Origin of the sequence: Gordonia metallireducens, assembly GCF_021245825.1 — a bacterium.
GTDB classification, from domain to species: Bacteria; Actinomycetota; Actinomycetes; order Mycobacteriales; family Mycobacteriaceae; genus Gordonia; species Gordonia namibiensis.
The window spans coordinates 1-55,511 of sequence record NZ_JAJQJP010000023.1 but is presented as its reverse complement, the minus strand read 5'-3'; the positions used below and the strand labels follow the sequence as shown (position 1 = coordinate 55,511).

The 55,511-nt window shown below is 67.8% G+C and carries 56 protein-coding genes; 21 read left to right on the top strand and 35 right to left on the bottom strand.

The window, feature by feature from the left end:
• Nucleotides 1-99: 99 nt before the first annotated feature.
• The 3 genes from LQD00_RS07685 (at nucleotide 100) to LQD00_RS07675 (ending at nucleotide 2,396) form a co-directional block, all read left to right on the top strand.
• Nucleotides 100-1,332 (top strand): Rieske 2Fe-2S domain-containing protein, encoded by a 1,233-nt coding sequence (locus tag LQD00_RS07685; protein ID WP_232716558.1) that lies wholly within the window; start codon nucleotides 100-102, stop codon nucleotides 1,330-1,332.
• 2 nt (nucleotides 1,333-1,334) lie between these two features.
• Nucleotides 1,335-1,730 carry a hypothetical protein gene (locus LQD00_RS07680; protein ID WP_232716556.1) on the top strand — a complete coding sequence of 132 codons (396 nt, stop codon included), beginning with the start codon at nucleotides 1,335-1,337 and terminating at the stop codon, nucleotides 1,728-1,730.
• 129 nt (nucleotides 1,731-1,859) lie between these two features.
• The gene (locus LQD00_RS07675; RefSeq protein WP_232716554.1) at nucleotides 1,860-2,396 is read left to right on the top strand and encodes a C40 family peptidase; all 537 of its coding nucleotides are present in this window, start codon (nucleotides 1,860-1,862) and stop codon (nucleotides 2,394-2,396) included.
• Here the strand turns inward: LQD00_RS07675 and LQD00_RS07670 are convergent.
• Nucleotides 2,371-2,937 (bottom strand): hypothetical protein, encoded by a 567-nt coding sequence (locus LQD00_RS07670; RefSeq protein ID WP_232716553.1) that lies wholly within the window; start codon nucleotides 2,935-2,937, stop codon nucleotides 2,371-2,373. The genes LQD00_RS07675 and LQD00_RS07670 overlap by 26 nt on opposite strands.
• A 339-nt stretch (nucleotides 2,938-3,276) precedes the next feature.
• On the opposite strand from LQD00_RS07670, the gene LQD00_RS07665 reads away from it, so the two are divergent.
• Complete coding sequence (locus tag LQD00_RS07665) at nucleotides 3,277-4,071, top strand: VOC family protein (RefSeq protein ID WP_232716552.1); 795 nt, start codon at nucleotides 3,277-3,279, stop codon at nucleotides 4,069-4,071.
• 46 nt (nucleotides 4,072-4,117) lie between these two features.
• Here the strand turns inward: LQD00_RS07665 and LQD00_RS07660 are convergent, their stop codons facing one another.
• Nucleotides 4,118-4,330 carry a hypothetical protein gene (locus tag LQD00_RS07660; protein ID WP_232716550.1) on the bottom strand — a complete coding sequence of 71 codons (213 nt, stop codon included), beginning with the start codon at nucleotides 4,328-4,330 and terminating at the stop codon, nucleotides 4,118-4,120.
• 94 nt (nucleotides 4,331-4,424) lie between these two features.
• A complete protein-coding gene (locus LQD00_RS07655) occupies nucleotides 4,425-5,621 on the bottom strand; it encodes a TDT family transporter (protein WP_232716548.1) in 1,197 nt (398 codons plus the stop codon).
• Nucleotides 5,622-5,669: 48 nt separating this feature from the next.
• On the opposite strand from LQD00_RS07655, the gene LQD00_RS07650 reads away from it, so the two are divergent.
• A complete protein-coding gene (locus tag LQD00_RS07650) occupies nucleotides 5,670-6,587 on the top strand; it encodes a LysR family transcriptional regulator (protein WP_232716546.1) in 918 nt (305 codons plus the stop codon).
• A gap of 4 nt (nucleotides 6,588-6,591) precedes the next feature.
• On the opposite strand, the gene LQD00_RS07645 is transcribed toward LQD00_RS07650, so the two are convergent.
• The 9 genes from LQD00_RS07645 to LQD00_RS07605 form a co-directional block, all read right to left on the bottom strand.
• On the bottom strand, nucleotides 6,592-7,104 hold the full coding sequence (locus LQD00_RS07645) for a nuclear transport factor 2 family protein (protein WP_232716544.1): 513 nt from the start codon (nucleotides 7,102-7,104) through the stop codon (nucleotides 6,592-6,594).
• Nucleotides 7,105-7,109: 5 nt separating this feature from the next.
• Entirely contained in the window at nucleotides 7,110-7,970 is an 861-nt protein-coding gene (locus tag LQD00_RS07640) for an LLM class F420-dependent oxidoreductase (protein WP_232716542.1), read from the bottom strand.
• A gap of 148 nt (nucleotides 7,971-8,118) precedes the next feature.
• On the bottom strand, nucleotides 8,119-8,967 hold the full coding sequence (locus LQD00_RS07635; RefSeq protein ID WP_232716540.1) for an SDR family NAD(P)-dependent oxidoreductase: 849 nt from the start codon (nucleotides 8,965-8,967) through the stop codon (nucleotides 8,119-8,121).
• Nucleotides 8,954-10,051 (bottom strand): 4-hydroxy-2-oxovalerate aldolase, encoded by a 1,098-nt coding sequence (gene dmpG / locus LQD00_RS07630; RefSeq protein ID WP_232716538.1) that lies wholly within the window; start codon nucleotides 10,049-10,051, stop codon nucleotides 8,954-8,956. Before dmpG ends, LQD00_RS07635 begins: the two co-directional genes overlap by 14 nt.
• Entirely contained in the window at nucleotides 10,048-10,953 is a 906-nt protein-coding gene (locus LQD00_RS07625; RefSeq protein WP_232716537.1) for an acetaldehyde dehydrogenase (acetylating), read from the bottom strand. The genes dmpG and LQD00_RS07625 overlap by 4 nt, the downstream gene beginning before the upstream one ends.
• Nucleotides 10,954-10,989: 36 nt before the next feature.
• Nucleotides 10,990-11,778, bottom strand: a complete 789-nt coding sequence (locus tag LQD00_RS07620; RefSeq protein ID WP_232716535.1) for a 2-keto-4-pentenoate hydratase — start codon at nucleotides 11,776-11,778, stop codon at nucleotides 10,990-10,992.
• Between the two features lie 161 nt (nucleotides 11,779-11,939).
• A complete protein-coding gene (locus tag LQD00_RS07615) occupies nucleotides 11,940-12,650 on the bottom strand; it encodes an ABC transporter ATP-binding protein (RefSeq protein WP_232716534.1) in 711 nt (236 codons plus the stop codon).
• Nucleotides 12,647-15,424 (bottom strand): branched-chain amino acid ABC transporter permease/ATP-binding protein, encoded by a 2,778-nt coding sequence (locus LQD00_RS07610; protein WP_232716532.1) that lies wholly within the window; start codon nucleotides 15,422-15,424, stop codon nucleotides 12,647-12,649. Before LQD00_RS07610 ends, LQD00_RS07615 begins: the two co-directional genes overlap by 4 nt.
• A 21-nt stretch (nucleotides 15,425-15,445) precedes the next feature.
• Nucleotides 15,446-16,702, bottom strand: coding sequence for an ABC transporter substrate-binding protein (locus LQD00_RS07605; protein ID WP_232716618.1), 1,257 nt, complete (start codon nucleotides 16,700-16,702; stop codon nucleotides 15,446-15,448).
• Between the two features lie 319 nt (nucleotides 16,703-17,021).
• Here LQD00_RS07605 and LQD00_RS07600 point away from each other — a divergent pair, with 319 nt between their 5' ends.
• The 3 genes from LQD00_RS07600 to LQD00_RS07590 all read left to right on the top strand — a co-directional run bounded on the left by LQD00_RS07600 (nucleotide 17,022) and on the right by LQD00_RS07590 (nucleotide 19,843).
• Nucleotides 17,022-17,624, top strand: a complete 603-nt coding sequence (locus LQD00_RS07600) for a TetR/AcrR family transcriptional regulator (RefSeq protein WP_232716530.1) — start codon at nucleotides 17,022-17,024, stop codon at nucleotides 17,622-17,624.
• 58 nt (nucleotides 17,625-17,682) lie between these two features.
• A complete protein-coding gene (locus LQD00_RS07595; protein WP_232716528.1) occupies nucleotides 17,683-18,924 on the top strand; it encodes an NADH:flavin oxidoreductase in 1,242 nt (413 codons plus the stop codon).
• 115 nt (nucleotides 18,925-19,039) lie between these two features.
• Nucleotides 19,040-19,843, top strand: a complete 804-nt coding sequence (locus LQD00_RS07590; RefSeq protein WP_232716527.1) for an IclR family transcriptional regulator — start codon at nucleotides 19,040-19,042, stop codon at nucleotides 19,841-19,843.
• A 21-nt stretch (nucleotides 19,844-19,864) separates the two neighbouring features.
• Here LQD00_RS07590 and LQD00_RS07585 read toward each other — a convergent pair whose 3' ends face one another.
• Nucleotides 19,865-20,518: a PadR family transcriptional regulator gene (locus tag LQD00_RS07585; RefSeq protein WP_232716525.1), complete on the bottom strand. Its 654-nt coding sequence runs from the start codon at nucleotides 20,516-20,518 to the stop codon at nucleotides 19,865-19,867.
• A gap of 103 nt (nucleotides 20,519-20,621) precedes the next feature.
• On the opposite strand from LQD00_RS07585, the gene LQD00_RS07580 reads away from it, so the two are divergent.
• Nucleotides 20,622-20,969: a hypothetical protein gene (locus LQD00_RS07580; protein ID WP_040535266.1), complete on the top strand. Its 348-nt coding sequence runs from the start codon at nucleotides 20,622-20,624 to the stop codon at nucleotides 20,967-20,969.
• Complete coding sequence (locus tag LQD00_RS07575) at nucleotides 20,962-21,615, top strand: Dabb family protein (protein WP_232716523.1); 654 nt, start codon at nucleotides 20,962-20,964, stop codon at nucleotides 21,613-21,615. The genes LQD00_RS07580 and LQD00_RS07575 overlap by 8 nt, the downstream gene beginning before the upstream one ends.
• A gap of 49 nt (nucleotides 21,616-21,664) precedes the next feature.
• Here LQD00_RS07575 and LQD00_RS07570 read toward each other — a convergent pair whose 3' ends face one another.
• The 13 genes from LQD00_RS07570 to LQD00_RS07510 form a co-directional block, all read right to left on the bottom strand.
• The gene (locus LQD00_RS07570) at nucleotides 21,665-22,564 is read right to left on the bottom strand and encodes an alpha/beta fold hydrolase (RefSeq protein ID WP_232716522.1); all 900 of its coding nucleotides are present in this window, start codon (nucleotides 22,562-22,564) and stop codon (nucleotides 21,665-21,667) included.
• A 62-nt stretch (nucleotides 22,565-22,626) separates the two neighbouring features.
• Nucleotides 22,627-22,902, bottom strand: a complete 276-nt coding sequence (locus tag LQD00_RS07565; RefSeq protein ID WP_232716521.1) for a hypothetical protein — start codon at nucleotides 22,900-22,902, stop codon at nucleotides 22,627-22,629.
• Nucleotides 22,899-23,414 (bottom strand): flavin reductase family protein, encoded by a 516-nt coding sequence (locus LQD00_RS07560; protein ID WP_232716615.1) that lies wholly within the window; start codon nucleotides 23,412-23,414, stop codon nucleotides 22,899-22,901. The genes LQD00_RS07565 and LQD00_RS07560 overlap by 4 nt, the downstream gene beginning before the upstream one ends.
• 13 nt (nucleotides 23,415-23,427) lie before the next feature.
• Nucleotides 23,428-25,113: a 3-ketosteroid-delta-1-dehydrogenase gene (locus LQD00_RS07555; protein WP_232716520.1), complete on the bottom strand. Its 1,686-nt coding sequence runs from the start codon at nucleotides 25,111-25,113 to the stop codon at nucleotides 23,428-23,430.
• Nucleotides 25,110-27,134 (bottom strand): flavin-containing monooxygenase, encoded by a 2,025-nt coding sequence (locus tag LQD00_RS07550; protein WP_232716518.1) that lies wholly within the window; start codon nucleotides 27,132-27,134, stop codon nucleotides 25,110-25,112. The genes LQD00_RS07555 and LQD00_RS07550 overlap by 4 nt, the downstream gene beginning before the upstream one ends.
• On the bottom strand, nucleotides 27,134-28,015 hold the full coding sequence (locus tag LQD00_RS07545) for an SDR family NAD(P)-dependent oxidoreductase (RefSeq protein WP_232716516.1): 882 nt from the start codon (nucleotides 28,013-28,015) through the stop codon (nucleotides 27,134-27,136). Before LQD00_RS07545 ends, LQD00_RS07550 begins: the two co-directional genes overlap by 1 nt.
• A gap of 52 nt (nucleotides 28,016-28,067) precedes the next feature.
• Nucleotides 28,068-28,970 (bottom strand): SDR family NAD(P)-dependent oxidoreductase, encoded by a 903-nt coding sequence (locus LQD00_RS07540; RefSeq protein ID WP_232716515.1) that lies wholly within the window; start codon nucleotides 28,968-28,970, stop codon nucleotides 28,068-28,070.
• On the bottom strand, nucleotides 28,967-29,953 hold the full coding sequence (locus LQD00_RS07535) for an alpha/beta hydrolase (RefSeq protein WP_232716513.1): 987 nt from the start codon (nucleotides 29,951-29,953) through the stop codon (nucleotides 28,967-28,969). Before LQD00_RS07535 ends, LQD00_RS07540 begins: the two co-directional genes overlap by 4 nt.
• 59 nt (nucleotides 29,954-30,012) lie before the next feature.
• Entirely contained in the window at nucleotides 30,013-31,632 is a 1,620-nt protein-coding gene (locus LQD00_RS07530; RefSeq protein ID WP_232716511.1) for a flavin-containing monooxygenase, read from the bottom strand.
• Nucleotides 31,629-32,540: a VOC family protein gene (locus tag LQD00_RS07525; RefSeq protein WP_232716509.1), complete on the bottom strand. Its 912-nt coding sequence runs from the start codon at nucleotides 32,538-32,540 to the stop codon at nucleotides 31,629-31,631. The genes LQD00_RS07530 and LQD00_RS07525 overlap by 4 nt, the downstream gene beginning before the upstream one ends.
• A 17-nt stretch (nucleotides 32,541-32,557) precedes the next feature.
• Nucleotides 32,558-33,742, bottom strand: a complete 1,185-nt coding sequence (locus tag LQD00_RS07520) for an acyl-CoA dehydrogenase family protein (protein WP_232716507.1) — start codon at nucleotides 33,740-33,742, stop codon at nucleotides 32,558-32,560.
• A gap of 54 nt (nucleotides 33,743-33,796) precedes the next feature.
• Complete coding sequence (locus LQD00_RS07515; RefSeq protein WP_232716505.1) at nucleotides 33,797-35,002, bottom strand: Rieske 2Fe-2S domain-containing protein; 1,206 nt, start codon at nucleotides 35,000-35,002, stop codon at nucleotides 33,797-33,799.
• Nucleotides 35,003-35,128: 126 nt separating this feature from the next.
• Nucleotides 35,129-36,193, bottom strand: coding sequence for a ferredoxin--NADP reductase (locus LQD00_RS07510; protein WP_232716503.1), 1,065 nt, complete (start codon nucleotides 36,191-36,193; stop codon nucleotides 35,129-35,131).
• Between the two features lie 247 nt (nucleotides 36,194-36,440).
• Here LQD00_RS07510 and LQD00_RS07505 point away from each other — a divergent pair, with 247 nt between their 5' ends.
• Nucleotides 36,441-37,238: an IclR family transcriptional regulator gene (locus tag LQD00_RS07505; RefSeq protein WP_006865424.1), complete on the top strand. Its 798-nt coding sequence runs from the start codon at nucleotides 36,441-36,443 to the stop codon at nucleotides 37,236-37,238.
• 7 nt (nucleotides 37,239-37,245) lie between these two features.
• Here the strand turns inward: LQD00_RS07505 and LQD00_RS07500 are convergent, their stop codons facing one another.
• The 3 genes from LQD00_RS07500 to LQD00_RS07490 all read right to left on the bottom strand — a co-directional run bounded on the left by LQD00_RS07500 (nucleotide 37,246) and on the right by LQD00_RS07490 (nucleotide 40,103).
• Nucleotides 37,246-38,823, bottom strand: coding sequence for an FAD-dependent oxidoreductase (locus tag LQD00_RS07500; protein WP_232716500.1), 1,578 nt, complete (start codon nucleotides 38,821-38,823; stop codon nucleotides 37,246-37,248).
• A gap of 105 nt (nucleotides 38,824-38,928) precedes the next feature.
• Nucleotides 38,929-39,348 (bottom strand): VOC family protein, encoded by a 420-nt coding sequence (locus LQD00_RS07495; protein ID WP_232716498.1) that lies wholly within the window; start codon nucleotides 39,346-39,348, stop codon nucleotides 38,929-38,931.
• Nucleotides 39,345-40,103, bottom strand: a complete 759-nt coding sequence (locus LQD00_RS07490) for an SDR family NAD(P)-dependent oxidoreductase (RefSeq protein WP_232716497.1) — start codon at nucleotides 40,101-40,103, stop codon at nucleotides 39,345-39,347. The genes LQD00_RS07495 and LQD00_RS07490 overlap by 4 nt, the downstream gene beginning before the upstream one ends.
• Before the next feature lie 152 nt (nucleotides 40,104-40,255).
• On the opposite strand from LQD00_RS07490, the gene LQD00_RS07485 reads away from it, so the two are divergent.
• Genes LQD00_RS07485 through LQD00_RS07460 form a run of 6 tightly spaced genes read left to right on the top strand, consistent with a single transcriptional unit; the run spans nucleotide 40,256 to nucleotide 46,228 of the window.
• Nucleotides 40,256-41,068, top strand: a complete 813-nt coding sequence (locus LQD00_RS07485; protein ID WP_005194372.1) for an enoyl-CoA hydratase-related protein — start codon at nucleotides 40,256-40,258, stop codon at nucleotides 41,066-41,068.
• Entirely contained in the window at nucleotides 41,065-42,231 is a 1,167-nt protein-coding gene (locus tag LQD00_RS07480; RefSeq protein WP_232716496.1) for an acyl-CoA dehydrogenase family protein, read from the top strand. The genes LQD00_RS07485 and LQD00_RS07480 overlap by 4 nt, the downstream gene beginning before the upstream one ends.
• Nucleotides 42,228-43,322, top strand: coding sequence for an acyl-CoA dehydrogenase family protein (locus LQD00_RS07475; protein WP_232716494.1), 1,095 nt, complete (start codon nucleotides 42,228-42,230; stop codon nucleotides 43,320-43,322). The genes LQD00_RS07480 and LQD00_RS07475 overlap by 4 nt, the downstream gene beginning before the upstream one ends.
• On the top strand, nucleotides 43,319-44,584 hold the full coding sequence (locus LQD00_RS07470) for a CaiB/BaiF CoA transferase family protein (protein WP_232716492.1): 1,266 nt from the start codon (nucleotides 43,319-43,321) through the stop codon (nucleotides 44,582-44,584). The genes LQD00_RS07475 and LQD00_RS07470 overlap by 4 nt, the downstream gene beginning before the upstream one ends.
• 10 nt (nucleotides 44,585-44,594) lie before the next feature.
• Nucleotides 44,595-45,272, top strand: a complete 678-nt coding sequence (locus tag LQD00_RS07465; RefSeq protein WP_232716490.1) for a GntR family transcriptional regulator — start codon at nucleotides 44,595-44,597, stop codon at nucleotides 45,270-45,272.
• Complete coding sequence (locus LQD00_RS07460; protein WP_232716489.1) at nucleotides 45,269-46,228, top strand: alpha/beta hydrolase; 960 nt, start codon at nucleotides 45,269-45,271, stop codon at nucleotides 46,226-46,228. Before LQD00_RS07465 ends, LQD00_RS07460 begins: the two co-directional genes overlap by 4 nt.
• Before the next feature lie 9 nt (nucleotides 46,229-46,237).
• On the opposite strand, the gene LQD00_RS07455 is transcribed toward LQD00_RS07460, so the two are convergent.
• The 6 genes from LQD00_RS07455 to LQD00_RS07430 all read right to left on the bottom strand — a co-directional run bounded on the left by LQD00_RS07455 (nucleotide 46,238) and on the right by LQD00_RS07430 (nucleotide 51,714).
• Nucleotides 46,238-47,509, bottom strand: a complete 1,272-nt coding sequence (locus LQD00_RS07455) for an NAD(P)/FAD-dependent oxidoreductase (protein ID WP_005194382.1) — start codon at nucleotides 47,507-47,509, stop codon at nucleotides 46,238-46,240.
• A 1-nt stretch (nucleotide 47,510) separates the two neighbouring features.
• The gene (locus LQD00_RS07450; RefSeq protein ID WP_005194384.1) at nucleotides 47,511-47,828 is read right to left on the bottom strand and encodes a 2Fe-2S iron-sulfur cluster-binding protein; all 318 of its coding nucleotides are present in this window, start codon (nucleotides 47,826-47,828) and stop codon (nucleotides 47,511-47,513) included.
• A 9-nt stretch (nucleotides 47,829-47,837) separates the two neighbouring features.
• The gene (locus LQD00_RS07445) at nucleotides 47,838-49,088 is read right to left on the bottom strand and encodes a cytochrome P450 (protein ID WP_232716488.1); all 1,251 of its coding nucleotides are present in this window, start codon (nucleotides 49,086-49,088) and stop codon (nucleotides 47,838-47,840) included.
• A 37-nt stretch (nucleotides 49,089-49,125) separates the two neighbouring features.
• Nucleotides 49,126-50,031, bottom strand: coding sequence for an SDR family NAD(P)-dependent oxidoreductase (locus LQD00_RS07440; RefSeq protein WP_232716487.1), 906 nt, complete (start codon nucleotides 50,029-50,031; stop codon nucleotides 49,126-49,128).
• 44 nt (nucleotides 50,032-50,075) lie between these two features.
• On the bottom strand, nucleotides 50,076-51,023 hold the full coding sequence (locus tag LQD00_RS07435) for an SMP-30/gluconolactonase/LRE family protein (protein ID WP_232716484.1): 948 nt from the start codon (nucleotides 51,021-51,023) through the stop codon (nucleotides 50,076-50,078).
• 172 nt (nucleotides 51,024-51,195) lie between these two features.
• Complete coding sequence (locus LQD00_RS07430; protein ID WP_039879845.1) at nucleotides 51,196-51,714, bottom strand: nuclear transport factor 2 family protein; 519 nt, start codon at nucleotides 51,712-51,714, stop codon at nucleotides 51,196-51,198.
• Between the two features lie 101 nt (nucleotides 51,715-51,815).
• On the opposite strand from LQD00_RS07430, the gene LQD00_RS07425 reads away from it, so the two are divergent.
• The 4 genes from LQD00_RS07425 (at nucleotide 51,816) to LQD00_RS07410 (ending at nucleotide 55,481) form a co-directional block, all read left to right on the top strand.
• Nucleotides 51,816-52,256, top strand: a complete 441-nt coding sequence (locus tag LQD00_RS07425) for a nuclear transport factor 2 family protein (protein WP_232716482.1) — start codon at nucleotides 51,816-51,818, stop codon at nucleotides 52,254-52,256.
• A gap of 101 nt (nucleotides 52,257-52,357) precedes the next feature.
• Nucleotides 52,358-54,091, top strand: a complete 1,734-nt coding sequence (gene kstD, locus LQD00_RS07420; RefSeq protein ID WP_232716480.1) for a 3-oxosteroid 1-dehydrogenase — start codon at nucleotides 52,358-52,360, stop codon at nucleotides 54,089-54,091.
• Nucleotides 54,092-54,093: 2 nt separating this feature from the next.
• Nucleotides 54,094-54,954, top strand: coding sequence for a MaoC/PaaZ C-terminal domain-containing protein (locus tag LQD00_RS07415; protein WP_232716478.1), 861 nt, complete (start codon nucleotides 54,094-54,096; stop codon nucleotides 54,952-54,954).
• A 95-nt stretch (nucleotides 54,955-55,049) separates the two neighbouring features.
• The gene (locus tag LQD00_RS07410; RefSeq protein WP_005194399.1) at nucleotides 55,050-55,481 is read left to right on the top strand and encodes a DUF6918 family protein; all 432 of its coding nucleotides are present in this window, start codon (nucleotides 55,050-55,052) and stop codon (nucleotides 55,479-55,481) included.
• The last annotated feature ends 30 nt before the right edge of the window (nucleotides 55,482-55,511 follow it).

The window sequence follows — 55,511 nt, the reverse complement described above, 5'->3', positions numbered from 1 at the left end:
TCGGAAATCTGGACAGCGATCCACCCAAAGGATTTGAAACGTGTTCTAGTATTGGTGGCAAGGTTCGACGCGACACCAGCCACAGACAGGAGAGGGCACATGTCACCAGCACCCGACACGATGACCCCGAAGACCCCCGGTTCGTCCGACGACGCCGAGGTGGGTATCCGGGAGATCGACACCGGCGCACCGCCCACCCGGTTCGCCCGCGGGTGGCACTGCCTGGGTCTGTTCAGCGAGTTCGACGACGGCAAGCCGCACTCCGTGCAGATCTTCGGTACCAAGCTCGTCGTCTGGGTCGACACCAAGGGTGAGCTGAACATCCTCGACGCCTACTGCCGCCACATGGGCGGCGACCTGTCGCAGGGCAAGCTGTCCGGCGACAACGTGGCCTGCCCGTTCCACGGCTGGCTGTGGAAGGGCAACGGCCGCTGCGCCGGCGTCCCGTACGCCAAGCGCAACCCCAAGCTCGCCAAGACCCGCTCGTGGCCGTCGATGGTCCGCAACGGCCAGGTCTTCGTCTACAACGACCCCGAGGGCAACCCGCCGCCGGAAGAGGTCATCATCCCGGAGCTGGCCGAGGTCGGGTCCGAGGAGTGGACCGACTGGACCTGGAACCGGATCGTGATCGAGGGCTCGAACTGCCGCGAGATCATCGACAACGTCGTCGACATGGCGCATTTCTTCTACGTGCATTTCGCCCTGCCGGACTACTTCAAGAACGTCTTCGAGGGCGAGATCGCCGCGCAGTACATGAATTCGCACGGGCGCCCCGATGTCACGCTGGGCACCAACTACGGCGACAGCCGGCTCGAATCGATCGCCGCCTATTACGGTCCGTCCTACATGCTGAACCCGATGGTCCAGTACTACGGCGGCTTCGCGGTCGAGACCATCCTGACCAACTGCCACTACCCGATCGACGAGAACTCGTTCGTCCTGATGTACGGCGTCATGGCGAAGGTGCCCGAGGGCCTCACCGCCGAGCAGGCGTCGAAGATGGCGACCAAGATCAGCGCCGGCGTCGAGGTCGGCTTCCTGCAGGACGTCGAGATCTGGAAGAACAAGACCCGCATCGACAATCCGCTCCTCGTCGAGGAAGACGGCCCAGTGTACCAGCTCCGCCGCTGGTACGAGCAGTTCTACGTCGACAAGGCCGACGTCACCGAGGAGATGACCGGCCGCTTCGAATACGAGATCGACACCTCGAAGGCAGTCGAGAGCTGGAATGCCGAGATCGAGGAGAACCTCCGGCGCCAGGAGGCCGAGAAGGCTGCGGCCGAGCAGTCGGCGGACGGCGCGACGGACTCCTCGGAGAAGGCGCAGGTCTGACGATGACCCGGGCCGCGTCACGAGCTCACTGGGCCAAGGCGCCCGATTTCGGCGACGATCCCGACCGGGCGGCCCGGGTCCACGCGGCGACCCAGCGCGACCGCGAGCACTACCTACAGGGGGGCATGCGGGAGATCGAATGCCGCGCCTGCCATGCGTGCGTGCTGGTGAAGAAGACGAGCACGCACCACACGAGCGTGCAGTGGAACGCCGACGCCCGGAACCGTTGCCACGGCCTCGAGCAGATGCGTGCCGGCGGTGACGACGGCAACGGACCGTTGCTCCCCGGAGCGATGATGCCGACATGTGCCCGATTGTCGGCGAGTATCGATCACGGCGTCGCCGAGGGGATCATTCCTCCGGAATCACCCGCCACCGATCCCGACGGTTATTGGTGACCCGTCGAATTTGAGCACCACGGGCACCATTAATCGTGCTTAGCCTCACGCATCACAACGGTCACACATTCATCACACGTCGAGAACTAACGGCGACACGCGGGTATCCGGTCCGCCAATCTGAGCGTCATGTCCGATTTGCGAACCCGCTGCGTGCGGGTCACCTGTGCTGTCGCCCTGTCCGCCGCGCTGTCTGTCGCGGCCCCGTTCGTGGGTTCCCCGTTCGCCGATGCCGGACGCGCCGCCGCGGCCGGCTCGAGTTCCGGCTCCAGTGATTCCACCGGTTCGGTACCGATATACCTGCCCATCCCCACGCCCACCGGTCTGGCGGCGCTCGGCGCGTCGATGACCCAGATCGGCAAGCCCTACCGATGGGGCGGCACCGGTCCGCACTCCTGGGACTGCTCCGGTCTCGTCCAGTGGGCTTTCCACACCGCTGGGGTGAAACTGCCGCGGACCAGCCAACAGCAGGCGAAGGTCGGCAATGCGATCCCGTTCAGCGCCCTCGCCCCCGGCGACATCATCATCTTCGGCCGCGACGCCGGGCACGTCGGCATCTACGCCGGCGGCGGCCGCGTGTTCAACGCCTACACCACGGGCAAGCCCATCGGCTTCACCAAGGTCAAGGACATGGGGCCCATCAAGACGATTCGTCGTTTCGGCTGACCACCACCGGGTCCACCGTCCGTCCGGGCCACACCGAGGTCACCACCGCGAACCCCACGACGACGAGCAGCAGCACCGCGACCACCACGGTGCCGAGCAGCCCGTAACCCGGTTGCATCGTCGGGAGTTCGAGGTCGAGGGCCTCGGTGACCCGGTCGGAGAACAGGTGCGTTGCCGGATCACTCAGCGTCCGGAGCCCGACGACCAGCGCGACCACCGCGGCCAGGCCGATCACCCCGATCGCCGCCGGACGGAGACGCTCGCGCCACCACGCCAACGCCGCGACCAGCGCGATGACCGCACCGAGGATCACCACACTCAGACCGGGCCGGTCGGTGTTGTCCGCGAAGAAGAAGGCCACGTCCTCATCGCTCGCCCCCGGGACGGTCACCCGCCCGAGACCGGTGATGGACGGTTGTACGCCCTCGTCGGTGCTTCCCCACTCCACCTGAGCGAACAGCACCAGGAGGAGGCCCCCGACGAGGGCGGCAGGCCACACGAAGGTGCGAAGTCTGTCGACGATGCCCGGTTCTGTCGTCATGCCAACCAGATTGCCATCTCCCCCGTCTCGCGCTTATCGAGTAGGCGAGGACCTCGATACGCACCGTCCCCGCTTCGCTCGGTCGGCCCTACTCGGCCGGCATAGGCGAAGCCCTATCCCCCGCTGACTGAGTAGGCGAGGACCTCGATACGCACCTCCTCGCTTCGCTCGGTCGGCACTACTCGGCCGGCATAGGCGAAGCCGTATCGAAATCACGCGCCGGTATCGATCTCACCGGAGCATCCCAACCCGCTGTCGGAGCGATGAGTTTGCGCGACGCTGAAAGTCTCTACCTCAGTCGTTCAGCAAAATTCCGCATGGCAACGAAGGGATACGAGCATGGCCGAGTACGCAGCCCCGTCCGGGGCGCCGATCTGGTTCGACCTGATGAGCAGCGACACGGAAAAAGCCGAGCAGTTCTACGGCGAGATCTTCGGCTGGGAGACGGAGACACCGAACGAGGAGTTCGGCGGCTACCGGAACTTCCTCAAGAACGGCAAACCGGTCGCCGGGCTCAGTCCCGCCATGGAAGAGGCCGGGCCGCCGAACATCTGGTCGGTGTACCTGCATTCCGAGGACGCGGGCGCCACCGTGAATGCGGTCGAATCGGCCGGCGGCACCATCATGGTCCCGCCCATGCCGATCGGTGACGAGGGCACGATGACGGTCGCCACCGATCCGGCCGGAGCGGTCATCGGCTTCTGGCAGCCGAAGCAGCACAAGGGTTATTCCGAGTTCGGCGATCACGGTACCCCGTACTGGTTCGAATGCCAGTCCAAGGATTACGCCAAGTCACTCGACTTCTACCGCACTGTGCTCGGCGCGCGTATCGAGGAGGTCGGCACCGGCGGTGACCCCGACGCAGTGGGCCCCGACCACTACGGCCAGATCTTCTACGGCGAGGAGTCCTACGCCGGGATCATGGACGCCTCCACACTCTTTCCCAACGAGGTTCCGTCGTTCTGGCAGATCTACATCACCGTCGACGACGTGGCGGCGACGGTCAAGCAGGTCGAGTCCCTCGGCGGCGAGATCCTGATGCCCGGTGAGGACACCCCGTACGGGACGCTCGCGGCTATCAAGGATCCGATGGGAGCCCTGATCTGCCTCGGGCACCCGCCGGCCGGGATGTGACACCCCGCGATCGGTAGAAGGAACACGCGCTATAGGCGTGTGTTCCCTACCGATCGTCGTCGGGCGGATACTCGTCGGGGTCGTCGGGACCGAGCACGGTCGCCTGTTCGACGACGTCGGCGGGATCGGCCTCGAGAGAGATCGACGGCACCTCCGACCCGACGGCGGATTCCACGTCGACGGGATCGACGGGCGTCGTCTGCTCGACCACGTCGGCGTCGTTCGCTTCCCCTCCGGTCCACGCTTGAGTGTCTGCCATGGCGACTCCTTCCGGTTGCGGGTGCTCGGCACACCGGATGTCCGAGCGCGACCTTCCGGCGCCCTTCCGATGATCCTGACGACCGCGACAGGCGTCAACATCCCGGGATCGGCAGTCGGAGGAGTTCACCGGAGACGACGCCCCGGACGGTCCGGGCGGCGACGACACCCCAGGCGAGGACCAGCACCGCGAAACCGGCGACCGCCGCGACCTCGAACACCATCCCGCCCACGGTGAGCGCCAGCGCGGAGGAACCGGTCACGTAGGTACCCACCGGGAAGGTGAAGGACCACCAGGTCATCGCGAACGGCAACCCGAGCCGCGCGGTGCGGACGGTGAGCTGTGCGGCGACACCGATCCAGAGTGCGGCGGTCACCCACACGACCAACCCGTAGGCGACCGCGAACTCGTGGACGGCATCCGCGACTGGTGCGGGCACCAGGTGCGGGGCCGAGTGGGCGAGCATGCACGACGCCGTGACCGACTGCCCGAGGGGACCCAGCACGATCCACCAGGTCGGCATCATGGTCGCGGCGCCGTGATCGCCGGTGCGGAATCGGCGGACCAGTGCGACCAGGATGGGCGTCGCGGCGACCACCGCCAGTCCGAACATCGCGAACCCGACCCCGAGAACCAGGGTCCGTGCCCACCCGGCGCCGAGCTGACCGGCCAGGATCGCCGCGGCCGACGCCGACACCATCGGCGCCACGACCGGCATCAGCCAGCCGCCGAACGCCTCCCCGACGTGAGCCCGCCGCAAGATCAGGTGCCGGTACGGGATGACCAGCGCAGTGACCACGCCGCCTAGCGTGCCGACGATCCAGCACACGACATCGACGCCGAGGGCCACGTCTCGGCCGACGACCCCGACGCCGACCAGGAGAGTGCTGGTCCCCACGGTCATGATCGCCATCGGCACCGCACCGTAGAAGTGCGCGACGACGCGGTGGTCGTGGTGGCTGCGAGCGACGGTGGGGTCCATCAGCCAGTGGCGGATCGTGGTGACGACCACGGCCCCGAACACGACGCAGGCCAGCACCCAGAACCCGGCGACCACGACGCTCAGGACGGCCGGCTGCCAGGGCAGGCCGTGCGCGGCGATGGCGATGATCCCCGTGCCCATCACCACCGCGAACCAGTTCGGCGGGAAGTAGGTGACCCGGGCGCGCACTCCGCGCGCGGTGCCGGGCAGAGAGCCGGGCCCGGTCGGGCGAGCGGTCATCGTGGTCATGTCCACCACGATCGCGTGGATGCCGCGCCCCCGGTAGAGCCCGAATCGTTGGAGGGTCACAAACGTCGCTTGTAGCCGGGGTACCAACGGCGGTTGTACCCTCGGGCGATGGTTCTCAGTCCGCGGATGCCCGACCTCGCCTCGTTGGAGACCCTGCAGGCGGTCGTCAGCACGGGCAGTCTGAATGCGGCGGCTGCCGAGCTCGGTGTCACCCAGCAGGCGGTGTCGGCACGTATCCGCGCGATGGAGACCCAGCTGGGTGTCGGACTGCTGACACGGACGCCGCGCGGATCGGTCCCGACCCAGTCGGGCCGGCTCGTCGCCGAGTGGGCCGACCGATTGCTCACGCTGGCAGGCGAATTCGATGCCGGACTCGCCGCGCTGCGGCTGGAACGACGCGATCAGCTGCGGCTGGCCGCGAGTCTCACCGTCGCGGAGCACCTCCTCCCCCGCTGGCTCGTGTCCTTCGCGGCCCAGCACGAACCCGCGCCGAAGGTGTCGTTCACCGCCGCCAACTCCGACCACGTCTGCTCGCTGGTGCGCGACGGCGAGGTCGAACTCGGGTTCGTCGAGGGACCTCGGGTGGCGCCCGGACTCCGGAGCCGGACGATCGCGCGTGACGAGCTGGTCGTCGTCGTGCCGCCCGATCATCCGTGGACGCGCAGCCGCCGTCGGATCGGGGCCGCCGATCTCGCCGGTACCGCGCTCGTGACCCGCGAGGAGGGCTCGGGCACGCGCGAGTTCTTCGAACGCGCTCTCACACGGGCGCTGGGACCGTCCCGCGAGGTCACCGCACCGGTGCTGGAACTGTCGACCACGGCGTCGGTGCGCGCCGCGGTCATCGCGGGGGCCGGGCCGGCGGTGCTCAGCAACCTGTCGGTCGCCGACGATCTCGACCGACGGCTGGTCCGTATCCCGATCGACGACCTCGATCTCGAACGTCAGTTACGGGCGGTGTGGTCGTCCGGTCCTCAACCCAATGCTGGTGCGGCACGGGAGTTCCTGGCACACATCGGTCGATCCTGAACACTCAGGGCAGTGCACGGGGCTCGACATCGGTTCCGTGGGCACCCGCGTTGAGCAGGTGATGCGCCTCGGGGTTGCCGTCCAGGGCACGGCTGGTACGCCGGGCGACCTTCCAGCCGGCCCCGGTGCGTACGAACCTCCAGTGATGCGCGGTGGCGCGGAGAACGCGGAACCCCTTGTCGCCGGACAACACCAGAAGCGAGTGGCTGGCCGCAATCGCCTCGTCGACGTCGACGTCGACGTTCACATGGACCGCCCCTTGGAGATGCGTGCAGCCACGGGCGATGAGTCCCTGGTGGGCGTCGGAGCGAACCATCGCGACGATGTCGTCGCGGCCCTGCATGAAGAGGCCGTCGACGTCGTAGATGCCGTCGGGCGTCCACAGCGCGGCGACCGCCTCGGCGTCGCCGCTGTCGACGAGTGGTCCGTACGAGGTGACGAGGCGGATGATCTCCCGTTCGTCGGCAAGAAGCCGAACAGTGTTCTCGAGCTGCCTCAATCGCTCTTCGATCGTCATCGCGTTCACCCCTTCAGACCGAGTTCGGCGAGTCGTCGCAGCTGGCCGATGTAGTGGTCGGCCGACGTTGCCCGGATCGTCACGCCCACGATCGTCGCACCGGCGGCGCGGGTCTTCTCCAGTTCGGCGGCGGTGCTGTCGGCGTCCTCCGGATCGAGCGGCCCGGCGCCGAGCACGACCTCGAAGCCGCCTGGGATCTCGACCGCGTCGAGCATCTCCCGGAGCCGGGAGCGGCCCAGCCCGAACGGAACCCACCCGTCTCCGAGCTCGACGGCCCGGCGCAGGGACCGCCGGGTTCGTCCGCCGACCCAGATCGGTACCCGCTGTTGGACGGCACACGGTTCGACGATGGAGCCGCCGAACTCGTAATGGGTGCCTTCGTAGGCAGGCTCGGAGGCCGACAACGAGGCCCGCAGTGCGCGCATCGCGTCGTCGGCGCGGTCACCGCGACCGTCGAACTCGACGCCGAGGAGATCGAACTCCTCCCGCAGCGAACCGACTCCGACGCCGAGCGTCACCCGTCCCCCGCTGATGGCGTCGAGCGTCCCGTACCGTTTCGCGATCTCCAGGGGATGGTGGTACCCGAGCACCAGCACCTGGGTGAGGAACCGGATCTTCCGCGTCCGTCCCGCGAGGAACCCGAAGGTGGACAACGGGTCCCAGTAGGTGCCGCCGCGCTGACCGGCGATCTCGGTGGGCACCGCGACGTGCTCGCTGCAGGTGAGGTACTCGAACCCCAGCTCATCCGCCGCCGCGGCGATGTCGGCGAGTTCGGCGATCCCCGCGGTGGCCTCCCACTCGCCCGCGACACCCGGCAGTCGCGTGACGATCGGGCTGGTGATGCCGACGCGATAGTGGTCGGTCATGGGTGTTGGCTCACCAGCCCTTCGTGGCTTGTCGCTTGCGCTCCTCGCACCTCAGGGAGCACGGGGACGGCTCCTTTCGATACGCCCTCCGCAAGCTCCGGGCTACTCAAGGAGCAGAAACATACGCCCTCCGCAAGCTCCGGGCTACTCAAGGAGCAGATGATGCAGCCTTCTGCGGGAACAACTTCAGCATGGCTTCGTGCTGGGCCAGGATAAGACTGCGGCGGTCGGGGCCGTTGATCTTCTCCGCCCGGCGCGCGTTGCCGCCGGCCACCCACACCGGACCGTCGGCGAGGTGCTCGAGACCCTCGCGGGCGACGTCGTCGGGTTCGCTCGCCTTCAGCGGCCCGCCGAGGTTCATCCCGGCCCTTTCCATCGCGGGTGTACGCGTCACCCCCAGTACGAGTTCGAGGACGTCGACTCCGTGGTCACGCAGCTCGAGCCACAGGGATTCGGCGAACACGCGCCCGAAAGCCTTGACCGCGCCGTAGACCGACAGGTGCTTGCCGCCCAGGTAACCGCTCATGGAACCGACGAGCAGCAGCCCACCACTCCCCCGCGCCCGCAGTCGGGCACCGAAGTGGTGCACGAGCGCGAGCTGGGCGGTGATGTTCAGATCGATGACGGTCTGGAACTTCGAGAGGTCACCCTCCACGAAGTCTGCGCCGTAGCTGTTGGCCCCGGCGTTGTAGACGAGCAGGCCGACGTCGAGACCATCGGTGGCGGAAACGATCTCGTCGATGGCCGACGGGGCCGTCAGATCCACCGCCAGGGTCAGTGCCTGCACGCCGCGGGCCCGGACCTCGGCAGCGGTCTCCTCGAGCGGTCCGGGCTTACGTGCGATGAGCACGACGTTGATCCCGGCGTCGGCGAGCTGATGGGCGAACGAGGCGCCCACGCCCTCCGAACCGCCGGCGATCACCGCCCACGGACCGTACTTCGATGCGTCGAAACCGGAACCGGACCCCTCGGAATCGGGACGCTCAGACACCGGCATTCGCGTCTTGCTTCTTCTTCAGCTCCAGCGCGATGTCGATGAGCTGGTCCTCCTGGCCGCCAACCAGTTTGCGCGCACCTGCCTCGAGCAGGATCTCGGCGGCCGAGACACCGTAGCGTTCGGCGTGGCCCTCCGCGTGCTTGAGGAACGAGCTGTAGCAACCCGCGTAGCCCATCATCATCGCCGGGCGGTCCACCAGGCACTCCGACGGCATGGCGGGCCGGACGACGTCCTGTGCGACGTCGGCGATCTTCATGAAGTCGACCCCGGTGGTGATGCCGAGCTTGTCGCACACACCGACGAAGGCCTCGGTGGGCGTGTTGCCCGCACCGGCGCCGAAGCGTCGGATGGAGCCGTCGATCTGCTGGGCGCCCGCGCGGATCGCATTGACCGAGTTGGCGATCGCGATGTCGAGGTTCTCGTGGCCGTGGAACCCGACCTGCGCGTCGTTGCCGAGTTCGGCGACCAGCGCCTCGACGCGGACGGTGACGTCCTCGAGGACCAGCGCGCCCGCGGAGTCGACGACGTACACGCACTGGCAGCCGGCGTCGGCCATGATGCGGGCCTGCTTGGCGATGACCTCCGGCGGCTGGCTGTGGCTCATCATCAGGAAGCCGACGGTCTCGAGTCCGAGATCGCGTGCGAGACCGAAGTGCTGGATGGAGACGTCGGCCTCGGTGCAGTGGGTGGCGATGCGGCAGATCTGGCCGCCGTTGTCCTGCGCGGCGCGGATGTCGTCCTTGGTCCCGAGTCCGGGCAGCATCAGGAAGGCGATCTTGGCCCGCTTGGCCGTCTCGGCGGCGGCCTTGATCAGCTGCTGCTCAGGGGTTTTGGAGAACCCGTAATTGAACGACGAGCCGCCGAGGCCGTCGCCGTGGGTGACCTCGATGACCGGCACACCGGCCTCGTCGAGGCCGCCGACGATCGCCCGCACCTCCTCCTCGGTGAACTGATGGCGCTTGTGATGGCTGCCGTCACGCAGGGAGGAGTCGGTGATGCGGATGTCGAGGGTGTCGGAGTACTTGCGCGCGTTCGCCATCAGCCTCGGGTCGCGCGGGGTGGTGACCACATTGGTGGTGCTCATGCGGGAACTCCCAACTTCTGCTTTGCGATTTCCTCGCCGACCTTGGTCGCGGCGGCGGTCATGATGTCCAGGTTTCCGGCGTAGGGCGGCAGGAAGTCGCCCGCACCCTCGACCTCCACGAAGATCGACACGCGCGCGTAGCCGCCGTTCAGGACGCTCGGCGGGTCGAACTGCGGGTCCTGCAGCAGGCGGTAACCCGGCACATACTGCTGGATCTCCTTCTCGCGCCGATGGATCGACTCCGCGATGGCGTCGGTGTCGGCATCCTCGGGGATGGCGCAGAAGATGGTGTCGCGCATGATCATCGGCGGGTCGGCCGGGTTGAGGATGATGATCGCCTTACCACGCTGTGCGCCGCCGATCGACTCGACGCCGGCGGAGGTGGTGCGGGTGAACTCGTCGATGTTCGCGCGGGTGCCCGGCCCGGCCGAGACCGAGGCGACCGACGCGACGATCTCCGCGTACGGGACCGGGACGACGGACGAGACCGCGTGCACCATCGGGATCGTCGCCTGCCCACCGCAGGTGATCATGTTGGTGTTCGGGGCGTCGAGGTGTTCGCGCAGGTTGGCCGGCGGGACCACGGCGGGTCCGACCGCTGCCGGGGTGAGGTCCACCGCGGTGATCCCGGCGGCCTCGTACTTCGGGGCGTATTCGCGGTGCACGTAGGCCGAGGTGGCCTCGAAGATGAGATCGGGCTTGTCCTGCGACCCGAGGAGTTCGTCCGCACCACCGCTCATCGTGATGAGCCCGTGGTCGGCGGCGCGCTTCATGCCCTCCGAGTCGGGGTCGATGCCGACCATCCATCGGGGTTCGATGACCTCCGAACGCTCCAGCTTGTACATCAGGTCGGTGCCGATGTTGCCCGATCCGATGATCGCCGCGGTCAGTTTTGCCGCCACGTGGACCCTCCTCTTGCTAGTGAAGTCTGTTGAATGTCAGGTGAAGTCGAGGGTGACCGATCCGAGGCCGGCGAATTCGGCCACGAAGTGGTCACCCGAGGAGATGTCGATCGCCCGCGTCGCCGTGCCGGGCAGGATCACGTCGCCCTTGCGCAGCCGGACGCCGAAGCTGTCCACCTTGCGCGCCAGCCACGACACCGCGTTCAGCGGATGACCCAGCACCGCAGACGAATTGCCCTTCGCGACGATCTCCCCGTTACGATGCAGGACCGCGTCGATGTCGCCGGTGTCGATCTCGCTGATCGGGACACGCTGCTGTCCGAGAATCCAGCCGCACGACGAGGCGTTGTCGGCGATGGTGTCGCACAGCGTGATCTTCCAGTCCTTGATGCGGGAGTCGATGAGCTCGATCGAGGGCACCACCCACTCGACCGCGGCGATGACATCGTCGTTGGTGCATCCCTCGCCGGGTAGATCCTCGCCCAGGATGAACCCGACCTCCACCTCGACCCGCGGGAAGCACAGCTTCTTCGCGTCGATGGGGGTCTCCTCGAAGTACTGCATCTCGTCGAGGAGGTGACCGTAGTCCGGCTCGTCGACGCCCATCATCTTCTGCATCGCCTCGGAGGCGAGGCCGACCTTGTGCCCGGCGACCTTGGCCCCGGCGTCGAGACGCTTGCGGATGTTGATCAGCTGGATCTCGTAGGCGTCGACCACGTCGAGGTCGGGATGGGTGTCCGTGGGACGGTCGATGGCCGTCGCCGACGTCTCCGCTCTCCACAGCTGCGCCGCAATCTGCTCGCGAACGTGCTGGTCAACCGCCATTGTGCCCTCACCTTTCCAATGTGAACGTGTTCTAGTTTAGAACACGTTGCTTTTTCGGGGCACCCCTCGGTCCGATCGCCCGAAAATCACCGCCGGCGACCATGTCACCATCTCCGCCGCGACCGTGGCGGCGGTCTTCTCATTCAGCGAGCGGACCGGCGTCAGACGCTCAAGTACGCCCTCTCGATCCGGGCTGGGTCTGCCCGTAACGCCTGGGCGGAGTCGTCGATCGCGATGCTGCCGTGGACGAGGATCCCGGCCCGGTCGGCGATGCTCAGGGCGAGCTGCACGTGCTGTTCGACGAGTACGACGGCCATCCCCCGCTCGTCCGCCAGCCTGCGGAGGACGTCGAGGATCTCGTCGACGATCACGGGTGCGAGTCCCATGCTCAGCTCGTCGATGAGGAGCACCTTGGGTCGCTGCACGATGGCCCGGCCGATGGCGAGCATCTGCTGTTCACCACCGGAGAGTCGTCCTGCCTCGACCCCGAGGCGTTTCCGGAGCGAGGGGAAGTAACCGAGCACCTCCTCGATCGCCGCGGCACGATCGCCCCGCGCCTTCACCGCGAGGCGCAGGTTCGCAACGGTGGGCAGCTGGCGGAACAGAGCGCGATCGTCCGGCACGAGCACCAGTCCCGACCGCACCGAATCCCGCGGGCGATCGGCCGGCAGGACGTTCCCGTCCACCGTCACCTCACCGGCGAAACGCGGCACCATCCCGGCCAGGGACATCAGGAGCGTCGTCTTGCCCGCGCCGTTCGGCCCGAGCAGACAGGCGATCTGGCCGGCCTCGACGTCGAGGTCGACGTCCCGGACACACGGTCGTTGCCGGACATAGCCCGCGGACAGTCCGCGGCAGCGGAGTGCGGTCATGACAGGACCTCCTCGGTCTCGACGGACGGGGTCTCGACGGAGTCGGTCTCGACGGATTCGACAGGTGCACCGAGATAGGCCCGGACGACCGCGGCGTCGGCGCGGATCTCGTCCGGCGTCCCCGTCGCGATGACCCGACCGAGATCGAGCACGACGATCCGGTCGCAGATGGACAGGACGAGGTCCATGTCGTGGTCGACCATCAGGATCGACATCCCGGCGTCGCGCGCCTTGCACAGACGCTCGCCCAGCCAGCGACTCTCGCTCGAGTCGAGTCCGGCGGCCGGCTCGTCGAGCAGCGCGACGATCGGCGACATCGCCAGCACGCGGGCCACCGACACCAGCTGCCGGTGTCCCTGCGAGAGTGTCGCCACCTCGGCGTCGGCCAGTTCGTTGATGCCCAGGGTGGCGAGCACCGAGGCCACCCGCGTCTCGATCGGTTCGTCGGACCGCGACCGGGTCGCCCCGACCGTCACGTTCTCGGCGACGGACAGGTCGTCATACAGTTCGACATCTTGGAAGGACCGGCCCAGACCGCGCCTGCCCCGCACGTGCGGACGCTGAGCGCTCACGTCGTCACCGTCGAGCGTCACCGTGCCGGTGGACGGGGCGAAGCCGGTGATCGCGTCGATCACAGTCGTCTTCCCCGCACCGTTGGGTCCGATCAGCCCGACGATCTCGCCGGGGTACACCTCGAAGGTGACGTCTTCCGCGGCGACCACCGCACCGTAGGACACGCCCACACCGTCGACGGCGAGAGCCGCCCGGTCGCGGTCGATCGCCGGGGTCGGAGACGATGCGGTCACCCGATCATCTTCTGCCGCAATGGCGTTCGAACGATCACGACGGGACAGGGCCGGCCACGGGATCTTCGGGAGCCGGCTCGCGATGCCGTCCGGGTTCGCCATGACCGACACGATCAGCAGGATGCCGCTGATCAGGGTGTAGTACTCGCCGGCGTGCAGGAAGCGGTCGACGAGGATGTAGAGCAGACCGCCGGGTGCCATGAGCCCGGCCAGGATGCCGCCGGTGATCGAGGTGATACCGGCGATGTACATGACCGCGAACAGGCTGATGCCCAGGAAGACCGTGAACGATTCGGCGGTCGCCAGGGTCTGCTGGTAGCCGAGCAGAGCACCGCCCAGACCGGCGATGAAGGCTCCGATCGCGAACGCCGCCAACTTGGTTCGGGAGACGTCGATACCGGTCGCGGCGGCCGAGCGTTCGTTGGCGCGGACCGCGAGCATGTCGGTGCCGAGCGGGCTACGGCGTAGCCACGCGACCCCCAGGGCCACGACGGCCAGCGTGAACAGGCACAGCAGTCCGAACGCGATCCGCGGATAACTCTCTCCCGCACCGATTCCGAGATCGATGCCGAAGATACGCGGCGTGTCGATCGGGGCGCCGTTGACGCCGCCGTTCAGGGAGGGGTTCCGGAACCAGAACGCCTCGAGGAACACCGCGAGGGCGAGGGTCACCACGGTCAGCGGGAGCCCTCGGACCCGGAGCGCAGGTAGGCCGACCACCACACCGATGACGGTGGCGCCGAGGGCCGCCAGTATCGGTGCGAACGGGAACGGGATGCCGAGATGGGTGTTGAGCACCGAGAGCGAGTAGGCGCCGACACCCGCAAGGGTCAACTGCGCCAACGACACCTGGCCGGCGTACCCGGTGACCACCACCTGGGAGAGTGCGACGATGCCGAAGATCATGCTGGTGATGATCGCCGCGCGGTAGCTGCCGCCGGTCACCAGCAGTGCGATGACCGCGGCGGCGATCGCCACGAGCGCCGGGAGGAGAACGTGGTCGGGGCGGGGCGCCCGGCCGAGTGCCGGTCGGGCGACCGCACCGCGGTCGGGTAGCGGCCGGCCCCGGACGACGAGGAAGGCCATGATCAGGATGAGCGGGATCGCCTCCCCCATACCCGTTTTCGGAAGCCAGTCGAAGGTGTTCTGGAGGTTGGTGACCTCGGACTGCAGGGCACCGATGGCGATACCGGCGATGACGGTGAGCCAGATCGACGAGAAGTTGCCGACCAGGGTGGCGGCGAGCGCCGGCACGATGAACATCGTGTAGGCCACCGGGTTCAAGGTGACCAGCGGTGCGATGAGGATGCCACCGAGACCCGCCAGCACCGAGGACAGCGCCCAATTGCTGAACGCGATCCGGTCGGGCGACAACCCGGTCAGGTATGCACCCTTCTCCGATTCCGCGGCCGCCTCGGTGGCCATGCCGAATCGCGTGTACCGGAAGACCAGTGTGGTGACCACGGCCAGGCCGACGACGCAGCCGGCGAGCCACATCCGGTCCGTCGGGGCCCGGCTGTCGCCGATGGTGATGGTCTCGATCGGGAAGATCGGCTCCACGAGCGGGATCTCGGTTCCCACCCGCTGCGCGATGAGCGCCTGGAGCACGATCATCAGACCGATCGATGCGACCGCCTTGGCGACCACCGAGGCGTTGCGCATCGGACGGAAGATCAAGGCGTAGAACAAGAGTCCGAGGACGGCAGCGATCACCAGGGCGATCGCCATGGCCGGGACGACCCCAAGAGGCCCACCGAGATGGACCGTCTTGGGGAGTCCCGGGATCGGGACCATCAGCTCCCCTGTCCTCAGCAGGACATAGGTATAGGCGGTGTACAGAGCCACGGCGCCGGTCGCGAAGTTGACGACGCCGGAACTCTTGAAGGTCATGACGAGCGCGAGCCCGATGGCCGCGTACACCGCCCCGTTGCCGAGGCCGAGTACGAGATAGGAGAGATGGTCGGTCATGAATTGTCCTCGTGTGCCGGGCTAGGCGGCCGGCTGCTGGCCGGCCAGCTTCAGGTCGACCGGCACGCCTTCGTCGTTGACGGTTCCGTAGAGCATCTGGCTGGAGCACAGCGCAGGCATCTGCGGGAACGCCTTGCCATTACAGGTCACCGTGATGCCGCCGCCGGCGGGCATCTCGACATCCTTGGCGGACTTGATCGCCGCACCCAGCGAGGCCGGGGTCACGTCGCCCTGGACGCCACCGGCGGTGCGCACGAACCCGAGCAGCACCTGGTAACCCGACGCACCGGCGCCGGTGATCGACAGATCAGGTGCGTACTGACCCAGGACCGATCGGTACAGCACCGAGTCCGGGTTGTCGGACAGGTAGTCCGTGGCGGTGATGCCGACGTTGCCCTTGACCGTGTCCAGGCCGATCACCTTGGTGACGTTGGGGTCCAGGCAGGTGGGGATCAGGATCTTCTCCACGTTCGGGTCGGCGGTCTGGACGGCCTTCAGCACGCCCGCACAGGTCGCCGCGTCGGCGATGATGCTCACGCCGTCTGGCTTCTCGGACAGACCCGCCGAGACCATCGGGGTCGGATCCGGCACGCCGAGCGGCAGGGGCACGACCTTCAGATCCACGCCGTAGCCACTGAAGACGGGCGTTCCCATCTGGGTGATGACGTTGCCCATCCCGCCGCCGTCACTGGCGAACAGGGTGACCGACTTCATCCCCTTGTCCTTGGCCCCACTGGCCATCGCGGTGAGCGTGCCGGGCAGTCCGGCCGACAGCGCGGCGACGTCGGGGGAGGTCAGCTCGATCGGCGACACCGCGTTGAGGGTGACGTAGGGGATCTTGGCGCCGGAGATGATCGGCACGATCACCTGTCCCATCGAGGTGCCCGGCGACAGCACCGCTGCGACCTTCTTCTCGACCAGTTCGTTGGCGCACTTGGTGGCCGAGGTCGGCTCCTCCTGCTGCTTGCAGACCACGAGTTCGATCGGCCGGCCGGCGAGGCCGCCGGCATTGTTGTTGACGTACTGCACCGCGGCTTCGGCGCCTTGTCGGTACTCGGGAATCGACACCGCGGCGCCGCCCTCGGGTGAGACGAATCCGATCTTGATCGGTTCGCCGGACGCCGGCTCCGAGGGGAGCGATGACGTCGAGGCCGACGAGGCGCTGTCGCTGGTGGAATCATCACTGCCACAGGCGGTGGCGCCGAAGGTGGCGACCACGGCCAGGGCACCGACGCCGACGATGGTCCGCCGGTGCCGAATCAGTCCGCCGAGTTTCATATCGGGCTTCTCCTTCACGAGATGTGCGAGAACCCGCACCGGACGAGACATCCGACACGCACAGTTCCTCGCGTGATGCACATCACCCTCCGGGTGGCGGCAGTGAATTATGTGCGTACCGCCACGGGCCCGCGATGAGGCGTTCCCATTGACTGGGAGGTCGGAAAATCTGAGCCGGGAACGTGGCGTCGTTTGGTCAGACGACCCGAAATCAGGCCTGCCGCAGCCACTTCAGTCAGCACCCCTGACATCGGCTCGATCGGACGAACGTGCCGTCGCATTATTGACAGTCCTCGCCAATAATGGTGATGTAGCTCTCATGACGCTCGCACCCGGCACGCCCCGGCGCCGTGGACGGCCGTCTGTCCTCGACACCGACGACGTCGTCGCCAAGGCGTACCGCCTCTGGTCGACGCACGGTTTCGCGGCCACGAGCTGGCAGGACCTGGCCGCCGCGACGGGAGTGAGCGCGCGGACACTGTTGCGTCACTTCCCATCCAAATCCGACATCGCCTGGCTGGGCGTCGAACCGGCGACCGAACGCCTCACCGCCGCACTGGCCGCCACCGCCGCCGACGCCCCCCTCGGCGACGCCGTCCGCCACGCGATCGCCGAGTCGGTCTCACACGAACCGCATGTCCAGCGCGTGAGTGCCGACTGGTTGCGGCTGATCTCGTCCGAGCCCGAACTCGTGGCGATGGCCCCCGCCGCGTATCGGCCGTGGATCGACGAACTCGCCGGTTTCATCGGCAGACGACTCCCCGAGGCGCCGGCCTCCGCGTGCCGCGCGATTGCCACGGCGTACCAGGCGGCCACCTTCGACACCCTGCTCAGTTGGGCCGAACTCGCCCCCGACATCGACTCGGCCGACGCGGTGGAAGAGGCGCTCCGCTGGCTCACGATCACCGTCCCGGCCCCGTGACACACCGGGGACCGACCCCGCTCCCCCTCCGACCACAGCCCGATCCGAAAGGAACCCCATGACCGTCGAGAACCATTCCCCCATCACTTCGTTGCCGCTCACCGAGTCCACGCGCCCCGCACCTCCGCATCCCGATCCGCTGGCCCCGGCACGCATCGGACCCGTGGAACTGCGGAACCGGGTGATCAAGTCGGCGACCTTCGAAGGGGTGACCACGAATGCACTGGTCACCGATGCCCTCATCGACTTCCACGTCGCCGTCGGCGAGGGCGGTGTGGGCATGACCACGGTCGCCTACCTCGCGGTGGCACCCGAGGGACGGACCGAACGCGACCAGATCTACTGGCGACCGGAGGCGCTACCCGGCCTGCGACGGCTCACCGAGGCCGTCCACGCCACCGGCGCGAAGATCTCTGCGCAGATCGGGCATGCCGGGCCGGTGGCCAACTCCCGCTCGACCGGCCTGCCGTCGATCGGACCGTCGACCCGGCCCAACCCGCTCGCGATGGCCCTCGACCGTGCTGCGACGCCGGCCGACATCGCGCGCGTCATCGAGGCGCACGCACAGGCCACGCGATACGCCAAGGAGGTCGGCTTCGATGCCGTCGAGGTCCACCTCGGCCACAACTACCTGGCGAGTTCGTTCCTGAGCCCTAATCTCAATCGCCGCAAGGACTCCTGGGGCGGGTCGCTGACCAACCGCGCCGAGTTCGCGCGCCGCATCCTGGCGGCGGTCCGGGAAGCTGCCGGAGACGACATCGCGGTGCTGGCGAAGATGAACATGGCCGACGGCGTCCCCGGCGGATTGTGGCTAGACGAATCCCTCCGTGTGGCAACGATGTTCGAGGCCGACGGCCACCTCGACGCACTGGAACTGACCGGCGGGTCGTCGCTGCTGAATCCGATGTACCTCTTCCGCGGCGACGTTCCCGTGCGCGAGATGGCCGAGACCCAGAAGGGCATCGTCAAGCTCGGGATGAAGATGTTCGGCAACATGGTGTTCTCCCACTACCCCTATGAGCCGCTGTACTTCCGCGACTTCGCCCGCCAGTTCCGCGACGCGCTCACGATGCCCCTGGTCCTGCTGGGCGGGATCACCGACCTCGAGGCCATGAACACCGCGATGTCGGACGGTTTCGAGTACGTCGCCATGGCGCGCGCGCTGCTTCGGGAGCCGGACCTGATCAACCGGATCGGCAAGGATCGCGATGCGACCTCACTGTGCATCCACTGCAATCTGTGCGCGGCCAGCATCTTCACCGGCACCAGGTGCCCGCTGGTGGTCGAGCCGGCCCGCTGACCGACGCGAAACCGGGACGAAGTTGCGTGACCTGCTTCACAAGCGCGCTCCGCTATGGCATATTCCTAATCGAAATAGCCATGTCAGAGCGTTAGCTGCCTGAAGGAGTGCCGACATGACGACGCTTGCCGAACCCGCCCCGATCTCTTGCGACCGGCCGGGGACACCCGTGAACGACGCGGCCCCGACCGCCGTCCTCGATCGCCTGTCGCTGGTCCTGGAGGCGTTCGCCGGGCGGGAGACGCTCAGCCTCGCGGAGGTCGTCGTCCGCACCGGGGTGCCGAGGTCGTCGGCGCACCGCATGTTGGACCGTCTGGTCGCGATGCGGTGGCTCCGACGACAGGGCCGTGACTACAGCCTGGGCATCCGCCTCGTCGAGCTGGGGTCGCTGGCAGTCCACCAGGATCGGGTGCACTCGGCGTCCGCCGATCATCTCCACCACCTGTATCGGATCACCGGCATGGTCGTGCATCTCGCAGTTCTCGACGGCGAGGACATCGTCTATCTGGACAAGATCGGCGGCCGGCTCGCGGCTCATGTGCCGACCCGGGTCGGTGGTCGCCTGCCGGCCGAGCGGACCGCGTTGGGGAACGCCCTGCTCGCCTTCAACGGCCGCGACCTCCCCGGTGACGCACTGGTCCGGGAGCGCGGGTTCGCCACGCACCGGGACGGGGCACTCCGCGGGTTCGGGTGCATCGCCGCCCCAATCGGCCCCGTCGGTGAGGCGACGACCGCGGTGTCGATCTGTGGACCGTTGCGGGACATGGCTTTCGACCATCGGATGACCAGCCCGGTACAGCTCGCGGCCGGCGCGATCTGGCGGAGCCTGTCGGCCGGGGTGCGGGTGACACCGACACTTCAGCGCCGCGATCTCCTGCGTTCGCTACCCACCGCCGCGAGCGTGCTGTCCGAGGGATAGCCGCCGACCCCGCGCAACCCGTCAGTCCTCGACGGTCGACCGCCAGGTCCCCGGGTCCCGTGGGATCGGCAAACCGTTCTCGTCGTGTGCGGCGGACTCGCGGTAGCGGATCGCCGCGGCATCGATGTCGTCGAGAAGCTCTCTGGCCAAACGGATCTCGGACTCGAAGTAGCGCTGCGACCACCGCAGACTCATCTGCGAGAAGGCCCAGGCAGGTTCGTCGTCGGAGTGCTCGGCGTGGACCCCGGCGCGACGGGCCTGCTCGGTGAGATTGTCGATGTGGGCCTGCACCAGCTCCTTGAGCTGTTCCGGTTCCTGCAGGTGGCCCATCCAGAGGCGAAGCATCACACCGTGTTTGAGAACCGGCAGCTCCACGTCGGCGTCACGGGACCAGCTCCGCAACGCCGACACCCCGGCGTCGGTGATGCCATACAGGCGCCGTCCCCGCTCACCGTCACCGGCGACCATCCGTGAGGTCACCAGCCCACGATCCTCGAGCCTCTTCAGTTCGGTGTACACCTGGCTCACCGAGGGACTCCAGTAGAAGAACCCGATGCTCCAGTCGGCCCACTTCTTCAGGTCGTTGCCCGTCAGTTCCTCGCCGAACGACAGCATCCCCAGCACCGCCCAGCTGGTCGCCGGGAGGTGCGGATGAGCAGCGCTGTCAGGTCCCATGGTCGTCTACCTTACAAAGCGCACCATGCCCTCGCGGTGGGTCAGCTCCCGGCTACCGGGAACCGTTGTCCGGAGCGGTGATACGGGCACCTACCGTGGTCACATGCCCGACGCCACCATCTACATCGTCGATCAGGTCGTCGTCCGACCCGGCCGCGCCCCGGAGTTCATCGACGCGTACCTGCACGAGTACGCGCCGTCCGCCCGCGAACGCGGCCTGACGCTCGACCGGGTCCTGGTGAGTCCGCCGGCGTGGATCGACGGGGAGAACAACACGGTGACGGCGACGTGGACCGTGTCCGGGCCCGGCGACTGGTGGGCCGCGGCGGTCCGTGGCCGGCACGACCCCGAACCGTCCCGATGGTGGACGTCCATGGAGCCACTGATCGTCGAGCGCACCCGTTCGATGGCGGCCTCCGCCGACGATGTGGAGAAGCTGAACGATGTATAAGGTCACCTCGCTCCTCCACCTGGCCGACCCACGAGACGACCTCGAGACCGCGGTCCTCGTCAAACGTCTCCGCGGCGTCGCCGAAGAGTCTCGGGCTCAGCGCATCCTGATCGAAGCGACCCTGCCCGGGGTCCGCAACGGCGGGGATCTGCTCGTCCATCTCCAGTTCGCCGACGCCGGGGACTGGGAGGACACCCGGGCGGTGCTCGACGCGGTCCTCGCGCACAGCGCGGTGCGACATGTGGATGCGGTGGAGTACCTCGGAGCGGACGGCCCGGACACGACCGGCCGACGCGACGACGGCCCCTCACCTACCGTCTACCGGACCCTGCTCCTGCGGGTCGACGAGACCGCGCCGGCCGCCGAGGTCGACCGCTTCGAGAACGCCACGCTGACGATGCCCGATCACATGTCGGGAATCAGGGCATGGCAGTTGAGCCCGGTGATCCGGGCACGTGGCGCGTCGACGTGGACCCACGTCTGGGAGCAGGAGTTCGCCGACGTCGACGCTCTCACCGGCCAGTACATGATGCATCCGGTCCACTGGGGACTCGTGGACCGCTGGTTCGACCCGGAATGCCCGGATCGGATCATCTCCGATCGTGTCTGCCACAGCTACTGTCGGCTACCGGCCCCGGTCATCTGATCCCCCGGTCATCTGATCCACCGACCAGACGACCGGGACCCGCACCTCCCTAGCGGGCCAGGAAGGCCAGGACCACCGACTCCCAGGCTTCTTTCTGCTCGATCATCACCCAGTGGCCGCAGTTCGGGAAGATGTGGATCTCGCCGTGGGGGATCATCCGCATCGGCAGGATGGACATGTCGACCGGGCTGACCCGGTCGTCACGCCCCCACGTGATCAGGGTGGGCACGGAGAGCTTGCGCAGGTTCGCCCATCCGGGTGTCGCCTCCGACGACCGCATTGCCTGCGCCATCCGGTCCAGTGCGGCCCGCCCGTACATGGCCCGCGAACTGGCCAGCGTCTCCGGATCGGTGGCCTGCTCCCACCGCTCGTCGATCATCTGCTCGGTGATCAGCGAGCGGTCGTAGACCATCGAATTCAGCCAGGCCACCAGGGATTCGCGGGACGGGTTGTCGACGAACTCGCCGAGCCGGATGATGCCCTCACCCGGTTGCGGGCCGAAGAGGCTCGTCCCGGCGCCGCCGACCGTCACCAGCTTCTCCACCCGCTCCGGATCGGAGAGCGCGAAGTCGGTGGCCACGAAGCCACCCATGGAATTGCCGATCAGTCGCACACGATCGAGGTCGAGACCGTCGAGGAGAGCCCGCACCGCGGTCGGCGCCGAGTGCATCGGGTGCGGCGCACCGAAACTGTCGCTGACCCCGAAACCGGGGAACTCCAGGACGATGGTCCGGTAGTGCCGCGCGAGAACCGGCATGTTGCCGCTGAAGTTGCGCCACCCGGTCACGCCGGGTCCGGAGCCGTGCAGCAAGAGCAGGGGCGGTCCGTCGCCGGCCTCCCGATATCGCAATGTGCCGTGTTCGGTGGCGAGTTCACGGAGTTCGGGGACGCCCGACGTCTCCGTGTTTCCGCTTGCTACGGTTGTCTCGATCGCGCTGTCGGTCACCATACTCGCAGAGTCCCACCTCCGCGACCGGCGTGACGGCGCCCGTCCCATTCACCGGTCGTCGTTCAGTGCAGTCGCGGAACGTTCTGTCCCACAGGGAGTTCGATACCACTCTCGGTGAGGGACTGCTCCGCGAACGCCTGATCGATGGTGCGCAGGAGCTGCTCGCACCCGTGGGTGTTCGCGCCGAAACCGGCAGCGGTTCCGGCGTCGTCACGGGCCGCGATGAAAGGGCACTCGCGTGCGTCGAACGGCCACTGGATCGAGGTGTGCGCCGCGCTGAACTTCTCGACCAGCACCTCCCGGCCGCACCCCTGGCACGAGATGGGCTGCATCGTCATACGACGCCTCCGGCCGGATCCGGACGAGCGATCCGACCGTAACCGCCGCGGTAGAACAACAGCGGCTCCTGGTCGGACGCGCGGAGATGATGTGCCCGCGCCACGACTATGGTGTGGTCGCCCGCTGCGTGCTCGGCATCGAGCTCGGCGTCGATCCACGCCAGCGCACCCGTCAGGACCGGGGCACCCGAAGGCGCCGGTGTCCAGTCGACGTCGCGGAACTTGTCCGCACCGGGTGACGCCAGACGACGACAGACCGCTTCCTGCGAGTCGGCGAGGATGTTGATCGTGAACCGGCCTGCGGCACGCACGAGAGGCCATGACGTGCTGGTCAGGCCCACGCAGAACGCCACCAGCGGCGGATCGAGGGACACCGAGGTGAACGAGTTCGCCGCCAGCCCGACCGGTTCCCCGGAGTCGGGATGGATACCGGTGATCGCCACGACGCCGGTGGCGAAGTGGCCCAGCACATGTCGCATCGATGCGCCGTCGACGATCGGCCCGTCGGTCATCTGGCTCACCGTGTCACCTCGCGAGCCGGCCGGCCGCGCTCAGTGCGGCGATGTACCCGTAGACGAGGCCCTGTCCGATGGTCGCGCCCGCGCCGGGGTAGGTCGCACCGAACGCATTCGCCGCGGTGTTGCCGGTGGCGTAGAGGCCGTCGATCACCGATCCGTCCTCGCGCAGCACGCGAGCCCGGTCGTCCGCCTGCAGACCGCCGCACGTCCCGAGGTCGCTCAACTCCAGTCGTACGGCGAACAGTCCACCGTCGAGCGCGCGGAGCGTGGGATTCGGGCTGATGGTCGGATCGCCGTAGTACTGCTCGTAGGCGTTGGTGCCGCGTCCGAACTGGTGGTCGACGCCGACGGCGGCCGCCGCGTTGAACGCGTCGAAGGTGTTCCGGAACGCGGTCTCGTCGACACCCATGTGGATGGCCAGGTCACCCGGATCATCCGCGCGGACCGCGATGCCGTGCTCGTACCAGGCTCGGGGCAGCGGCTGCCCGGGAAAGAGGCTGCCCGCCATGAGGTAGCTGTTGCGGTATCGCTGGTCGAAGACCAGCCACATGGTCCCGACCGGGTCGCCCGCCTGCTCCCGGGCGAGTACCCGCTGCCCGAAGGTCATGTAGTCGAGTGCCTCGTTGATGAATCGGCGCCCGGACGCATCGACGATGAACGACCCCGGCAGTGACCGCTCGGCCAGGAGCACCGACGGCGACCCGCCGGGTACGGCCGCGACCGCGGGGAACCACCACGCCTGTTCCATCGACGCCACCCCCGCACCCAGGTCCTGACCGATCTTGATCGCATCGCCGGTGTTCGTCGTGCAACCCAGACTGCTGTTCGCCGACAACGACTCCGACTGGAACTTGTGCCGCATCTCCATGTCGTGATCGAAACCGCCGGCCGCCAGCACCACGCCCCGGCGCGCGCGAACGGTGACATCGACGCCGTCCCGGTTCACCACGGCCCCCACCACACGGCCGTCTTCGACGACGAGATCCACCATCGGGGTGTCGGTCCAAATCGGGATGTCCGCGGCCAGCGCCCCCGCGAACAGTCCGGCGGCGATCGCCTGTCCGCCGGCGGCATACCTACGCTTGACGACGAGCCCTCCGAGCCCGATACCCAATGCCCTCACGATGCGGCGGAGCGAACGACTCGGCGTGCTTCGCAACAGGTTCAGCCATTTGTAGTCGGCACCGGTGATGGGCATGGGCAGGGGTGATTCCATCAACCCCGGTCGCAGACGTGCCTGTTCGGGGCCGAGCGTCGCGACGTCGAAGGGCTTGCATTCGCAGGTGCGGCCGACTGCGGATCCGCCCGGTTCGTCCGGGTGGTAGTCGGAGTAGCCGCGCGCCCACATGAACGTCATCGGCGTCGTCCGCTCGAGCATCGCGATGGCCTCGGGACCGTGTTCGAGGAAGGCCGCACCCCTCTCGGCAGGAGCGCTGTCACCCACCACCGCGCGTACGTAGTCGGCCGCGGCCGCCGGGCCGTCGTCGGGTTGCTCACGGCGCAGGATCGGATTGCCCGGCACCCAGAACGCCCCGCCGGAGCGCGCCGTCGAACCACCGACGTACTCCGACTTCTCCACCACCAGCGTCGACAGGCCGAGCTCGTGGCCGGCCAGCGCGGCCGCCAGTCCGGTACCCGAGCCGACGACCAGGAGGTCCACGGTCTGATCGGTCTGCGGCACAGTCGCGTTCATGACCGGACCGCTTCGACGTCAGGGCTACGGTCGGCGGTGACGAACGTGAGGTCCTCGGGGTGTGGTTCGCGCAGCATCGTCCAGTAGTCGACGAGACGCCACGGGCACGGCACCACGGCCCGGCCGGCACTGTTCCGGTAGTAGCTGTTGACCTGACCTCCCGGATGCATCCACACCGTCTCGTCGAGCGCTTCGTCCACCCGCGCGTTGTACTCCGCGAGCGCCTCGGGTCGCACATCCATGGACTGGTGATCGTTCTCGATCAGGTACTGCAGGCACTCGACGATGTAGTGGACCTGCTCTTCGCTCGTGATGTTGTGCCCGGCACCGTGATTGGGTGCGGAGTTGGGGCCGGAGGTGACGAACAGGTTCGGGAAGCCCGAGACCTGCACGCCCAGGTACGCACGCGGGTCCTCGCCGCCGTCCCACACCTGCGCCAGGCTCCTGCCGTCGCGGCCGACGATGTCGATCGCGGTGGTGAACTGCAGTTTGAACCCGGTGGCCAGGATGATGACGTCGGCCTCGAGGAACTCCCCCTCGGTGGTGCGCACCCCGTCGGCGGTCACCTCGGCGAACGACGCGCGATGCAGGGAGACGTGATCGCGTTTGAGGGCCGCGTAGAAACCGGGGTCCTTGACGATCCGCTTGGCGTAGGGCCGGAAGTCAGGGGTCAGCTTCGCCATGAGTTCCGGATCGTCGGCGAAGTTGTCCTGCAGATACTTCTGCGCGTTGCGGAGCACCATGTCGTTCTCGGCCGAGGCCGAGAAGTGCGTCGCCGCCCATTCCGGATCCACCCGCGGCAGGCGGTACAGATTGTCCGAGGCGAACCAGTAGGACCGCAACCGGAACCACTCGTGGTAGAAGGGTAGGTGCGCGAGGGCCCACCGTTGTTCTGCGGCAACATCATTGACCACGGCGCGTTCCGGGACGATCCAGTGCGGGGATCGTGCGACGACGTCGAGAGAGGCGACCTGGTCGACGATGCTCGCCACCACCTGCACCGAGGTGCACCCGGTGCCGAGCACGATCACCTTCTTGCCGGTCAGATCCAGCGCCGGATCCCATTGCGCGGTGTGCACGACCGTCCCGGCGAAGGAGTCGAGGCCCGGGACGTTGGGAATGTTGGGTGCGTTCAGCATGCCGAGTGCACTCACCACCGCACGCGCCGAACGCGTCGAGGTCTTGCCCGCGGCATCGCGGATGACGACCTGCCACCGCTGGTCACCCTCGGACCAGGTGGCGGACACCACCTCGGTGTTCAGCCGGATGTGTTCGCGGAGGCCGTATTTGTCCACCACGGACAGCAGGTACCGCTGGTATTCGGGTCCGGTCGGGTAGTACCGGGTCCACTCGGGGTTGAGTTCGAAAGAGTAGGAGTAGTAGTGACTCGGCGTGTCGACCGCTGCACCGGGGTAGAGGTTGCGGTGCCAGGTCCCGCCGATGTCGCTGTTCGCCTCGAACACCGTGTAGGAGAACCCGGCCTCCCCCAGCTTGATGGCAGCGTTGATACCCGTGATCCCGGCGCCGATGACGATGACGTCGAAGTCGGCGGGAGGAGCCACCGTCACCGGGACGTTCCGCCGGTCGCTGACGAATCCGGCCTGCTCCAGGAGGAGAGGGACGAACTCGTCGTCGACCACCTGAGAGGTCGCCACCCGAGCCATGTCGGCGAAGACCTCGGCCGGCGGCACCCCCATGGCAGCGGTCAGGTCGGAACCGACGAGGAGTTCGACGGCGCGTTCACGGATGTCGGCGACGACGTCCGCGGGGTACACGCCGGCAGGCAGGGTGTTGCTGTTCGCCGTCTGGTAATGCGTTCCCGGTACGGAGATCTCGAGCCTGGGCCCGAATTCCTCGAGCAGACCCAGATCGCCCGTCACGTGGATCAGTGACATCAGCAGGGGCGCCGGATCACAGTTCGCGATCGCGGCTCGCAGGGCTGCCTCGTCGACGGATGCCGAATCGGCGGCGCCGGCGTTGGTCGTCGCTGAGTGGGTGGTCGCAGATACTGCGTTGGTCATCATGCACCTTCCGGTACTGGCACACCCATGCGGGTGAGCATGTCTCGTGGGTCGGCGGGCGGGGCGAGGTCCAGCAGTTGCCGGCCCCGCCGATGCGCTGCGGCCGTGCACATCTCGTCGTCGGAGTGGATCCAGAACTCACCGGCCGCGATCTGATCGAGCATGTGGGCGGCGGCGTCGAGAGGGTCGAGTCCGCGTTCGACGTTGTCGCGCTGCATCGCGGCGAACACCGCGTTGGCCGTGGGATTGTCGGTCGGGGCCTCGCGCAGTGCCGACCGGAAGATGTCGCTGCGGATCGAGTGCGGTATCACCGCACTCACCTGGATCGGTGCGCCGACGATGGACAGGTCCTGGTGGAGGCACTCGGTCATCGCCAGCACGGCATGCTTGCTGACGATGTACGGGGCCTGCACCGCAACGGTATTCAAACCGCCGACCGAGGAGAGGTTGGCGATGCACGACGGGGTCCCGGCGGCGATCATCCGCGGCACGAACGACTTGATGCAGTAGAAGACACCGTCGACGTTGATCTGCATGAGCCGTCGCCACCGGGCGTCGTCGATCTCCCAGATCAACCCGGCCGATTCGATCCCGGCGTTGTTGATCAGCAGTTCCACACTGCCGCGGCCCTCGAACACCGCGGCCGCGAACTCCTCGACCCCGCTGGGGTCGCCGACGTCGACGGCGTAGGCGCTCGCCCGACCGCCGGCCGCGGCGATGTCGTCGACGACGGCCGCGGCCCGATCGCGGTCGATGTCGGCCACCACCACGTGCATCCCGAGGAGACCGAGGTGACGGGCGAATCCCTCACCGATTCCGGCCGCGGCACCGGTGACCACTGCGGTCCCCGACGAAAACCGCTGTGCTGCTTCGTTGGTCATGATTCCTGTCTCGCTCGATTCTGGTCGTGTCCCCGTCACGTCTGTTCGGCGTTCACACGCCGGCCGGCATTATGTGGGGGTTGGCCCAGGCCGGCGGTTCGAGTGGCGGGAGCTGGGTGCGGCCGTCCACCGAGAACACCGGTGTCCCGGTGGCCCACGGATAGTGGAGGCTGAAGGCGACGAGGCCCGTGCGCTCGGCGGCCGGGAGCGTGCACATCTCCAGGACGGTCTGTGCGAGATAGTCCACCGGCTCGGTCTCGTAGCCGTCCGGCAGCAGTGCCTCGGCGCCGGGGGTCATGATCGCCGTCGACGGTCCGACCGCGTTGACCGCGATGTTGTCGTCGAGCAACTCGGCCGCGAGGCCCTGGGTGAACCGGTGCTGCGCCGCCTTGGCCGATGCGTAGATCACGTCGCCGGAGGTCTTGTTGTACTCGCGGAACGGCCGGATGGGGCTCAGCCCGGTCGAGGAGCCGATGTTCACGATCCAACCCGCACCGTTGCGCCGCATGTGCGGGATCGCCCTCTGGGACAGGAGGAACGGCACCTTGAGGTAGTGCTCGATCGTCCGGTCGAAGGTTGCCACGCTCATGTCCTCGACGGACGAGTAGTCGGCAAAGCCGGCGTTGTTGACCAGGATGTCGATACCGCCGGCGGCCTCGACCACGCCGTCGACGAGGCGGTCGCGCTGTTCTGGATCCTCGAGATCGGCGGTGATCGCGTGGGCGGTTCCACCGGCCTCCTCGATCAGGTGCACGGTCTCGTCGAGGGTTCCGGAGATGAGCAGCTTCTCGCCGTTGCGGATCGACGGCGACGGCGTAGAGGATCGCGCGGTGACCACGACGGTGGCCCCGGCGCTCGCGAGTCGCCGGGCGATGCCGCGCCCGATCCCGCGGCTGCTGCCCGTCACCAGCGCGACCTTGCCGCTCAGCTGCTGTGTCCCCTGCTGTGGTGTCATGTTGCGCTCCTCTGATTTTCGTCCGCAGGAGTCGCCGCGAGGATGTCGCGGATCATCTGCCAGACCTTCTCGCGCGCGGGTGGCGTGAGCGAGAGCTGCGGAAAGGTGAGGAAGCCGTGGAAGAGTCCGTCGAATCGGTGAGCGATCACCGGGACGCCGGCGGCCGCGAGCAATCGGGCGTACTCCTCACCGGCCGAACACGGCGGATCGAGTTCGGCGGTGGCCACCACCGCCGGGGGCAGACCGGCCAATGTGTCTGCGTTGGTGGGGATCACCAGGGCGCTGTGCCGCCCCTGGGGTGCGTACTGCTCCCAGTACCACCGCATGGCCTTGGTCGTGTTGTAGAACCCGACTCCGTAGTCGCGGTACGACGCGGTGTCGAAGTCGTCGTCGATCACCGGGTACAGCAGGACCTGGGCGCACACCTTCGGCCCGTTGCGGTCGCGGGCGGCCAGACTGGTCGTGGCGGCCAGGTTTCCGCCCGCGCTGTCGCCGGCCAGTGCGATGCGATGCGGATCCCCACCGAACCCGGAGATGTTCTCCGACGTCCAGCACAGTGCCCGATAGACATCCTCCATCGCCGCCGGGGCCCGGTGTTCGGGCGCGAGACGATAGTCGACCGCCACCACGACCGCACCCACTTCCGCCGCCATCGATCGACAGAACTCGTCGTGGCTGTCCAGGTCGCAGAAGACGAACCCGCCGCCGTGTGCGAACACGACGACCGGCAGACCTCCGCTCCTGTTTCCGTCGTCGGAATCGCGGTGCGGCACGAACACCCGCAGCGCCAGGTCGCCGCCCGGTCCGTCGATCGTGAGATCGCGGGCGATCGCCATGTCCGGCTGCCGGGTGAGCGGAGCACGCCGAGACACGATGATGTCCCGCAGCTCGCGGGGATCGTGTTCGGTGACGTCGGGGAATCCCGCCTCGAGGGCGGTCAGCATCGCTTCGACGTCGGGATGCAGGTCGCTACGACGGCTCATGTCGGTGTCCTATCCGTCGGTTTCCATCCGTCTGGATGGTGTGGGATCGCGTCATCGGGTCAGGAGATCTCGAAGCCCTTGTAACCGGCCTCGGCCACCTCGGCGCACACGTTCGCGTAGTTCCCGAACCCGCCGATGTACGGCATGAAGACCCGGGGTTTGCCCTCGATGTTGGCGCCCATGTACCACGAGTTCGCCGAGGGGAAGAGGGTGCCGGCCGCCTTGGCCGAGCACTCGGCGACCCAGCTGTCGACCGCGTCGCTCTCCGCCTCGATGGCCGCCGAATTGTGTTCGTCGAGATGACGGATGGCATCGGCGACCCAGTCCACATGCTGTTCGGCACCGAGAACCATGTTGGCCAGGACACTCGGGCTCCCCGGTCCGGTGAGGATGAACATGTTGGGGAAGCCGTGCACCGCCAGGCCGAGGTAGGTGCGGGGCCCCGCGGCCCACTCCTCGGTGAGAGTGCGTTCGCCACGTCCGCGGATGCCGATGCGGGACAACGATCCGGTCATCGCGTCGAACCCGGTCGCGAAGATCAGCATGTCGAGGTCGAAGTTCTCCCCCGAGGTCCGGACCCCGGTCCGGGTGATCTCCTCGATCGGGGTCTCGCGCAGGTTGACCAGGGTCACGTTGCTGCGGTTGAAGGTCTCGAAATAACCGCTGTCGGTGACGATCCGCTTGGTGCCGATCGGGTGATCCGTCGGGATCAGGATGTCGGCGACGGCCGGGTCCCGGACGATCTCCCGGATGCGCGCCTCGACGTATTCACGCGCGGTGTCGTTGGCCGCGAGGTTGGTGGTCTGGTCGGGGAACGCCTTGGCGAACAGGTAGCCACCGCGTTGCCACCACTCGTCGTAGACCCGGGTACGTTCCGCCTCGTCCACCTCGAGTGCACCCTTGGGGTACGGCGCGTTCGGGGTCCCTCCCCCGCTCATCCGGGAGAGCCGGCGGCGTTCGGCGTAATTGGCCTTGACCTCGGCGATGACCTCCTCGGAGAGCGGCCGGTTACCCGCGGGGATGGAGTAGTTGGGACTGCGCTGGAACACCACGAGGTGTTCGGCGATCTCGGCGATCACCGGGATCGACTGGATTCCCGACGACCCGGTACCGATGACACCCACACGCTTGCCGGCGAAATCGACGTCGTGATGCGGCCATTCGCCGGTGTGGTAGGTCTCGCCGGCGAACAGATCACGGCCGGGGATGTCGGGTTTGTTGGTCGCGGAGAGCACACCGGTCGCCATGATCAGGAACCGCGCGGTCACGGTGGAGCCGGTGTCGGTGCTCACCGCCCACTGCGCGAGTTCCTCGTCGTAGGTGGCCGCGGTGACCCGCGTGAGGAAGTCGAAGGCAGATCTGAGGTCGAACCGGTCCGCGACATGACGCAGGTAGGCGAGGATCTCCGCCTGCGTCGCGAAACGCTCGGTCCAGGTCCATTCCTGTTGCAGGTCTTCGTCGAACGAGTACGAGTAGTCGATGCTCTCCACATCGCACCGCGCCCCGGGGTACCGATTGTGGTACCAGGTTCCGCCGACGTCCGCGGCGGACTCGAAACCGTGCACGTCAAGGCCGTCGCCGCGGAGCTTGTGGACGGCGTAGAGGCCGGAGATGCCCGCGCCGATGACGATCACGTCGTGATCGGTCGTCCGCGCGCCCTGCGTGTCTGAGATGGTCACGATGCTGACTCCTTGGCCTGCCGGGCCCACATCCACTCGTGGCCCCAATAACTGTCGGCGGTGATTTCTTCTGCGGTGTAGTGCGTTTCGTCGACCAGCACCCCGCCGGTGCCGTACTCGATGTCCCAACCGCCCGGTACCCGGACGTAGAACGAGACCATCTTGTCGTTGGTGTGCCTGCCGAGGGTCGAGGAGACCGGGAAGTCGCGGGCCATGACCTGGTCGTAGGCCCGGCCGACGGCGTCGAGCTCGTCGACCTCGACCATCACGTGGATGAGTCCGGGATCACGCCCTTCGAGCGCCGGCATGATGGCGAGACTGTGGTGCCGCTGGTTGATCCCGAGGAAGCGGATCCTCGACGGCGGCATCCCGGGTGGCGTGGGCATCCGGAACGCCCCGCGCGGCAGGAATCCCAGTGTCTCCGTGTAGAACACGTAGGATTCGTCGAAGTTGGTCGTCGGCATCACGACGTGCCCGAGCCCCTGGGGGCCGGTGACGAACTTCTGTCCGTACCTGGTGAGAACCGGGCTGTGGTCGAGCACCGGGCCGTGGAAGATCTCGAGCGGCGTTCCGCCGGGATCCTTCAGGCTGATGCCGCCCTCGATCCGGCGGTGGTCACACAGGTCCTGGTCCATCTCCGAGTACGGGGTGCCGGCCTCGTCGAGCACTTGCCGGAGTTCGGCGAGTGCGAGGTGGTCGCGCACCTCCCAGCCGACTGCCGTGACCCGGTCGGCATTGCCGCGTTCCACGGTGATCCGAGCTGCGCGCTCGTCCATCCGGAAGTGGAGCGCATCCTTTTCGGGTCCGGTCCCCGGCGCGAATCCGAGTACCTCGAAACCCAACTCGCGCCACCGATCGATGTCGGTGGCCATCACCCGTACGTAGCCGAGCGCTGCGATCAGACCCATCGTCGTGATCCCCCGGCTCAGATCATCACCCGCAGGGGACCTGCGGGGACCTCGACACCCAGGGATGCCAGCGCGGCGGCGTGATAGGTGGTGCTGGTGACATGGATCGCGTGGTGCAGTCCGGCGTGCGCGTCCCGCCAGAACCGCTGCAATGGATTGTCCATCCGCAGCGCGTTGCCGCCGGACCGATCGAAGATCTCGTCGGCCGCGCGGACTGCGCGCCAGGCGGCGCGGATCTGGTTGCGCCGCGAGGCGGCCCGCATCTCGAAGTCGATCTCGGTGCCGGCGTCCACGAGGTCGTAGATGCGGTCGACGTTGCCCAAGAGCTGTTGCCGTGCGGCGTCGATCTCGGCAGCGGCCTCACCGAGGGCGTGCAGGACGTAGGGGTCGTCCTTGATCGCCCCACCAGTGGCGGCCACCCGATCGCGCTGATAGGCGATCCCCGCTGCCAGCACTCCTTCGCAGATACCGATCGTCGCCGAGGTGATCCCCAGCGGGAACATCGTCGACCACGGCATCTTGTAGAGCGTCTCGGTGACGCCGTACTCCTTCGCCGCGGTGCCGTCGATGACGTCACCGGAGCGCATGACGCGATGTGCCGGGATGAAGGCGTCCTCGACGATGATGTCCTTGCTGCCGGTTCCCCGGAGCCCCACCACATCCCAGGAGTCATCGACGATCTGGTAGTCCGACCGCGGCAGGATGACATGCAGTCCGACCGGCGGCATCAGCGGTTTGCCGTCCGCGTCACCGGTGAAGGCGCCGAGGAAGATCCAGTCGCAATGGTCGGTGCCGGAGGAGAACTGCCACCGCCCCGTCATCCGGTAACCGCCCTCGACGGGAGTCGCGACACCACCGGGCATGTAGGGCGACGCCTGCCAGGTGTCCGAATCGCCGCCGAGCACTTCGTCCTGGACCCGGGGGTCGGCGAAGGCCAGCTGCCACGGGTGGACGCCGACGATTCCGCCGATCCAACCGGCCGATCCGTAGATTCCCGCCGTCCCCATCACGGTTTCGGCGAACTCCCTCGGGTGCGCCTCGTACCCGTCATAGGTATTGCGCTGGAGCAGTCGGATGATGCCGGATTGCTTGAGTCCCTTCGCGACATCGTCGGACAGGCGTCCGAGCTTCTCGGACTCCTCCGCACCCGCGCGCAGTTCGTCGGCCATGTCCATGACCTTGTCGAGCACTTCGTGGCTCATAGGTGTTCTCCTCAGAAGTGAGCGCCGGCGGCACTCGGTGTTGTCGACGGGGGGTCAGGACACGGACTGGCCGGCGGCCTCGCGGTTCGGTGTCGAGGCCGGGTTCTGCGCCAGAGCGCTGCGGCCGGCGGCGAGGTTCTCCTCGACCTCGGCCTGCCAACTCTTCAGGGCGCGTTCGGTGTCGATCTGGTACTCGAACCGGTTGACCATCTCCGGCGCGATGTCCTCGACGTCGACGTAGAACTGCTCGTACCAGCGCCGGAGCTGGTAGACAGGCCCGTCTTCCTCGCACAGCAGCGGATTGTCGATGCGCGACTTGTTCTTCCAGATCTGCACGTCCTGTTCGAAGCCGATGGCGACTCCCTTGGCAACGGCCTGTGCGATCTGGTTCGCCTGCTCGTCGGCCATCCCCGCGGGCTTCTCGACGAGCACGCCGTACTGCAGCCGGAACGATGTCGGCGAGATCGGATAGTGGCAGTTGACCAGGTAGATGTTCGGGTCGCCGTCGTGATCACGGCCGCCGCTCCAGAGCTTGTCGATCATGTACGAGGGTCCGAAATACGATGCGTCGGATTGGCTCTCGGTGCTGTAGTTGGTGCTCTGGCTCACCCCGGCCGCATCCGCGCGGGGGCGCGACCGCATGACCTGACTGGCGATGTGCCCCTCGAAGACGTTCTTGAAGTAGGTCGGCATGCCGTAGTGCACGTAGAAGAAGTGCGCCATGTCGACGACGTTGTCGACGATCTCGCGGCAGTGAGATCCGGTCACGTCGATCGAGTTCCACACCCAGTCGGTCCAGCCCTCGTCGCCGTAGGTCGGGATCTCCGGGATGGCGAGCTCGGGGGGCGGAACCGATCCCTGCGGGTCGTGCCAGACGAACAGCTGGCCACTCACCACCGTGGACGTCCAGGCACGTGTTCGCGCAATGGGCGGAACCCTTTTCGCGTACGGGATACCGGCGCACTTGCCGTCGCCGCGCCAACGCCAGTCGTGGAAGGGGCAGGCGATCGTGTTGCCCTTGACGGTTCCGAGCGCCAGGTTGCCGCCCATGTGCCGGCAGAAGGCGTCGAGCACGTTCAGCGTGCCGTCCTCACCGGCGAAGACCACGAGTTCGGTACCGAACGCGGCCACCTGGTGCGGAGCTCCGTCGGCGAAATCGCGGACCAGTCCGAGGCAGTGCCATCCCCGGGCGTAACGCTGTGGCGGCGCACCGGTGTCGATGTCCCTGACTTCGCCGCTCGGTTCGATGGTCGTACTCACAACGCCTCCTGATCGGATGATCGCGACCGTGCCACTCGTCGCGGTGTCCTCAGCTTGGCAACCAGGGCGCCCGGTGTGACGTGGGTCTCCCATCGAGTGGGAGGGCTTTTCGGCGCCACCGCGAGTTCAGTACTCGATCGTGATCTTCTCGCCCACAGGCTCGGCCTGGCAGGCCAGGATGTACCCCTCGGCGATCTCGTCGTCGGACAGGATCTCGTTGTGCGCCAATCGAACCTCGCCCGAGGTGAGACTGCAGACGCATGCGCTGCACGCCCCTTCCCGGCAGGAGAACGGCGCGTCGAGACCTGCTTCCAGCAGCGCGTCGAGGAGCTTCTTCCGGCCCCTCCAGGGCACCACGTGCGATTCGCCGTCGAGGTGGACCTCGACCGAACACCCCGGATCGTCGTCGTCCTCGGGCGCCTCCTCCCCGACGGGGCCGACGGCGTCGAAGGGGTTGCCCTGCAACGAGACGAACCGCTCCGCATGAACCCGACCACGCTCGACACCCAGGGCCTCACACACAGAGGCGACGAGGTCCATGAGCGGCGGCGGTCCACACACGTAGACCTGCCGGTCGAGGTATGGCTGCAGCAGAGCGGACAGGCCCGCACCGGTCGGCCGCCCCTGGACGGAGTCGAGCAGGTGGACGACGCTGAACCGGGTGCCGTGGCGATCTGCCAGTTCACGCAGCTCCTCGGCGAAGACCACCGACCGCTCGTCGCGGTTGGCGTAGATCAGCGCGACGTCTCCGGAACCCGCGACGAGGATCGACTTCGCGATCGAGATCACCGGGGTGATGCCGCTCCCTCCGGCGATGAGCACGACGGACTCGTCGAGCGACTTGGGGCCGAACGTACCCGCCGGCGGGAGAACCTCGAGTTCATCCCCCGACGCGATCGTGTCGCAGACCCAGTTGGAGCCGTGACCGCCGTCCACGCGTTTGACCGTGACCTTGAGGGTCGTGTCCACGTGCGGCGAACTCGCGAGCGAATAGCACCGCGCTCCCCCTCGGCCCTGATCGGGCACCCGGATGGTCAAGAACTGGCCCGCGGAGTAGCCGAACGCCGCGGTGTCCTCGGGTGCGGGTTCGACCAGCAACGACCTGGTGTCGTGCGTCTCGTCGACGACACCGACGACCCTGACCATCCGGCCGGGCCGATCGTTCCGACCGTCAATCCTGTCCCAGATCATGGTGCCCACCCATCCGATGTGTCATGTACCGTTTCGACGTCCGATCGAGTGACCCAGGCCACTCGAAGCGCCGAACAGACGGGAATCATACGAATCGGCGCCCCCGATTCCGGCGGTCGTTCCGCTGGACGGGAAGCCCGTCGGCGGAGGCCGTCCGCCGGGGCGAAGATGGGCAACCGGACCCAGCACCCCGTGGTGAGAGCCACAACATGCGGGGTACTGTGACGGGCATCACGGAGGAGGAGCGGTGAGGACGACACAGACGAGCGACGGACCCATCTCGGTCGTGGATCGGATCTCGGCGGTACTCGAGGCGTTCAACGGATCGGCCCCGATGACACTGGCGCAGGTCACTGCGCGCACCAAACTACCCCGATCCTCCGTGCATCGGCTGCTCGAGCAGCTCGCCAGTGCCGGCTGGCTGGCCCGGTCACCGGAACAGACCTACGAGCTCGGGGTGAAGGCCTACGAGATGGGCCAGGCCGCGCTCAACCAGAATCGTCTGCTCCGAGCCGCACGGCCGGTGATGCACGCATTCGCCCAGCGGACGGGTTACACGATCCAGTTGGGCGTCGTCGACGGCGGTGACACCGTCTACCTCGCGAAGGTGAACGGGCGGCTCAGCGGCCCGACACCCACCGCGGTGGGCCAGCGGGTTCCCGCCCATCTGACCGCCCTCGGCAAGGTCATCATCGCGTACGCGGAGGTGGCCCCGCGGCAATCTCCTCGGGGTCTGCACAAGCTCGACGACGGCACGCTCGTCAAGCAGACCGCCCTGTCGATCACGAGCCCCGCCCAGTTCGACGCCGAGCTGGCCCAGATCCGGGACCGCGGTGCAGCTTTCGACCGCGGTGAGGCCTTCCCCGGCGTCGCCTGCGTGGGCGTCTCGATCGGACCGCACGATCACATCTACGGCAATCTCGCCGGCCTCTCGGTCTGCGCTCCGGTGGGCGCGGTCGATCTCCGAAAGCTCATGGGGCCGGCCCGTATCGTGGCCGGCGAGATCTGGGAACGTTGCGTCGCAGCAGATCTCACCGACCACTGAGGACCCTCTACGTGGTGGTACCCGGGGCGCCGGCCAGATGGGCCGCCATGTCGGCGACGGCACGGTAGGCGAACACCATCCCCGATCCGAGTGGCGTACCGGGCCCCGGATATACCTCACCCGAGACCGAGGCCGAGGAGTTCCCCGCCGCGTACAGACCACGGATCACGCTGCCGTCTGCTCGACACACCGCGCCCTCGGTGGAGATGACCGCACCACCTTTCGTGCCGAGGTCACCCAGCACCAGGCGGACCGCGTGGAATCGCGAACCGTCGAGGGACGGCAGGCACTGTGCGGCGTCCTGCGCTCCGACGAAGAACCGGCCGTAGGGATCTTCTCCGCGCGCGAAATCCTCGTCCCGGCCCGCTGCGGCGAAACCGTTGTACCGATCGATTGTCGCCGTGAGCTTCTCGACGTCGAGGCCGGTGGCCGCCGCGAGCTCTCCCACGGTCGAGGCGGTGTGCCACAGGCCCGCCGCGGTCATCGCGGCGCGCTCCGGCGCGGGCACACAGATCGCCGGGAGTTCGTCGCCGAACCGGTTGTCGAAGACGAACCAGAACACCTCGCCGGCCCCGTCGCGCATCCGCTGCAACATCGCCCGGCCCATCTGGTCGTAGGGCAACATCTCATTGGCGAACCGCTGCCCCGCCGAATCGACGATGATCCCCGCCCGGACCCCGAGGGTGAACGCGGCGCGGCCATTCGGGAACAGGGTGGCGGGACACCACCAGGACTGGTCGAGCAGGTCCACCTGCGCCCCCACCTCCGAGAGCATCCGCAACGCGTCACCGCTGCCGGTGTCCGGATGCGACGCCGACCAGTCCGCGGTCGGCATCTGCTGGTGAACGCGCCGCAGTTCGGCGTTGCGCTCGTAACCACCTGCGGCAACGATGATCCCGGCCCGGGCCCGGATCGTCCGTCTGTGTGCGCCGGCGCTGACCTCGAGCCCGATGACGTCCCCCGCGTCGTCGACGATCAGACGCTCCGCCGCCGTGCCGAGATGCAGGTCGGCACGGCCCGACTCGTCGAGCGCCAGCACCATCCGGGCTATCCAGGCCTGACCACCGTCGAGTTCGGAGCGGTCGACCTCCATGCCGAACTGATCGGCGGGGACCGGCGGTCGGATGTCCCGCAGGCGGTCGCCCAGCTCGCCGGCCGAGATGGGGGCGGCGAAGATGCTCCGGCCGAAGTCCTTGCGACCGGGGGCCGCGTAGTAGTCCGGGAAAGGGCGGTGCTCCAGGGGGATTCCGGCCTCGTCCTCCAGGAACCGCGCCACCTCCGGGCCGGTCTCCAGGAACGTCCGCTGCAGAGCCTCGGAGGTGCGGTCGCCCACAAGTGACCGGAAATAGGTCAACCCGTTCTCGACGGAGTCGTCGACACCCTGCCGTTCCAGCACATGGTTGCCCGGAAGCCACACGCTCCCACCGGAATATGCCGACGTCCCGCCGAAGTACGAGCTCTTCTCCACCACGCACACCGACAGCCCGCGCTTCACCGCGGCCAGCGCACCGGCGAGCGCGGCGCCACCCGAGCCGATCACGACGACGTCGTAACTGCTGTCCCACTGCTGATCATCCACGGCCATCAGGCGCCACACCTCTGCTCGGAATCATCGCCGATCGCGCATCGATCGGCGCCACATGACGAGACGCTAGTCGCGGCGGCCGCAACCCACGTGGGGGTCTCCCGCTCAGAGGGAACCGTTCCGGGAGACCAGCTCCAAGCGGTGGCCGTCGGGGTCGGCGAGGACCCCGATCGCCATCCCGTAGGAGGCGTGCTCGACCACCGGGGACACTTCGGTCCCGCCGCAGTCGACCCCGCGTCGCAGGGTGGCCGCCGCGTCGGCGACGTTCAGGACCAGCTTGTCGAACATGTTCCCGTGATCGGGATTCTCCTCCCCCGCGGCACCTTTCGGGCGGATCAGCTCGATCCCCGCCGTGCCGGCGCGCAAGATGACCGCATCGAATGCCGGAGTGGCGAATTCACGCTCGACGACGAATCCCAACCCGCGAGCGTAGAAATCGGTCGATCCGCGCAGGTCGGACACCCGAACCGCGGCGAGCGACAAGACGACCCCCGTCTCGTTCGGGGCCGCTGGTCCCGCGTTCATCGGGTTTGGGACCCGCCGTTGAAATCGAGCGTCTGGCCGGTCATCCCGCCGGCCTCGTGCGAGGCGAGGTACGCGCAGAAGGCACCGACCTCGATGGGATCCCCCAGCCTCCCGATCGGGATCTGGGTGAGGATTCGTTCGATCATCTCCGGAGGCATCTTGTCCTCGAGATTCTTCTGATGGCCCAGTGCCACGATGTTCGCGGTGACCCCGTACTGGCCGGTCTCGGCTGCCAGGTGCCGGATGAATCCCTCGATCCCGCTCTTGCCCGTGGCGTACATCGTCTGGTTGATGTTCTGGCCGGTGCGTGCCGAGCCGGAGGAGATCTGCACGATGCGTCCCCAACCGTTGTCGCACATCCCGTCCAGGACGACTTTGATGCAGTTCATGGCGCCGAAGATGTTGAGGTCGATCGGCGCGCGCCACTCCTCCGGGGCGAGGTCACGGAAGGGCTTGATGACCCGCCCCTCGGCCACACCGGCGTTGTTCACGAGGATGTCGACGTGCCCGCCGAGTTCGGCCTCGGCCACCCGCACGGCCTCCGCGGTCGCGTCGAAGTCGGTGACGTCGAAGGCGGCGGCGATCCCGCGATTGCCCTCCTCGGCGATGGCCGCGGCGACCTTCTCGGCCCGGTCGGCGTGCAGGTCGTTCACGATCACCGAAGCGCCCTGGCGTGCCAGCACTTTCGCGATCCCCTCACCGACGCTCTGTCCGGCACCACTGACCAATGCGATATGTCCGGTCAAATTGAACAAGGAAATCTCCTTCGAAGAATGGAATCGGCCAGAGGGTCTCGCGGCGGTGCGCGGAGACGACGATCGGCTCGTGCAGTCAGTTCACCGCAGTCGCTCCGGCAAGTCAATGATTTTGGATCGCTTTTTGAATCCAATCAGCTACGCTCCCCTGCATGACGTCCGACACAGCTCCCATTGCGCAGCCTTCCGACGACGAAGCAGCGTCGATCATCACGTCGTTCACCGACGGCGTCGCCCGGCTGACCCTGAACAATCCGCGTCGCAAGAACGCCATCACCCTCGACATGGCCGCCGCCATCGAGCAGTTCTGCGACCAGGTCGCCGCCGACGACAGCATCGGCGCCGTCGTCGTCGACGCCGCGGGCACCTACTTCTGCAGCGGTGCCGACACCCGCATCCTCGCAGCCGCCTCCGCCGATCCCGCCTCGCCGGAGTCGGTCGTGCAGTTGTCCGCGGTCTACAAGGCCTTCATGCGCGTGGGTTCGCTCCCCGTGCCGACCGTCGGCGTGGTGGTCGGCGGCGCGGTGGGCGCCGGCCTCAACCTGGCACTCGCCGTCGACCTGCTCATCGCCACCCCGGATGCCAAGCTGGACAGCGGTTTCCTCGCCCGCGGCATCCACCCGGGAGGCGGACACATCACGCTGCTGAACCGGGCGATGGGACGGGCGAACACCATCGCGCTCGCCGCATGCGGTCAGTCACTCACCGGCGAACAGGCCGTCGAACGCGGTCTGGCCTACGCCGCCGCCCCGATCGAGGACATCCCCGCGATCGTGGAGGGACTCACCGCACCCGCCGCACGCGATCCCGAGTTGACCCGCCGCGTCATGTCCAGCGTCCGACTCGAGCTCGGTCCGCCCGCGGTCACCTGGGACTCGGCGGTCGAGATCGAGCGCGGCACCCAGATGTGGTCGATGGCCCGCAAGGGGCAGAATTGGTCGTCGCGCGGACCCGGCCGGTCATGACCGCACTCCACGAGACCCGCGGCTCGTCGGTCGGGGTCGACGACGCCGCCCTGGAGGCTCTGCGGACCGAGGTCCGCGAGTTCCTCCGCGACGAGATCGCCCGCGGCGCATTCGCTCCCGACGTCGACAGCTGGATGACCGGCTTCGACCCCGCGTTCAGTCGACGACTGGGCGAACGCGGATGGCTCGGCATGACGATGCCGACCGAGTACGGCGGCCGGGGACGCACCCCCGTCGAACGATTCGTCATCACCGAGGAACTCCTCGCCCACGGCGCTCCGGTCGCCGCACACTGGATCGCCGACCGGCAGATGGCCCCGGGCATCCTCGCCAACGGCACCGAGGAGCAGAAGCGCCGCTACCTTCCCGGGATCGCCTCGGGTGAGATCTATTTCGCGATCGGGATGTCCGAACCGGATGCCGGTTCGGATCTCGCGAGCGTCCGCACCCGGGCGAGGGACACCGGTGACACCTGGACCATCAGCGGCACCAAGGTCTGGACCACCGGCGCCCACATCTCCCACGCGATGGTCCTGCTCGCACGCACCGACGGCACCCCGGAGGACCGGCAGCAGGGCCTGTCCCAGATCCTCGTCGACCTGTCCCATCCGGACATCGAGGTACGCCCGCTGCGGAGCATCGACGGCCAGGCCCACTTCAACGAGGTGGTCTTCCATGATGCCGTCGTCGACAAGTCGGCGCTGCTCGGCCGCCGGGGCAACGGGTGGCAACAGGTGATGAGCGAGTTGGCCTTCGAACGTTCCGGCCCCGAGCGTTACCTCAGCACACTGCCGCTGTTGCGGGCGTGGGCGGATCATCTCCGCGGGACCGGGGCGACCCCCGAGCAGCGCCGGACCCTCGGCACCCTCACCGCGCAGGCCTGGGCGCTACGACAGATGTCCCTACGCGTGGCGGCCGAACTGTCCGCCGGCGACAAACCGGATGTGCTGGCCGCCATGGTCAAAGACCTGGGCTCGACGTTCGAGGGCGAACTCGTCGACGCTGTACGCAGCGCGTCGGGCGTCGTCGCACGCCGGAGCGGAGGCACCCCGCTGGAGCGCCTCCTCGGCCAAAGTGTCTTGCACACACCTGCTTTCACCCTCCGGGGCGGAACCAACGAGATCTTGCGCGGCATCGTGGCGCGGGGAATGGGGATTCGATGAGCGACATGGCCGCCGAACTCGTCGCGGCGACGACCTCGATTCTGGACCGGGTTCCCGTGGGCGCCGAGACACCGCCGACGAGCATCGACACGGAACTGTGGACAGCTCTCGCGGACTCAGGTTTCACCGATCTCGATGTTCCCGATGACGCCGACGGGCAGGGGGCCGATCTCGAGGACGCGCTCGCCGTGCTGTCCACGGTGACCGCGGCCGGGGCGATCACCCCGTACGTCGAGCATGCGCTCCTGGCCTCATGGCTCGCCGGCGCAGTAGGCCATCCGCTGGAGGGGATCACCGCGACGATCGCGGTCGCCGATGCCGTGGACTCGCGGCTCGATCGCACTGCCGACGGCGCGAATCGCCTGATACTCAACGGGATCGTCAGCGACGTCGTCCACGCGACGTCCGCCGACTCGGTGGTCGTACTCGTACCCGGCTCCGACGGACCGCTGGTGGCGATCGTCGACCTCCGTGGCCCCGGGGTGAACGTCGCAGACGGCACGGACCTGCTCGGGGTGTCGTTCGGCGACATCCGATTCGACAAGGCGGTGGCCGACTTCGACGCCGATTCCCCGTTCGAGGCCGCCGATGTCCGGTTGCGAGGCGCGCTGGCGTATTCGACGGCACTGGCCGCAGCCGCACGCACCGTCCACGACCTGACCGTGCAGTACGCCTCGGAACGCATCCAGTTCGGCCGACCGCTCGCCAAGTTCCAGGCCATCCAACAGCGACTCGCGGTGATGGCCGCCCGAACCACCATGATGGAGACCGCGACACGAGTCGCCGCCGAGGCCACCTCGCACGATCCGGGCGGCGCCCGGGCCGCGGTGGCCGCGGCGAAGGTGGTGACGTCGGCATACGCCGACGAGGTGGCCGCGGCCGGACACCAGATCCACGGTGCGATCGGCTTCACCGCAGAGCACCGCCTCGGCCGGTCGACGACGGCGCTCTGGACATGGCGCGACCGACACGGGACCGAAGCCGAATGGGCCGATGTGCTCGCCGAGCAGGTGCTCGACGGCGGCGCCGACCCGTGGGACATCATCACCGGGACCGAAGCGCCGGAAGCCTCGCCGGAGAGTGCCCGATGAGCACGGATCTCGTGGGTGACGAGAAGACCGGGGTCGATCCCCGGGCAGCGTGGCGTGCCGCCGAGTCGGCCATCGACCACGGAATCCTCAGCGGCCTGCGGGTTCTCGATCTGAGCCGGGTCCTGGCCGGGCCCTACACGGCGCAGATCCTGGCCGATCACGGTGCCGAGGTGATCAAGGTCGAGGCGCCCGCGGGTGACGAGACCCGAGGGTGGGGACCTCCGTTCGAGGACGAGGGCGCCACGAGCGCCTACTACCAGAGCCTCAACCACAGCAAGGAGAACATCTGCCTCGACCTCCGCACCGACGCGGGACGGGAGGTCCTCGCCGATCTCCTGGCCGGTGCCGACATCGTGATCGAGAACTTCAAGGCCGGCACGATGGCGCGGTGGGGTTTCGACTACGACACCGTTCTCGCCGAGCGACACCCGCGGATGATCTATTGCCGTATCACCGGTTTCGGCGTCGACGGACCGATGGGCGGGCTACCCGGATACGACGCGGTCCTCCAGTCGTTCGGCGGTCTGATGAGCGTGAACGGTTACCCCGATGGGAATCCGCTGCGCGTGGGCATCCCCATCGTGGACATCGTCGCCGCCAACATGGCGGTGAGCGGCATACTCTTGGCGCTGTACGAGCGGGATCGGAGCGGCCGCGGGCAACTGGTGGACATGACACTGCTCGATTCGGTGATCTCCATCCTGCATCCGCATGCCGCGAACTGGGTCTCCGGCGGTGCGGTACCGCAGCGCACCGGCGACTTCCACCCGACCGTGGTGCCCTACCAGGTCTTCTCCGCTCGAGACGGCGACTTCTTCGTCAGCGCGGCCAACGACCGTCAGTTCCGTTCGCTCGTCGAGGTTCTCGGGGTGCCCGGACTCGCCGACGACCCGCGGTTCGTGCACAACGGCGAGCGGTCGCAGCATCGCGTCGAGTTGGCCGCCCTCCTGGGCGAACGTATCGCGCAGTGGGACCGCGACGATCTCGCGGAACGGCTCGAGCGCGCGGGAGTCCCGGCGAGCCCGGTCAACAACGTCGCGGAGGCTCTGACCTCCCCGCAGGTCCGGCATCGCGGGTTGTTCCTCGACACCGACGAGTATCGCGGCGTCGGTGTCCCGATCTCGTTGAGCAGGTCGACTCACCGCTCGCCCCGCCCGGCGGTACGTCGCGGCGAGCACACCGAGGAAGTCCTCGCCGCCCTGGGCTACGACCCGAGCCGGTTGGCCGAGCTCCGGTCGTCGGGCGTGTTCGGCGACGGGTAGGAAGGACACCATGGGACGCAACACGACCGCGCCATCCGAACCCGCACAGTCGCGGTCGGTCAGACGTGTCGTCGCCGAGATCGAGCGCATGATGGCGACCGGTGAGCTACTTCCGGGACAGCCGATCCGACAGGAGTGGATGGCCGAGCGTCTGGGTGTCAGCCGACTCCCCATCCGGGAGGCCCTGCGCGAGTTGACCGCTCAGGGGTTGGTGGCCCACCGGCAGAATGTCGGGTACACCGTCGTGCGGTTGGACCAGGACGAGTTCGACCAGATATACCTCATGCGTTCGGCTCTGGAGCGCGAGGTCCTCGGTCGGCTCCCCCGGTTCGACGCCGCGGCACTCGACGAGATGCACGTCATCGCCACGCGGATCACCGAGGCCGCAGACCGCGGTGACATCGTCACGATGCGCACCGAGAACCAGATCTTCCACTTCGCGATGTTCGAGCGCTCCGGGCTTCACCTGGTGGTCGCCGAACTGCGCCGGCTCTGGAAACTCGCCATGCCCTATCACGCTGCGTACCTGTACGACCCGGCCGGACGACAACGTGTGTGCGGGGAACACGAAGAGATGATCGACGCCCTGGCCGAGGGTGACAACGCCCGCCTCATCGAGCTGATGGACGAGCACCGGCGCGGCGGCGAGGCCAACACCGGGATGATCCTGGGTGGTGGCCGGCCGTGACATCACCGTGGGATCCCGACCTGGCGGCCATCGTCGACCGGATGGCCGCTGCCGGCGCCAAGTCGGTTCGCCAACAAGGCGTGGCCGGCATCCGGAAAAGTCTGGAATCGATCGTGCGCCCACCCGGCCCGGACATGTTCTCGGTCACCGACGCGGTCGCCGAGGGCCACGGCGCCCCGGTCCCGGTCCGGATCTATCGTCCGCATGCCGCTCCGAAGACCGGTGCGGCAGCGCTGGTCTGGTATCACGGCGGCGGGATGATCATGGGGTCGCTGAACTCCTTCGACCGCCTGGCCCGCGACCTGGCCGAGGCCACCGGCGCCGTCATCGTCAACGTCGACTATCGGCTCGCGCCCGAACACACCTATCCCGCAGGAAACGACGACGCGTACGCGGCGCTCGTGTGGACCCACCGGGTCGCGGCCGACCTCGGCGTCGACCCGTCGATGATCGGCGTCGGGGGCGACAGTGCGGGAGGCGGACTCGCCGCCGCAACTGCGCTGCGCAGCCGAAACGAGCAGGGACCGGCCATCGCCCAGCAGGTTCTGTTCTATCCCGGTGTGGAGCGGCGTCGTGATCGGCCGTCGATGCGCGAATTCGGTGACAGCCCGTTCCTCACCGCCGAGGACATCGACTGGATGAAGGATCTCTACCTCGGCAGCGATTCCTCACTCGACGACGAGTACGGGACACCTGCGCTCGCCGCCGACCTCTCCGGACTCCCGCCTGCGATCATCGCGGTCGGACACGGTGATCCGCTGCGCGATGGCATCGAGGAATTCGGAGAGCGTCTCCGCGAGGCCGGTGTGCCCACCGCCCAGTTGCGCTATCCCGGTGTGGGACACGGGTTCGCGATGCAGGCGCCGTCGGTGGCGCGGGGTCGTGCGGCGCTCGCCGAGGTCGGCGCCCTGGTCGCCGCGCGCTTCCGCCATCCCGTGCCCGCGGCGAAGCACTGATCCCCACGCTCAGGCGCGGGCGGGCGCCAGCAGCTTCTTGATCGGGACGCTCTCGTCCGCGAACAGCTCCGGGGGTGGACGGTGACCGCGATTCAGTGCGGTCCGCAACGTCATGAAATCGGCCGGCGAGTTGAGGCACTCCGCGGCGACCAGCCGGCCGCCGGAGAAGTACAACGACACCTGACGGTCGGGCCGCTTCGGGTCGGTGCGGTGCACCACTTCGCTGTGGCCGCCGGACAATCCGACGATCTGGAGCTTCTGCGCCCCCTGGTCGGACCAGAACCACGGCGTGGGTCGGGTCGCCGGTTCGGCACCGAGAAGGATCGCCGCCGCCGTATTCGCCTGCTCGGTGGCATTGTCGACGGATTCCAGCCGGTAGCGCCGCCCACTCGCGGACACGTGAATCGTGCAGTCCCCGATCGCGAGTGTCCACCCGTCGGAGGCCAGACAGTTGTCGTCGACGACGATCCCACCGTCGCACTCCAGTCCGAGCATCTCCCCGAGTTCGGTCCGTGGTTCGGCACCTATCCCGACGATCACCGTCGCCGCGGGAACGACCACGCCGTCATCGAGGCGCACGCCCCGGATGCGGTCCGGGCCGCCGTCGTCGGTATCCGTGCCGGACCGGACGATCTCGACGGGCCGCCGGCCCAGCAGGACGACGGTTCCCATCGACTCGTGCGCGTTGAGAAGCGCTGCCGCGGTGTGGGTCCCGACCGCACGGGCCAGCAGACGATCGGCCGTCTCGATGACCGTCACGTCGCTACCGGCGGCACGGAGACCCGCGGCGACCTCGAGACCGATGAAACCGCCGCCGATGACCACCGCCGGACCGGCTGTGGCCCGCTCTCGGAGCAGATCGGCGTCGTCGAGGTCGCGGAGGACGAGGACGTCGGGATGGTCGGCACCCGGCAGTGCGAGGCGACGGGCCCGAGCGCCGGTGGCGAGGACAAGTCGATCGAACCGCTCACTGCGGTCGCCGTTCTCGTCGGACAGCGCGAGCACCACACCGTCACCGGTGCGGCGCACTCCCGTCACGCGGGTGCGCCGGTACAGATCGATGCGCTGATCGTCGAAGTACGACTCCGCCCGCAACGACAGCGTCGAGGGGTCGATCGCGCCCTTGAGCAACCCCTTCGAAAGCGGCGGCCGATGGTAGGGCACGTGCGGTTCGTCGGTGAACAACGCGATCCGGCCGGCGAAACCGTCCGTGCGCAGCCGGTCCGCGAGATGAACTGCGGCGTGCGACGCACCGACGACCGCGACGCTGTGTGGCGTCACCTCAGACCTGTTCATCGGGGATGGTGACGTGGAGGTCGGTGTCGGCCAGGGTGAGCTGGCACGACAGACGCGAGGTGTCCTCGCGATCCGACGACGTGCAGTCGAGCATGTCGTCCTCGTCCTCGCTGATCTCGGGGAACAGGTGAGCTTCTTCGGGATCGAGGTAGACGTGGCACGTCGCGCAGGACAGGGTGCCGCCGCACTGGCCGACGATCCCGCTGACCCCGTTCTTGACCGCGGTCGCCATCACCGAGTCGCCCGCCGTGCCGTCGATCACCTTCACCGCCCCGTCGGGCTGTGTGTAGAACACCTTGGGCATGCGGACCTCCTACCAGCTGACCGGGAGGTCGACGATCGGCTGGGTCAGGTTGTCGTTGTTGATGACCGGGTCGCCGGCGAGCTGCAGGCCGGGCAGGCGGCGGAACAGCTCGGCGATGGCGACCTGCATCTCCATCCGGGCCAGCGGAGCACCCAGGCAGTGATGCATGCCGTAACTCAGTGTCAGGTGGGGGTTGGACTGCCGGCGGATGTCGAACGTGTCGACGTGGTCGATCGCCGCCCCGTCGTGGTTGGCCGACGCCGGGTCGCCCATGATCGCCTCACCCTTGCGGACGAGCTGGCCGTCGAGTTCGACGTCCTCGGTGGCCACGAAGGGCACCAGCCCGCTGGGGCCGCCGACCTTGCCGTTCAGCTCGAAGCGCCCATGACGCAGGATCTCCTCGACCGCGGTGGGCGTCACCCCGTCGATGTCCTCGAGCAGCGCTCGGAGCTGGTCGGTGTTGTGCAGGAGCGACAGGACCCCGGCGCAGATGAAGTTGGCCGTGTTGTCGAAGCCGCCGATGATGAGAACCAGTGCCACGGACAGGATCTCACCGTCGGTGAGGGTGTCGTCCTTGTCCTGCGCGTTGGTGAGGTCGCTGAGCAGGTCCTCCCGCGGATTCTTCCGGCGCTCCTCGATGAGGGCGAACATGTACATGACCAGTTCGGTCATGTTGGCGGTGGCTTCCTCCTCGGGCATGTTCGCGACCGCGAGCGTCGCCGAGCTCCACTTCTGGAACTTGGGTCGATCCTCCGGCGGCACGCCGATGAGGTTGGCCAGCATCTGGATCGGCAGCGCCACCGCGTAGTCGTCGACCAGGTTGGTCGGCGCACCCTTGGCGAGCATGTCGTCGATCAGCTTGTTGGCGAACTCGACCGCCGAATCCCGCATCGCCTTGACCCGTTTCGGCGAGATCGACTTCTGCACGAGCTTGCGCAGCTTGGTGTGCTGCGGCGGGTCCTCGAATTGCAGTGTGGTCTTGAGGAAGTCGGGGAACTCCACGAAGTAGGGCACCACCCGCTCACCGGTACGGAAGGGCTCGCGGACGAATCGGGGGTCGCCGAGCATCTCGCGTGCCACGGCATTGCGGTGGATGATCCAGGCCTCGCCGCCGTAGGGCATGGTGATCTTGGTCATCGGCCGGTCTTCGGCGATCGCCTTGTAGCGCAGGGCCGCCTCGGACGGGGACACCGGCGAGAACGGATAGACCGTGTAGGCCTCGTCCAGCTCGGCTGCGCCGGCGGTGGTTTCGGTACTCATGTCAGGACTCCAGGGCTGTGGGAACGTTCGGTGGCGGTCAGACCGGCATCTGCGCCGGGGCGACGACCTGCGGGATCGCCTCGGGCGTGATCGACATGATCTGGTCCCACTGTTCGGCGACGGTCTCGACGGTGAGGGCGGGGTCGTGGATGCCCCTGGTGTTGACCAGTGCGAGCCGGTTGACGATCCCGCCCGCGACGTTGAAGACCTCGCCGGTGACCTCACAGGACGGGTGGACGAGGAACGCCGCGACGGGAGCGACGTGCTCCGGCAGGAGCTGAGTCCGCATGTACTCCATGATCTCCGGCGACAAGGTGTCCGCGGCGGCCTCGGCCATACGGGTGCCTGCGCCCGGTGCGATCGCGTTGACCTTCACGCCGGCTTCGAGGCCCTCGAGCGCGAGATTTCGGGTCAGGCCGAACAGTGCGCCCTTCGAACCGCCGTAGTGGGCCATTCCCGGGTTGCCGAGCATCGCCTGCGAGATCGTGTTGACCACGCGGGGCGCCGGCGAGTCGAGCAGATGGGGCCACGCGGCACGGAGCAGACGCATCGGTCCGAGGAAGTGCACGTCGAGGTGGCGCTGGTACTCGGCGTCGGGCACCTCGCGGAAGGGTGCCGCCCGCACGATGCCCGCGTTGTTGATGACCGCGTCGATCCGTCCGAAGTTCGAGATCGCCGCGTCCACCAGCGCCTGCGCGCCCTCGTCGGTGGTGATGTCGGAGGCGACCGCCACCGCCTTCCCACCGGCGGCGGTGATCTCCGCGGCGACGTCGGCGGCCGGGTGACCCGCCTCGACGCCGGAGCCGTCGGTGGTCGAGCCCAGGTCGCCGACCACGACCGAGGCGCCGCGCGAGCCCAGGAGAAGGGCGTGTGCACGGCCGATGCCGCGGCCGGCGCCGGTCACGATCACGACGCGATCGGTGAAGTCGAGTTGTGCTGTCATGTTGTCGTCCTCGAATCGGTTCGAAACAGGTGGGTGGTCGGAGCTCAGGGGCGCGTCTGGCCGCCGTGGTTCTTGACGTCGGCGACCCAGATCGCGCCGAGCGCTTCACGTGCGGACTTCTCGAAGTCGAAGACCTCGTAGCCGACCGTCATGTAGAGGGTGCTGCGATCGGATCCACCGAGCAGGCAGGCCGAGGCGATCCCGCCTTCGAGCGGCATCGGCACCGCGTCCGTCAGGCCGTCCTCGGTGAAGCGTGCGACGTATCCGCCGCCGGGCATCGCCGCCCAGACGCCGCCCTCCTCGTCCAGGCCGATGCCGTCGGGCATGAACGGGCAGGTGGCGAAATCCCTTGCGTTCGACAGTGATCCGTCGGCGGCACGATCGATCACGGTGATCTTCTGCGCCATGACCTCGGCGACGTAGACCTTGGAACCGTCCGCACTGATACCGATTCCGTTGCCGCAGTTCAGCTCCGGGATACCGGCCGGCACGTGCGCGGTACCGTCGGGCTCGACGACGATCAGCGGCGAGGTGATCGGGGTCTCGCCCTGGAAGATGTCGAAACCCAGCTGGGTGATGTAGGCACGACCGTCGGCGTCGACGACCATGTCGTTGACGGCCTTGATCGCGAACCCGCTGACATCGGCGTACACGGTGAGATCGTCGATCCCGTTGCCGCCGTGGACGAGCACCTTCTGCTCGTGCATCGAGTTCACGATCAACCGACCGTCGGGCAGCCAACCGAAACCGCCCAGGGTGATCGGGACATCGGTGTCGGCCGCGCGTCCGTTCGCGTCGACGACGACGGTCGCGTTGCCCTCTGCGTCCAGGGTCTTGAGCGTCCCGGTGTACATGTCCGAGAACCAGAGCGCCCCGTCGTGCCAGCGCGGACATTCCGGCCAGGAGAACCCCGACGCGATCTTGCGGGCCTCGAATGTGGGTGCGTCCGCGGCGGCTACGGCAGCTGCGACGGCATCGACTGGAGTGGTCATCGGTGAACCTTCCGGAACGTGAGGTGCTGAGTTACGTTGTGCGACAACGTGGTGGGCGGCCAGCCAGGCTCGTCGTGAGCTGGATCACAGAGCCGCGTACAGAGGTACGTTAAGTGTTCGACGGCGGGGCGGTCGGGACCTTCCCATTCAGTGGACCACCCCGCCCGAACGGTCAGTCGGGGACGGTCTCCGGGTACACCGCGGCGAACCACGCCCGCTGTTCGTCGTCGAAGGTCCCCAGCTCCATCGCACGACGCCCCCACGCCTTGATGAGGTCCAGGAAGGTCGTCACGTCGTAGACGTCCCGCTGCTGGGAGAACTTCCCGTCACCGGCGTAGTCGAGGACGCTGATGTGCGGGGCCGCGAACCGGCTTCCGTCACCGGGATCGCTCATCACGTTGTCGAGGCGTGCGACGATCGTCCCGTTGGTCTCGTCGATGACATGCCAGTGCTCGGGAAAACTCTCGGTGTGCGAGCCGGGGAACTGCGCCAGGCTGGGTTCGGCCCACGCCCAGATGCCTTCCCTGCCCTTCAGCTCCCCGGCCATCTGCTCGTGATAGACGACGTCCTCGGTGAACAATTCGAGGAAGTCCCGCCAGCTCCCCTCCCCCGACCCCGCGCGGTTGATCGTGGTGAACCACCGCTGATACGCCTCTTCGAGTTCCTGCCTGGACCATGTGTTGTTCGCCATGGGCGGCACGTTAGGCGCGGCCACCACCGTGGGAGTGGGGCCGTTTCCGCTCAGCGGGAGGTCGGGACCTCGAACCGGACGCGGGCTGTCAGTGTTCGATCATGCCCAGTTCGACCGTGCCCAGTTCGACCGCGCCCAGTTCGACCGTGCCCACAGTGTCCGATCCGATCGACACCGCCGCCCTGGTGTCGCGGTACCTCGCGACCATCTCGACCGGAACCGCAGCCGAGATCGCGGAGCTCTACGCACCCGACGCCCGGCTCGAGGATCCGGTCGGCTCCGAACCGCGTATCGGTCGTCCCGCGATCGAGGAGTTCTATCGCGGCCTGGACGGCACCGACAGCACCGCCGAGCTCCTCGTCGTGCGCGCGGTCGGCGGCCAGGCAGCCTTCCACTTCCGGGTGACCACACGTCTGCCGGGGCGCACCATCGTGGTGGAGCCGATCGACGTGATGACCTTCGACGACTCCGGGCTCATCACCTCGATGCGCGCGTTCTGGACACCGGCCGACATGACCGTGCAGGTCAGCGCCTCGACCTGACTGTTTCCGGTGAATGAGGCGACTGACCCTGGCGGCACGTTTCTGTAACGTGTTCTAATTCAGGTAGAACACGTTACAGCTGCGCGCACGAAGGGGACCCCATGGCCGGCTCGTCCGATCCACAACAGACCAGCACCGAACCCGAGACCTACGACGTCATCGTCGTCGGCGCGGGTGGTGCCGGCCTGGCCGCCGCGATCACCGCGGCCCGCAAGGGCCTCAAGACCGTGCTGATCGAGAAGTCGCCCTACTGGGGCGGTTCGACCTCCCGGTCCGGCGGCGGCGTCTGGATCCCCAACAACTCGGTTCTCAAGCGCGACGGCGTCAGCGATTCGCCGGAGAAGGCCCGTGAGTACGTGCACGCGATCATCGGCGAGCATGCACCGGCCGACCGGATCGACGCCTACATCGATCGCGGACCCGAGGCCCTCGACTTCCTGCTCGAACATGCACCGCTCGACCTCGAGTGGGTGAAGAACTACTCGGATTACTACCCCGAGGCACCGGGCGGGCGTCTCGGCGGCCGGTCGATCGAACCTCGGCCGTTCGATGCGCGCCGCCTCGGCGACGACCTCGAGACACTGCACCCGCAGTACACCAAGGCCCCGCTGAACATGGTCGTGCTGCAGTCCGACTACCGGTGGCTCAACACCGGCCTCCGCCACTGGCGCGGTCCGCTGCGCATGGCGAAGGTCGGCAGCCGCTTCTTCTGGGCCCGCAGCCGCGGCAAGAAGCTGATCGCCATGGGTGCGGCACTGGCCGCCGAGCTCCTCATCGGCGTACGCGAGGCCGGGGTCCCGCTCCGCCTCAACACCGGCCTCGTCGACCTCGTCACCGCCGACGACCGGGTCGTCGGCGTGATCGCGGAATCGGAGGGCAAGCAGTTCGAGATCCGCGCGCGTCAGGGCGTGATCCTCGCCTGCGGCGGCTTCGAGCACAACGAGGAGATGCGCAAGAAGTACCAGCGCGAGCCCATCGGCTCCGACTGGACCACCGGCGCACCGAGCAACACCGGCGACGGCATCAACGCCGGACTCAAAATCGGCGCCGCGGTCTCCCTCATGGACGACGCCTGGTGGGGTCCGACGATCCCGCTGCCGCGTGGACCCTGGTTCGCGCTGTCGGAGCGGTCGGTCCCCGGCACCTTCATCGTGAACATGCGCGGCAAGCGCTACATGAACGAGTCGCTGCCGTATGTCGAAGCGGTGCACCAGATGTACGGCGGAGAGTTCGGCCACGGCGAGGGCCCGGGCGAGAACGTGCCGTCGTGGCTGATCTTCGACCAGCGATGCCGCAACCGCTACCTCTTCGCCGGAATCACTGCACGCCAGCCGCTTCCGAAGAAGTGGTACGAGTCGGGCGTCGTCGTGAAGGCGGACAGCATCTCCGCGCTCGCCGAGAAGATCGGTGTCCCCGCCGAGTCGCTCGTCGAGACCACCGAACGCTTCAACGGCTTCGCCCGCACCGGCGTCGACGAGGACTTCGGCCGTGGCGCAAGCGGTTACGACCACTACTACGGCGACATCACCAACAAGCCCAATCCGAGCCTGGGCGCGGTCAGCAAGGGCCCGTTCTACGCGGTCAAGATGGTTCCCGGTGACCTCGGCACCAAGGGCGGCATCAACGCCGACGCCGCGGGTCGCGCACTCCGTGCCGACGGATCGGTCATCGAGGGCCTGTACGCCGCGGGCAACACCAGCGCCCCGGTGATGGGTCACACCTACGCCGGTCCCGGCGCCACCATCGGCCCGGCGATCGTCTTCGGTTACCTCGCCGCCAGCGACATCGCCGCCAAGGCCTCGGCCACCACCCCGACGTCCCAGACAGGAGCCTGACCATGCCGATCGATCCCGCCGTCGCCGTCGGAGCGGAACTGCCCGAGGTCTCGTTCGAGTGGTCGGCATCGGATGTCGCGCTCTACCACCTCGCGGTGGGTGCCGCGGCAGACCCGATGAACACCGAGTCGCTGGCCTACGTTCATGATTCGGCGCCCAAGGTCCTGCCGACCTTCGCGACCGTCGCCGCCGGTTTCCACACCACCGAACCGCCGAAGGTGTCCTTTCCGGGCGTCGACATCGACCTCGCGAAGGTCGTCCACGGAAGTCAGAAGGTCACCGCGCACCGTCCGCTGCCGCCGAGCGGCAAGGCGACCACCCGCACCCGCATCGCCGAGGTCCAGGACAAGGGTTCGGCCGCCGTCATCATCCAGGAGTCGGTGACCACCGACGACGCCGGTCAGACGCTGTGGACCGCGCGGTCGTCGATCTTCGCCAAGGGCGAGGGCGGCTTCGGCGGTGAGCGCGGCACATCGGAGAAGGTCGAATACCCCGACCGCGAACCCGATCACAAGCTGCGCATCCCGACGCTTCCCAATCAGGCGCTTCTCTACCGACTGTGCGGCGACCGCAACCCGCTGCACTCCGATCCCGAGTTCGCCTCGCGCGCAGGCTTTCCGCGCCCGATCCTGCACGGTCTGTGCACCTACGGCACGGTCGCGCGCGCCATCACCGACGAACTGCTCGACGGAGACGTCGCCGCCGTCGCGGAGTTCTCGGCATCGTTCGCCGGCGTGGTCTTCCCCGGCGAGACCCTCGAGGTCGCGGTCTGGGACGACGGCGCCCGTTTCCTGGCCACCGCGAGTGTCATCGAACGGGAGGGCGCCAAGGCCCTCGCCAATGTGGTGTGCGCGCGTAACTGAGTCGCCGGCCCGTCAGCGGCGGCCAGTACGCTCTACACGCGGACCGGGAACGACCGGTCCGCGTGAACCACGTCGCATATTCACAAGGAGACCGCATGAGCGATTCGCTGACGCCCCTACTTGCCGACAACCGCAGCGCACTGGTGACCGACCTGGTCGGTGTCATCGATGCCGAGGTGGCCGACCAGTCGGGTCTGAGCGGCGCCGCTGTGAAGACCGCCTACTCGGCGGTCCAGAAGGTGAAGCCCGGCGTGGTGCGCAGTGCCACGGATCAGCTGGCCGAGGACTTCCTGACGGCTCTCGCACCGTTCTGGGATACGAAGCCTGCCGGTGTCGCCTTCGGCGATCATCTCTCGGCCAACGGCGATGCCGCGGCCGAGGCACTGCTGGCGGTTACCGACGCCCAGGCCGATTCGGCCAAGCCCGGATTGGCGAAGGCCTACAACTCGCTGCGCGGGAAGGCCAAGAACTATGTGGTCGCGGCACTGCCGCGACTCGGCGCTGCCATCGAGAAGCACGCCGGGTAGTCACCCGGTCTCGGGGGGGGGGGGGGGGGG

Excerpts from the sequence above, each read along its gene's own strand:
- LQD00_RS07685 (WP_232716558.1), top strand. The coding sequence starts at position 100 with ATGTCACCAGCACCCGACACGATGACCCCGAAGACCCCCGGTTCGTCC.
- LQD00_RS07680 (WP_232716556.1), top strand. The coding sequence starts at position 1,335 with ATGACCCGGGCCGCGTCACGAGCTCACTGGGCCAAGGCGCCCGATTTC.
- LQD00_RS07675 (WP_232716554.1), top strand. The coding sequence starts at position 1,860 with ATGTCCGATTTGCGAACCCGCTGCGTGCGGGTCACCTGTGCTGTCGCC.
- LQD00_RS07670 (WP_232716553.1), bottom strand. The coding sequence starts at position 2,937 with ATGACGACAGAACCGGGCATCGTCGACAGACTTCGCACCTTCGTGTGG.
- LQD00_RS07665 (WP_232716552.1), top strand. The coding sequence starts at position 3,277 with ATGGCCGAGTACGCAGCCCCGTCCGGGGCGCCGATCTGGTTCGACCTG.
- LQD00_RS07660 (WP_232716550.1), bottom strand. The coding sequence starts at position 4,330 with ATGGCAGACACTCAAGCGTGGACCGGAGGGGAAGCGAACGACGCCGAC.
- LQD00_RS07650 (WP_232716546.1), top strand. The coding sequence starts at position 5,670 with ATGGTTCTCAGTCCGCGGATGCCCGACCTCGCCTCGTTGGAGACCCTG.
- LQD00_RS07645 (WP_232716544.1), bottom strand. The coding sequence starts at position 7,104 with ATGACGATCGAAGAGCGATTGAGGCAGCTCGAGAACACTGTTCGGCTT.
- LQD00_RS07640 (WP_232716542.1), bottom strand. The coding sequence starts at position 7,970 with ATGACCGACCACTATCGCGTCGGCATCACCAGCCCGATCGTCACGCGA.
- LQD00_RS07635 (WP_232716540.1), bottom strand. The coding sequence starts at position 8,967 with ATGCCGGTGTCTGAGCGTCCCGATTCCGAGGGGTCCGGTTCCGGTTTC.
- dmpG (WP_232716538.1), bottom strand. The coding sequence starts at position 10,051 with ATGAGCACCACCAATGTGGTCACCACCCCGCGCGACCCGAGGCTGATG.
- LQD00_RS07620 (WP_232716535.1), bottom strand. The coding sequence starts at position 11,778 with ATGGCGGTTGACCAGCACGTTCGCGAGCAGATTGCGGCGCAGCTGTGG.
- LQD00_RS07615 (WP_232716534.1), bottom strand. The coding sequence starts at position 12,650 with ATGACCGCACTCCGCTGCCGCGGACTGTCCGCGGGCTATGTCCGGCAA.
- LQD00_RS07610 (WP_232716532.1), bottom strand. The coding sequence starts at position 15,424 with ATGACCGACCATCTCTCCTATCTCGTACTCGGCCTCGGCAACGGGGCG.
- LQD00_RS07605 (WP_232716618.1), bottom strand. The coding sequence starts at position 16,702 with ATGAAACTCGGCGGACTGATTCGGCACCGGCGGACCATCGTCGGCGTC.
- LQD00_RS07600 (WP_232716530.1), top strand. The coding sequence starts at position 17,022 with ATGACGCTCGCACCCGGCACGCCCCGGCGCCGTGGACGGCCGTCTGTC.
- LQD00_RS07595 (WP_232716528.1), top strand. The coding sequence starts at position 17,683 with ATGACCGTCGAGAACCATTCCCCCATCACTTCGTTGCCGCTCACCGAG.
- LQD00_RS07590 (WP_232716527.1), top strand. The coding sequence starts at position 19,040 with ATGACGACGCTTGCCGAACCCGCCCCGATCTCTTGCGACCGGCCGGGG.
- LQD00_RS07585 (WP_232716525.1), bottom strand. The coding sequence starts at position 20,518 with ATGGGACCTGACAGCGCTGCTCATCCGCACCTCCCGGCGACCAGCTGG.
- LQD00_RS07580 (WP_040535266.1), top strand. The coding sequence starts at position 20,622 with ATGCCCGACGCCACCATCTACATCGTCGATCAGGTCGTCGTCCGACCC.
- LQD00_RS07575 (WP_232716523.1), top strand. The coding sequence starts at position 20,962 with ATGTATAAGGTCACCTCGCTCCTCCACCTGGCCGACCCACGAGACGAC.
- LQD00_RS07570 (WP_232716522.1), bottom strand. The coding sequence starts at position 22,564 with ATGGTGACCGACAGCGCGATCGAGACAACCGTAGCAAGCGGAAACACG.
- LQD00_RS07565 (WP_232716521.1), bottom strand. The coding sequence starts at position 22,902 with ATGACGATGCAGCCCATCTCGTGCCAGGGGTGCGGCCGGGAGGTGCTG.
- LQD00_RS07560 (WP_232716615.1), bottom strand. The coding sequence starts at position 23,414 with ATGACCGACGGGCCGATCGTCGACGGCGCATCGATGCGACATGTGCTG.
- LQD00_RS07555 (WP_232716520.1), bottom strand. The coding sequence starts at position 25,113 with ATGAACGCGACTGTGCCGCAGACCGATCAGACCGTGGACCTCCTGGTC.
- LQD00_RS07550 (WP_232716518.1), bottom strand. The coding sequence starts at position 27,134 with ATGACCAACGCAGTATCTGCGACCACCCACTCAGCGACGACCAACGCC.
- LQD00_RS07545 (WP_232716516.1), bottom strand. The coding sequence starts at position 28,015 with ATGACCAACGAAGCAGCACAGCGGTTTTCGTCGGGGACCGCAGTGGTC.
- LQD00_RS07540 (WP_232716515.1), bottom strand. The coding sequence starts at position 28,970 with ATGACACCACAGCAGGGGACACAGCAGCTGAGCGGCAAGGTCGCGCTG.
- LQD00_RS07535 (WP_232716513.1), bottom strand. The coding sequence starts at position 29,953 with ATGAGCCGTCGTAGCGACCTGCATCCCGACGTCGAAGCGATGCTGACC.
- LQD00_RS07525 (WP_232716509.1), bottom strand. The coding sequence starts at position 32,540 with ATGGGTCTGATCGCAGCGCTCGGCTACGTACGGGTGATGGCCACCGAC.
- LQD00_RS07520 (WP_232716507.1), bottom strand. The coding sequence starts at position 33,742 with ATGAGCCACGAAGTGCTCGACAAGGTCATGGACATGGCCGACGAACTG.
- LQD00_RS07510 (WP_232716503.1), bottom strand. The coding sequence starts at position 36,193 with ATGATCTGGGACAGGATTGACGGTCGGAACGATCGGCCCGGCCGGATG.
- LQD00_RS07500 (WP_232716500.1), bottom strand. The coding sequence starts at position 38,823 with ATGGCCGTGGATGATCAGCAGTGGGACAGCAGTTACGACGTCGTCGTG.
- LQD00_RS07495 (WP_232716498.1), bottom strand. The coding sequence starts at position 39,348 with ATGAACGCGGGACCAGCGGCCCCGAACGAGACGGGGGTCGTCTTGTCG.
- LQD00_RS07485 (WP_005194372.1), top strand. The coding sequence starts at position 40,256 with ATGACGTCCGACACAGCTCCCATTGCGCAGCCTTCCGACGACGAAGCA.
- LQD00_RS07480 (WP_232716496.1), top strand. The coding sequence starts at position 41,065 with ATGACCGCACTCCACGAGACCCGCGGCTCGTCGGTCGGGGTCGACGAC.
- LQD00_RS07475 (WP_232716494.1), top strand. The coding sequence starts at position 42,228 with ATGAGCGACATGGCCGCCGAACTCGTCGCGGCGACGACCTCGATTCTG.
- LQD00_RS07470 (WP_232716492.1), top strand. The coding sequence starts at position 43,319 with ATGAGCACGGATCTCGTGGGTGACGAGAAGACCGGGGTCGATCCCCGG.
- LQD00_RS07465 (WP_232716490.1), top strand. The coding sequence starts at position 44,595 with ATGGGACGCAACACGACCGCGCCATCCGAACCCGCACAGTCGCGGTCG.
- LQD00_RS07450 (WP_005194384.1), bottom strand. The coding sequence starts at position 47,828 with ATGCCCAAGGTGTTCTACACACAGCCCGACGGGGCGGTGAAGGTGATC.
- LQD00_RS07445 (WP_232716488.1), bottom strand. The coding sequence starts at position 49,088 with ATGAGTACCGAAACCACCGCCGGCGCAGCCGAGCTGGACGAGGCCTAC.
- LQD00_RS07440 (WP_232716487.1), bottom strand. The coding sequence starts at position 50,031 with ATGACAGCACAACTCGACTTCACCGATCGCGTCGTGATCGTGACCGGC.
- LQD00_RS07435 (WP_232716484.1), bottom strand. The coding sequence starts at position 51,023 with ATGACCACTCCAGTCGATGCCGTCGCAGCTGCCGTAGCCGCCGCGGAC.
- LQD00_RS07430 (WP_039879845.1), bottom strand. The coding sequence starts at position 51,714 with ATGGCGAACAACACATGGTCCAGGCAGGAACTCGAAGAGGCGTATCAG.
- LQD00_RS07425 (WP_232716482.1), top strand. The coding sequence starts at position 51,816 with ATGCCCAGTTCGACCGTGCCCAGTTCGACCGCGCCCAGTTCGACCGTG.
- kstD (WP_232716480.1), top strand. The coding sequence starts at position 52,358 with ATGGCCGGCTCGTCCGATCCACAACAGACCAGCACCGAACCCGAGACC.
- LQD00_RS07415 (WP_232716478.1), top strand. The coding sequence starts at position 54,094 with ATGCCGATCGATCCCGCCGTCGCCGTCGGAGCGGAACTGCCCGAGGTC.
- LQD00_RS07410 (WP_005194399.1), top strand. The coding sequence starts at position 55,050 with ATGAGCGATTCGCTGACGCCCCTACTTGCCGACAACCGCAGCGCACTG.